This window comes from Streptomyces sp. NPDC001709 (assembly GCF_053596375.1).
The window spans coordinates 111,453-167,925 of sequence record NZ_JBSFGB010000019.1 but is presented as its reverse complement, the minus strand read 5'-3'; the positions used below and the strand labels follow the sequence as shown (position 1 = coordinate 167,925).

The window sequence follows — 56,473 nt, the reverse complement described above, 5'->3', positions numbered from 1 at the left end:
GCAGTGGGCCGCCTGGGGATTCCTCGCCCCGGTGACCGTCTACCTCGCCCTCTTCTACGCCTATCCGCTCTACCGCAACCTCGACCTCAGCCTGCGCCACTACACCGTCCGCTCCTTCGTACAGGGCAACGCACCCTTCACGGGCCTGAGGAACTACCAGACCGTCTTCGACGACCCGACCTTCGCCCCGGCCCTGCTCCACACGGCCGTCTTCACCGCCGTGTGCCTGGTCTTCCAGTACGCCATCGGCCTGGCCCTCGCGGTCTTCTTCAACCAGCACTTCCGGCTGTCGGCCACCCTGCGCGCCCTGTTCCTGGTGCCCTGGCGGCTGCCGCTCATCGTGTCGGCCTCCACCTGGTCGTGGATGCTCAACAGCGACTCCGGCGTCGTCAACGCCCTGGCGAGCGCCGTCGGCATCGCGCCGGTGAACTGGTTGACCTCACCGTCCTGGTCACTGATCTCGGTGATCATCGCGAACATCTGGATCGGCGTCCCGTTCAACCTGGTCGTGCTCTACAGCGGCCTGCAGTCCATCCCCGCGAGCCTGTACGAGGCCGCAGCCCTCGACGGGGCGAACGCCTGGCAGCGCTTCTGGCGCGTCACCTTCCCGCTGCTGCGCCCGGTGTCCGCGATCACCCTGCTGCTCGGGCTGGTCTACACGCTCAAGGTCTTCGACATCATCTGGATCATGACAAAGGGCGGCCCGGCGGACTCGTCCACCACCTTCGCCACCTGGTCCTACCAGCTCGGCTTCGGCAACCTCCTGCCCGCCTTCGGCCCGGGTGCGGCCGTCGGCAACCTGCTCGTGGTCGCCGCCCTGGTCTTCGGCCTGGTCTACGTCCGGGTCCAGCGGAAGCAGGCGCTGTCATGAGCCGGAGCACCAGCCGTACGTGGTGGAAGACGACCGCCGGTGTCCTGCTGACCGCGATGATGCTCTTCCCGGTGTACTGGATGCTGAACGTGTCCTTGACCCGCGACCAGGACATGCGCAAGAGCCCACCCGATCTGCTCCCTGTGCACGCCACCCTGGCCGGCTACCGCACCGTCCTCGACGAGCAGTTGCCCTACCTCGGCACCAGCCTCGTGATCGGCCTGGGCACCGTCGTCCTGACCGTCGCCCTGGCCGCCCCCGCCGGCTACGCCCTGGCCAAGCTGCGCCCGCGCGGCGGCGGCATCCTGAGCTTCGTGCTGCTGGCCGCACAGATGATCCCCGGCATCATCATGGCGATGGGCTTCTACGCCATCTACCTCCAACTGGGTCTGCTCCAGTCCGTCCCCGGGCTGATCGTCGCCGACTCCACCCTGGCCGTCCCCTTCGGCGTCTTGATCTTCACCGCGTTCATGTCCGGCATCCCCGGCGAACTGCTCCAGGCCGCGCAGATGGACGGGGCGAGGGCCCTGCGGACCTTCTGGTCCGTGGTGCTGCCGATGAGCCGCAACGCCGTCGTCACGGTCTCCCTGTTCGCCTTCCTGTGGTCCTGGTCCGACTTCGTCTTCGCCAGCACCCTCGTGGGCGGCGGCGCCCACGAGCCGATCACGCTCGGCATCTACCACTACATCGGCAACAACAACCAGCAGTGGAACGCCATCATGGCGACCGCTGTCGTGGCCTCGCTGCCGACCGCCGTGATCCTCGTCCTCGCCCAGCGCTACGTCGCCGCCGGCGTGACCGCCGGCGCCGTCAAGGACTGAGCCCCTCCCTCCCCTCACGACCGCTCCGGCTGCACGCCAGTCGGCCGGTTCCCCCTGCCCGAGAAACGAGTCCCACCACATGACCGCCGCCCCGACCGGCCCGGCCTTCTCCGTCCACGACATTCCGTTCAGCACGTACGGCTCCTGGTTCGACATCTCGCCCGTGGTGGCGGAGAAGACGTACGCCGAGGACCTGCACCTCGTCTCGCACCAGAACGGCATGCACGGCGTCCTGCGCCTGGTCCCGCTGGACCCGGTGACGGGCGAGCGGGCCGCGGCCCGCGTCGAGGCGACACCGGGCCTGCTCAGCTGGACCGGCGCGCAAGGACACGTCGACCTCGCCTACGAGTCGCCGGACACCGTGCGGCTGCGGGGGAGCGGCCTGGGCATCAGCGTCTTCGCCGCCGCGCACACCCTGACCCCGTTCAGCGGGACGTACTTCTTCCACGACCCGGCAGCGAACGGGCACGTGTTCACCTCGTACGAGACCGGACGCCGCTACCGCGTCACCGTGCTGTCCGGCACCTTCGCCGACCCGGCCGGAACCCAGGCCCTGGGCAGCGCCGACCGCGGTCTCGCCGTCACCGCCGCGGCGCACGGGTCCTGGGAGATGGCGATCGAGGAACTCGACACCTCTCGTCCGCCCTACGCGTCCTCGGCGCCCTTCGACGAGATCGTGGAGGCCGCGAAAAGAAGGTTCGGGGACTTCGTCGACGCCGTGGCGCCCTGGCGCTCGTCCGCCACCCCGGCCGCCGAGCTGGCCGCCTACGTCGTCTGGTCGGCGACCGTACGACCGACCGGCCTGGTCACCCGACCCGCCGTGCTGATGTCCAAGCACTGGATGGACAAGGTCTGGAGCTGGGACCACTGCTTCAACGCCCTTGCCCTGGCGCCCGGTTGTCCCGAACTGGCCCTGGACCAGTTCGCCCTGCCCTTCGACCACCAGGACGACAGCGGTGCCCTGCCCGACTCGGTCACCCACTCCGAGGTGCTCTACAACTTCGTCAAGCCGCCCATCCACGGCTGGGCCCTCGGCCACCTGCGCCGCCGCCTGCCGACACCTCTCGGCGAGGCCGAACTGGCAGAGATCTACGGCAGGTTGGAGCGCTGGACCGATTTCTGGCTCACCGCACGGAGAGCCCCCGGTGCCGAACTGGCCCACTACCAGCACGGCAACGACAGCGGCTGGGACAACGCCACCACCTTCGACCCCGAGCGCGTGGTCGTCACCGCCGACCTGGCCGCCTTCCTCGTCCTCCAACTGCGCGAACTCGCCGAGCTGGCGACCGAGTTGGGCAGGCGGGACGAGGCGCGCCGGTGGACCCGGGCGGCCGAGGATACCCGGACGGCACTGCTGGAGCAGCTCTGGAGCGGGGACAGATTCGTCGCCCGAGGCGTCGCCGGCGGGAGCACCTGGAGCAGCTCAAGCCTCCTCGACCTGATGCCCATCGTGCTGGGCGAGCACCTGCCCGGCGAGGTCGCCGGCGCGCTGGCCGACCACATCAAGGCCCACCTGACCCCGTACGGCCTCGCCACCGAACTGACCACCTCACCGCACTACCTCGCCGACGGCTACTGGCGCGGCCCGATCTGGGCCCCGGCCACCGTCCTCGTCGAGGACGGCCTGCGCCGCGCCGGCCACCACCGGCTGGCGGACGACATCAGCGCCCGCTTCCGCGGCCTGTGCGAGACCCACGGCTTCGCCGAGAACTTCGACGCCGTCACCGGCACGGGTCTGCGCGACCGCGCCTACACCTGGACCGCCAGCAGCTATCTCCTGCTGGCCGAAGCACACGCACACCGGGACGGCCGCTGACCGGCTGCCCCCCATAGCCCCCGGACCGTCCGGGCCCGCCACACTCACGCAGGAGCCGCACGATGAAATCGCCCCGGATACACCCCAGCCCCACCTCCCGCACCGGACGCCGAACGGGTCCGTCCGTCGCCGTCCTGCTGACCGCCCTGGCCGCGACCCTCGTGCCCGCAGCCCCGTCACAGGCCGCCGACACCGGCGTCACGGTGGACTTCGCGACAGCCGGCGGTGCGCCCACCTACCGCGCCTCCGGCATGATCTACGGGATGACGCCGAACGGGTCGCTGCCGCAGGACCACTTCTTCAAGGACATCAAGTGGCACTTCATGCGGGCCGGCGGCGCCCAGCTCAACAGCGGCGGCTACGGCACCAGCCTCGCCGACTACCAGACCCGCTGGAACGCCACGCTCGCCCAGTACAAGCGCACGGCGGCCCTCGGCGGCACCTTCGTGCTGCTCCCGCACGACCTGTGGGGCGCGGACAGCACCACCAGCCAGGGCTGGCCCGGCGACAACGGTGACTGGGCGAAGTTCGACAACTTCGTCACGCAGCTCATCAACGACGTCAAAGCCAACAACATGACCGTCGAGTGGGACCTGTGGAACGAGCCCGACGGCAGGGGCTTCTGGGCTCCCTCGCAGAGCCAGTACCTGCAGATGTGGTCGCGGTTCTACGCCCGGGTGCGGGCGGCCTTCCCGGGCCAGCTCATCGTGGGCCCCAGCATGGCGGGCCAGCCGACCTCCTCCAACACCTGGTGGACCACCTACCTCACCTACGTCAAGGCCCACAACGTCGCCCCCGACATCTACAGCTGGCACGACGAACCCGCCGATCCCGTCCCGGGCGTCGCCAGTGCCAACTCCACCCTCGCCGCGGCGGGCCTGACCAACACCCGCCCGTACCAGATCAACGAGTACGCGGCGCTCTCCCAGCAGAACCCCGGTGGCGGTGCCTGGTTCATCGGCCGGCTGGAGCGCGCCGGCGCCGACGGACTGCGCGGCAACTGGGCCTCCGGCACGAACCTGCACGACTACGAGGCCAACCTGCTCACCAAGAACAGCTCCGGCCAGTACCTGCCGCTGGGCGAGTGGTTCATGTACCGCTACTACGGTTCGCAGACCGGCAACATCGTCAACCTTACTCCGGGCGCCGGCACCGACGGCCTCGCCACCAAGGACAACACCGCCAGGAACGCCAAGATCCTGCTCGGCAGCAACGGCAACACCGGCAATGTCACCGTCAACCTCACCGGCCTGAACGCGACCTCGGTGGTGGAGAGCGGCAAGGTCCGCGCGGTCGTCCAGCGCGTCCCGTACAACGGCGGCGCCGCGGTGGCCGGGCCCGAGACGATCTCCGACACCACCCTGACCGTCGGCAACAACGCGGCTTCGGTGAGCATCCCCTGGAGCAACGCCAAGGACGGCTACACCGTCACCCTGCTCCCGCCGTCCAACACCACCGTCTCGACCGTCGCCGTCAGCGAGAACAGCGGCCAGTGCCTGGACGACACCAACCTGAGCACCGCCAACGGCACCCAGTACCAGCAGTACCACTGCGAGGGCGGCTACCAGCAGATGCTCGACCTCAAGCCGGTGGCGGGGAAGACCAACACCTACACCGTCGTCGACGAGCTGAGCGGCAAGTGCCTCGACGTCTCCGGGGCGTCCACCGCCGACGGCGCCGCCGTCATTCAGTACACCTGCAACGGCGCGGCCAACCAGCAGTTCACCCTCAACCCCGTCACGGCACTCGGCAACAGCAAGGACTACCAACTGGCCGCCGTCCACAGCGGCAAGTGCGTCGACGTCAGCAACATCTCCACCGCTCCGGGAGCCCTCGTCCACCAGTGGACCTGCGACCCGGCCGGCGCCCTCAGCACCAAGAAGAACCAGATCTGGCGACTCCCCGGCAAGTTCTGACGGCTGAAACGGGTCCGCACTGTAGTCGGTTCACGGCCGCGACGGGAACCGGGGGCTTCGGTCTGTGTGGCCGAAGGCCCCTGGTTCCACGTGTCCAGCGCCTACGATCCCAGCTCGGCGGAGAAGGGCCGGTCGTAGACCTCGAAGTTGCGTAGGGACGCCCATGCCCCGGAAGGCAACCCGGTGACCGTGACACGCACATACCGTGCCCGGGTCCGGAACATGGCGACCTGGACCTGACTGGTGCTGGTGGTGGCCGTGTTGTCGGCCAGCGTGCTCCACCTGCGGTCGTCGACGGAACCCTCGATCGTGTAACGGTAGTTGGTCCCGTCCAGTTCCCAGGCGATGCGGGTGCCGGTCAGCGACCGGGGCGAGCCGAGGTCGACCTTGAGCCAGTGGCCGGTGCCGCCGTCGTTCGCACACCACCGGGTCGCGGTGGAACCGTCCACCGCCCTCGCGGCGGTGTTGCCCTTCGAGGACTCCTCGCTGTCGGCCGTCGCCGTCCGGCCGACTGCGATGTCGGCCGGTTGGACGGACCGGTCCAGCGTGACGCCGACGACGCTGTCCTCGGGATGGGCGGTGCGGTCGATGCCGGTGATCGTCACCCGGCCGTCGCCTCCGGCCGAGTACGCCAGGCCGGCACCGGTGCGCACATCGAAGGCCCGCACGACCCTGGCGTCACCGAGCGACGGGACGGTGAACGAGGTGCCGCTGTAGCCGTGCAGCAGGTGCACGTAGAACGTGTCGTCCTTGTAAGTGAAGCCGTACTGGCCGTCGACCGGGTTCCACGGGCCGCCGCGGGTCCCGTAGACCGACCGGCCGCAGGACGCCATGAAGGTGCCGATCCGCCGCAGCAGCCCGGCCTGGGCGTCGGACACCGTGCCGTGCCGGTCCGGGCCGACATTGACCATCACGGTCATGTTCCGCACCCAGCAGTTGACGAGAATGTCCATGGCGGTGCCGTAACTCATCACGGTGCCATCGGAGTTGTAGCCCCAGGTGCTGCCGACGCTGAACACCTTCTCGACCAGGCCGGTGCGGATCGCTCCGCTCGGGACGGAAGGGCCCTCGTCGCTGGCGTAGTCGCCCGTCCAGCCCGAGCGTGAGGTGGCGATGATCCCGGGCTGGTGCTTGCGCACCATGCCCATCAGCCCGAGCGGCCTGCCGTCGTCGTCCGTCTCGCCGTAGACGGCGTCCACCGGCCACTCGTTGGCGGGGTCGCGGTACCGGCCGGGTTCCCAGAAGAACGCGCCGTCCGCGTCGCTGCCCTGCTCCGCCACCCAGCCGCCGTCCCACCACAGGTCGTCGATCGGGCCGTACCGGGTGACCAGCTCCTTGACCGACTGGTACACCTCAGTCTTCATGACCCGTGCGTTCTCCTTGTGCGCGGGATCGGTCGTGTAGTTCCAGGGGTTGGGCGCGCAGTGGGTGCCACGGACGTCGTAGTAGCCGGGATAGCGCCAGTCGATCGGCGAGTAGTACAGGCCCACCTTCAGACCCGCCGCCCGCACCGCCGCGACGTAGTCCTTGACGAAGTCGCGGCCCAGCGGCGCCTGCCCCGAGTTCCAGCTGTTGGGATGGTTCAGCGGCCACAGCGCGAAACCGTCGTGGTGGCGCGTGGTCAGCGTCACGTACCTCGCCCCGAAGTCCTTGGCCAGCCGCGCCCAGGCCTCCGGGTCGTAGGCGTCCGCGGTGAACTGCTCGTCGGTGGCGTCGGTGACGTACTTCCGGTAGTCCGCCGGCGTGACCGGGGCGCTGTGCATCCACCACTCGCCCTTGGCCGGGCCCGCGTACACGCCCCAGTGGATGAACATGCCCAGCTTGGCGTCCTGGAGCCACTGGATCGTGGCATCCGGCTGCTGCTCGACCCCCATGTCGGTCCTCGGGATCCGCAGGGCAGGCAGCGGCAGCGGCTGGGGTGCGGTGGGCGCGGCGTACGCGGGTGCCGCCACCGTGGCGGAACCGACCGCGGTGGCCACCGTCATGGCCGCCATGGCGGCGAGTACCGATCTGCGTGACGTGGATTCCGGCAACGTGGATCCTCCTGTTCGATCGTTCTCCGAGACATTGGCTGAATGGGGCGGAGAGCCGGTCGGTCAGGACGCCGTGCCGGTCACCGAGCCTCCGGACTTCGTCACGTGGTACGTGACGATGGCGCCGCTCCAGAAGTGGAACTTCAGCGTCACCGGCGCGTCGTTGTGCAGCGCCTTCAGGAAGTCGGACGTCAGGGTGATCCCGCCGCCCGCGTAGTCGGGTGAGAAGGACTGGTTGAACTGCTGGTACGGGGTCCAGTCGGCCGGGCCGGCGTTGCTGCCGTCGGCGTACGTGGCCTCCATGGTCGCCAGCACGTCACCGCGGTACTGCGTGGGAAGGGCGAACGAGCCGCTCGTGCCCGTGGCGTTCGACAGCACCGGGGTGTCGTAGGTGATGACGTCGATCTTCCAGGGCAGCCCGCGGGAGAACCGGGCCTGGAGCGTCGTGTTCACCCCGTACGCGCGGTTGCCGGTCAGCCGGGTCAGCGCGGTGGCCGTGAGGGTGAGCCGGTCGCCGGACACGGTGTAGTCCCGTCCCGCGACCAGCTTCTTGCTGCCCTGCCACAGGCCCCGGAAGGTGGTGCCGTTGGGGTTCAGGGTGAGTGTCTGTGCCGTGATCGGGGTCGACTTCGCCACGAAGACCTGGTCGGAGGAGGCGGTGCCCGAGCGGGTGGTCCAGCTCGACTTGATCCAGGCGAACAGGGCGGGGTCCCGCCACTTGAGGGTGGAGCGGTTCAGGTAGGAGAAGGGGTCCCACAGGGCGGTGGTGACCCCGGCGACCCGCGCCTGGTGGCCGAGCTGCTCCAGGTACTTCAGTCCCTCACCCCGCTCGATGGGGTCGGGATGGGTGTAGTCGGGCCAGCTGAGCGTGCCGTACTCGCCGAGGTAGACGGGGATGCCCTTGGCGACGAACGTGTCGTGCATCCGGGCGAAGGAGTCGGTCAGGTCCTTCTGGGCGGTGGCGTCGTACCGGGTGCCGCCCGCGATGTTCACGCTGAACGGGTACCAGCTGTAGTAGTGCACGGTGGCGACGAGGTTGCTGTCGTGCAGCGCCCCGATCGTGGTGGACAGGTCGTCCATGAGGTTCTGGGCGGGTGTGCAGCCCTGTGTGGGCAGGACGAGCAGGCGGTTGGTGTTCCCGCCGCCCGTGGCGCGGACGACCTTGTGGAAGGAGGTGTTCAGCTCGTTCAGGAACTGGGTCTTCTGCGCGGGCGTCGCGTTGTTGAACTGCGGCTCGTTGACGCTCTCGAAGAGCAGGGTGCGCGGCTCGTCCCGGAACGTGGTGGCGATCTGGGACCAGGAGGCGTCGAAGCGGGCGAGCACCTTGTCGTGGTTGGTCGTCATGTCAGCGATCCACTGCCACGAGTCGTGGTGGACGTTGATCACGACATAGAGGCCGTCCGCGAGCGCCCAGTCGACCACCTGCTTGACGCGGTTCATGTACGTGGCGTCGATGGTGTAGGGCGCGGTGGCGGACTGGTGGTCGGTCCAGGTCACCGGGATGCGGACGCTGCGGAAGCCCTGCGCGCGGATGGTGTCGAACAGGGCTTTGGTGGCTGGCGGGTTGCCCCAGGACGTCTCGTCCGGAATGGCGTCCAGGGTGTTGCCCAGGTTCCAGCTGGGCTGCATGGCCGCCACGGTGTCCATGGCGGAGGCCGGAACCCTGACCTGCGACCGCGCCGGGTGCGCCGTGCCGCCGGCCGCCGCCATCGTGGTGCCGCTGGACAGGCCCACGATGGCGAACAGCGTCAGGAGCAGGGTGGCCAGGCGTCCGGGGCCGCGGCTGCGGTGGTGTGCGGGGTGCCGTATGTCCTTCACCTGTCGTTCCTTTCGGCCGGTCCTGCGGATGGGGGTCGGATCGGTCGTCATGGCCTGAGGGGCTCGTAGTCGAACCAGTCGAAGCGGACGGTGCCGGACGCGGCGTACATGCCGATGACACGGCCCGTGAAGCCGCCGGCGACCTCGGTCGACAGATAACGGCCGTCGAGGGTCGCGAGCACGGTGAAGGTGCCGTCGGGCCGCTCGACGCCGAGGGAGACGACGTCGGGGCCGGTGCGGGCATCGTGTGGCGGCGGAGGGTCGGTGATCGTGAGGGCGAGGACCACCGGCCCGTCGGGTACGGGCTGTGCGGCCACGACCGTGCGCAGGGAGCCGACGCGCGCGATCACCCGCACTTCGCGGCCGGACACCTCGATCGCGTAGTGGTGCCGCTCGTCCAGCCGCACGGCCAGGCCGCCGGTCCCGTCCGAGGGGTCGACCAGGGTCCGCGCGCGGCACGACAGGTGCTGCTGGCGCCGGCCGGTGAAGACGACGTCGGGTGCGTCGAGGTCGGCGCCCCGCGCGCGGAGCGTCAGCCATCCGGGGCGCTCCTTGGTGGTGCAGAGTTCGGCCGGGCGGTCCCGCACGGAGATCCACGACGGGCGCAGTTCGCTCAGGTCGAAGTCGTCCCGCGGCTCCTCGACGGGTCCGGGGACCAGAGGCCACGGGAGTTCCGGCAGGTCCAGGGCGACCTCGCCGACCACCGGCCAGCCGTCCACCCAGGTCACGGGCGCCAGGAAGGTCTCCCGGCCGAGTACGTGCCAGCCAGGCGTGCCGCCGCCCGGCCGTACCCCGAGCAGCACCATCCACCACGAGCCGTCGGGCGCCTGGACCAGATCGGCGTGCCCGGTGTTCTGCACGGGGTGGTCGGTGCTGCGGTGGGTGAGGATCGGGTTGGCCGGGCACGGCTCGAACGGGCCGCTCGGCGTGAGACCGCGGGCGATCGCCACGCCGTGGCCGCGCTCGGTGCCGCCCACGGCGATGAGCAGGTACCAGTAGTCGCCTATCCGGTACAGGTGTGGCGCCTCCGGAGCTTTGTCGCCGGGCGCGCCGGACCACAACTTCCGCGGTGGCCCGTACGTCTCGCCGGTGTGCGGGTCGATGCGTACCTGCGCGACCCCGGCGACCGTGCACCAGCAGGTGCCGTCCTCGCCCCAGGCCAGGTCGGGATCGATGCCGGGCACATCGGGGAGGCGGACGGGATCCGACCATGGTCCGGCCGGGTCAGTGGCGGTGGCGACCAGGTTGCCGCCGCCCGCGCTCACGTTGGTGACGATCAGCCAGAAGCGTCCGTCGTGGTGGCGCAGGGTGGGGGCGTAGATCCCGGCGGAGGACGGCATGTCGGCCGGCAGCCGCAACTGGCTCGGCCGGTCCAGGGCGTTGCCGATCTGCGTCCAGTGCACCAGGTCGCGGCTGTGGAAGAGGGGTACGCCGGGGAAGTACTCGAAGCTGGAGCAGGCGAGGTAGTAGTCGTCGCCGACCCGGCAGATGCTGGGGTCGGGGTGGAAACCGGGGATCACGGGGTTGGCGGGGCCGGTGTCTGACAAGCCACCAGGTCCTTTCGGTATACGGGATGTACGTGGCTCAGCCGGATGTTCCGTCCGGAGAGGGCGCGTTGAGGCGGCTGAGCCGGAGCAGCACGGCGGAGGGCGCGGTGGGCAGGGTCACGGTGAGGTGACCGGCGTCCGGGCGCCAGCCGGTGGTGGCCTGACTGGTGGACGGGTAGAGCAGGCCCACGCGGACGTGCGCGCCGCGCAGGTGCGGAAGGCGGAGAGTCGCGGAGGCCTCGGTGCCGGGGCGGCGCCAGGCCGTGAGGTAGGTGGTGTCGCCGGTGCGCAGGGCCAGTGCGATCCAGGGGTCGTCCCAGGCGGGAAGGCCGAGGGGCCAACAAGGCACGGCCTGTGCCAGGTCGGCGCGGACGGCCTTGTACACCGTCACCGCCTCGTGGACGAGGGCGCGTGCCTCGGGCGGCAGTTCGGGCAGCCGGCCGGAGAGGTGGATACGGCCCAGGAGAGCGCTGGCCATCGTGAACGCGACCTCGTCGAGGGAGTCCTCCGGCTGCGGGTAGGCCCAGACGGCGCCTTGTTCGGGGGTGACGGCGGTGGGTGCCGAGGCCGCGATGGGCGCGTAGAGCCGGAGGTTCTGCTGGTCGCTGGTGGACTGCACTTGCATCCGGGACAGCAGGGCGTGGTCCCACCGCATGCCGCCGGAGGAGCAGTTCTCCAGCACCAAGTGGGGGTGCCGGTCGAGGACGCCGTCGAGCCAGTCGAGGTGCGCGCGGTTGTGGCCGAGCAGCCCGGCGCCCGGTGACTCGCCGGGACGGCTGCTGGTCCCGGAACCGGGGTCGATGTTGTGGTCGAGCTTGAGATATCCGACGCCCCACTCGCCGGCCAGGCGGTCCACCACCCGGTCCAGGTGGGCACGTGCGGCGGGGTGACGGAGGTCCAGGTGGTACCGGCCGCCCTCCACGACACGAACCCCGTCGCGGCGGAAGAACGCCTCGTCGGGCAGCATCCCGGCCACGGGGCTGTGCACACCGACCACTTCCGGCTCCAGCCACAGCCCCGGGACCATGCCGCGTGCGCGGATCCGGGCCAGCGCCTCGTGGATCCCGTTCTCGCCGGGGAAGCGCGAGGCGGCCGGTTCCCAGGCGCCGACGGTGGTCCACCAGCCGCCGTCGCCGTCGTCGTACCAGCCGGCGTCGATGACGAAGTACTCGGCGCCGGCCTCGGCCGCCGCGTCGATCAACGGCAGGAGTTTCTCGGTGGTGGGGTCTCCCATCAGGCAGTTCATGTAGTCGTTGAAGATGACGGGCAGCCGCCTGTGGTCGGGGTGCGGACGGCGCAGGGCGCGCCGGTAGCGGGTCAGCGCGGCGAACGCGGCGTCCGGTCCGCCGTCGGCGCTGAACGCCACAGCGGCGGGTACGGCGCTGAAGGCCGCCCCGGGTGCCAGGGCGTGCCGCCAGCCGTGGTGCGTGTCGGTCGGCCCGAACAGTGCCGTGTACGCCGCGCCGTGGCGTTCGCCGCACTCCCAGCGCCAGCCACCGTTGTGCTCGATCTGCCACACCCAGGTGCGGCCGGAGTGGCGGTCGGTCAGTCCTCCCATGGGCAGATGTCCGCAGCTGGACCAACTGCCCTGCCCGGTCAGGGCGAAGGCTCCCCTGCCGTTGCCGAAGTGCACGCGTCCGCTCAGGACGGGCGAGGTCAGGCGCATCGGACGGCACTGCCACCGGCATTCGGCGAGCCAGTCGTTGTCCGCCCACAGCAGGTCCGAGGCGTCGATGGCCGCCGGAACTTCCGCGGTCAGGCGGCTCACGACGAGAGAGCTGACCGACTCCAGGAACAGCGTCTCCCGGCCTTCGTTGCGCAGGGTCACCTCGCCGCGCACGACGGGCACACCGTCGAGCGAACGGTACGTCACCTCTGCGGCCAACCCGGTCTCTGGATCGTGGAGTTGGACGGTCAGTGTGTGCCAGTCGCCCTCGCGGGCCGTGTGGTGGGACCGGTGGCGCAGCCGCCCGCCGATCGTGGTGTCGACGAGGCGGTTGCCAGACCAGCCGCGGCCGTGCCCCGCGGCCGTCACCTCCACCAGGGGCAAGGAGGCACGGGGGTTCGCGTCACCGCCGGCGGGCGGCCCGAGGCACGTCAGGAGGGGGCTGCCGTTCTCATCGAGGGTGATCTGGAGCCGAAGGGCGTCGTGACCCCAGCGGATCGTGTGCTGTTCCTCGGTCATGGTGGCCTCTCGGAGTCAGGTCCTGCGCAGCACCGCGCAACCACCGGGGGTCAGCTCGTGGACCGTGGCGCCGGTGAGCAGGTCGTGAGCGGGATCCGGCAGCGGCACGGTCTCCGCGCGGTGGTTGAGCAGGAACTGCCAGCGACGGCCGTCGGACGCGTGCCGGGTGACGGCTTCGACACCGTCCGACAGACCCGGCAACTCCGGCTCGACACCCGCCTCCTGCAGCAGTCGGCCGACCAACGCGCCGTAGTCGGCGTCGTCGAGGCGAGTGGAGACGTACCAGCCCTGTCCGGCTCCGAAGCGGTGCCGGGTCAGCGCCGGGCCGCCGGTGAGCATGCCGTGGGTGTAGGCGGCGAGCGTCTCGGCGCCCTCGCTGCGCAGGGACTCGCTCCAGACCGAGCCGTACGAGCCGTCCGACAGAGCGATCCGCTCATCCGCCCGCAGCGGGCGGTGCTCCTCGACACGGATGCCCAGGGCCTCGCGCAGCGGCTCGGCGGGATAGCCGCCGAGACGGGCGTGCATGCGGTCGTCGACGCATCCGTTCGCGTGCTGGACGAGGAGGATCCCGCCGTCGGCGACGTAGCGGCGGAGGTTCTCGGCGCCCGCGTCGGACAGGAGGAACAGGGCAGGCGCGACGACGAGCGCGTAGCGGCTCAACTCGTGCTCGGGATGGGCGAAGTCGACCGTGACGCCGGCGTCCCACAACGCCCGGTGCGCCCGGCTCAGCTCCCCGTGGTAACCGAGTCCGGCGGAGGGCAGGCCGTCGACGCTCAGGGCCCACCAGGCGTCCGCGTCGTGCAGGACGGCCACGGACGCGTCGACCCTCGAACCCGCCAGCTCGCCGAGCCGGGAGACCGCCTGCCCGACCTGCGTGACCTCGCGGAAGATACGGCTGTCGGGGCCCGCGTGCGGGACCATCGCCGAGTGCCAGGTCTCGGCACCGGCCCGGGACTGCCGCCACTGGAAGAAGAGGGCGCCCTCCGAACCGCGCGCGATGTGACCGAGGGTGTGGCGCAGGATCTCCCCGGGCTCCTTGCCCAGCACCCGGTCGCTGTCGTAGACGGTGTTGGTGCCCTGCTCCATCAGCAGCCAGGGGCCACCGCCGCTCAGGGAGCGGACGCGGTCGGCGTGGAAGGCGGCGTCGGCGGCGGCGTCCAGACCAGGCGACCCCGGGTAGTGATCGGAGGTGACCACGTCGAGTTCGCGGGCCAGGGCCCACAGGTCCACGTTCTGGTAGGCGGGCAGCATCAGGTTGGTCGTCACCGGCCGGTCGCTGTGCGCGCGGATCGCGTCGCGCTGCTCGCGGTAGGCGGCGACGGTGTCGTCGGACCAGAAACGGCGGAAGTCCAGGCTCTGGCCCGGGTTCTTGTGCCACTGCGTCGCGCGTGGCGGCAGCACCTGTTCCCAAGACATGTAGCGCTGACTCCAGAAGGCCGTTCCCCAGGCCTCGTTGAGGGCGTCCAGCGAGCCGTGGCGGGCGCGCAGCCACACCCGGAAGGCCGCCGCCGCGTGCTCGCAGTGGCAGAGGGTGGCGTACTCGTTGTGCACGTGCCACAGCGCGAGGGCCGGGTGGTCGCCGTACCGTTCGGCGAGGGCCGAGGCGATCCTGCGGGCCGCGTTCCGGTAGGCGGGTGCGGCCAGGCAGTAGGTGTCGCGGCTGCCGTGGGTGAGACGGGTGCCGTCGGGTGTGACCGGCAGGGCGTCGGGGTGGGCGAGGGTGAACCAGGGCGGCGGGGAGGCCGTCGGTGTGGCGAGGTCGACGGCCACGCCGTTCGCGTGCAGGCGCTCCAGGTGGGCGTCGAGCCAGGCGAAGTCGTAGCGCCCCTCCTCCGGTTCGAGCAGGGCCCAGGAGAAGACGCCCACGGTGACCAGGTTGACCCCGGACCGGCGCATGAGCGCGTCGTCCTCCTTCCAGACGGGCTCGTCCCACTGCTCCGGGTTGTAGTCCCCACCGAAGGCGAGCCCGCCCAGGCGGCCAGTGATGCTGCGGGTGGTCACGGCTGTTCCTCCGGTACGGGAGTCGGGTGCAGCGTGTGGCATGGTGACGGCTCCTTCCCCTGTGTCGAAGCGCTTCACCTGCCTCGCGAAGTTAACGGACATGTTTCATGCGTAACAAGAGTGCGGACCTAAAGAGAGGTACTTCTTGCAGGTCCATTGACACTCCGTCATGACGATGAAAGCGTCGATGCGCTTCGACATTCTGTTTTCAGTCCGACATCCACTCCCGCTTGTTGAGGGTGACTCGTGGGTTCTCCCTCCCCTTCCGCTCGGTGCCCGGTGAACACCCCGCCCTTCCCGGTCCTGCCCGCCGGATTCCGCTTCGGCGCGGCCACGTCCGCCTACCAGATCGAGGGCGGCCACGACGAGGACGGCCGCGGCGCCTCCATCTGGGACACCTTCAGCCACACACCCGGTCGGACGCACGCGGGCGCCACCCTCTACCACTGGGACCTCCCGCAGGCCCTGGAAGACCGTGGGGGCTGGCCCGTACGGGAGATCGCCGAGGCGTTCGCGGCGTACGCGGCGCTTGCCGCCGACCGCTACGGCGACCGGGTGGAACGCTGGATCACCCTCAACGAGCCCTACTGTTCCGCCTTCGTCGGTCATGCCGAGGGCCGACACGCCCCCGGCACACAGGAGGGACGGGGCGCCCTGGCCGCCGCCCACCATCTGCTCATCGGCCACGGACTCGCCGTACAGGCCCTGCGCGCCGCGGGCGTCGTCGGGGAGATCGGCATCACCCTCAACCTGGACCGCATCCACGCCGCGTCCGACCGGCCCGAGGACATCGCCGCCCGCCGTCGCGCCGAGACCCTGTACAACGACATCTGGACGGAACCGCTCTTCGCCGGACGCTACCCCGCGCACGAGGCCGAGACCTGGGCCGGGCGCGCCGACGGCCCCTGGCGGTCGCCGGGGGACCGGGACCTGATCGGCACGCCGCTGGACTTCCTCGGCGTCAACTTCTACCGGCTCCTCACCGTGGCCGAACTGGACCCGTACGGCACCCGGCACACCACCATGGGCTGGCCGGTCGTCCCGTCCGCGCTCACCGAGCTGCTCTGTGAACTGCGTGTCCGCTACCCGCAGTCGACGCCGACCGCATCGGCTACCTCGCCGAGCACCTCGCCGCCGTGGCCGACGCCATGGCCGCCGGTGTGGACGTACGCGGTTACCACGCCTGGTCGCTGCTGGACAACTTCGAGTGGGCACGTGGCTACGACCAGCGCTTCGGACCGGTCCACGTCGACTACGACACCCTGACCCGCACCCCAAGGACAGCTACCACTGGTACCGGGGCCTGATCAGCGCGCACCGAGCGCGCACGGAGGAACCTGCCCGATGAAGTTCACGGACGGCTACTGGCTGATGCGCCCCGGCTGCACGGCCCGCTATGCCACCGAGGTCGCCGACGTCCGCGCCGACGACAACCGGCTGACCCTGTACGCGCCCGTGAAACACGTGAGCCGGCGCGGTGACACCCTGAACAGCCCGCTGCTGACCGTGGAGTGCTGGTCCCCGGCCGAGGGGGTCATCGGCGTGCGCACGACCCACCATGCCGGATCGGCGCGCCGGGGACCGGAGTTCGCGTTGCCCGGCGCCGGTGCGGACGCCGGCAAGGTGCGCCGGGACGGGGCGGTGCTGGAACTGGTCTCCGGCGAACTGACGCTACGCGTGGACACGGAACAGCCATGGCGGCTGGAGTTCATCGCCGACGGCCACGTGCTGACCTCCGCGGGCGAGCGCGGCAACGGGTTCGTCACCGATGCCGAAGGCCGCCATCACATGCTCGCCCAGCTGTCGTTGGGGGTCGGAGAGGCTTGTCTACGGCCTGGGGGAGCGATTCACGCCTCTGGTAAAGAACGGGCAGACGGTGGACATCTGGCAGGCCGACGGCGGCACCAGCAGCGAACAGGCCTACAAGAACATCCCGTTCCACCTGACCAACCGCGGATACGGCGTCTTCGTGAACCATCCCGGCAGGGTCGGCTACGAGGTCGGCTCGGAAGCCGTCGGCCAGGTCCAGTTCAGCGTCGAGGACCAGTCGCTGGAGTACTTCGTCGTCCACGGTCCGACCCCGAAGCAGGCCCTGGAGCGCTACACCGCGCTCACCGGCCGCCCGGCCCTGCCGCCGGCCTGGGCGCTGGGCCTGTGGCTGACCACGTCCTTCACCACCGAATACGACGAGGCCACGGTCTGCCGTTTGCGTCGGATGTACTCCGACAGCGGCATCCCCGCCAGTGACGAGAGCAGCCGCCGGAAGTGGTACTCCGACGGGACCGTGATCCGGGCCAGCGCGGATACCTCGATGTGCTGGTCGAGGCGACACCAAGCCTGCCGCACCCGACATCCTGTGCCCGCTGCGGTCGGGTACGGCGGCCTTACCGAGCCGGGCAAGAGGGCACAGCGGAACAGGCATCGAGCATGGTGCTCGATGCCGGTTCCGCGGGTGGGCGTTTCGCCAGGACGTGGTGAGGGCCGGGCTACGAAGCCCAGATGTCGTAGATCGGGATGGCGTTCTGGTCGTTCGAGGTCATATGCGTCAGACCGAGCGCATCCTCGACCGTCCGGGTCACGTCGTAGTGGTTGTAGTAGGTGTTCGACGTCGACCCGCCCGGCTTCATCAGGCCCGGGGATCCGACGATGATCGTGGGAATGGGGTTGGCGGACGTCCAGTACCTGTCCTCGTCCCAGGTGATGATCAGCAGCGACTTCTCTTTCGTGAACGCGTTGGAGTTGAGGAGCTTCGGCAGGTTGTTCTTCATCCAGTTGTCGCCCGCGGTCACGCACGTGGAGATGCTGGGGCTGCAGTTGTTGTGCATCGTGTTGTCGCTGTTGGGCACGAACCACACGTAGTTGGGCATGCTCGTCGTGGTGCTCGCGAGGTCCGTCCAGAACTGCGAGATCGACTTCAGATGGTTCTGGCAGTACGTGCTGTCGTCCCCCACTCCCTTGAAGTAGAGGAACGGCAGGTCATCGGGGTCGTACGGGGCCTTGGCCGTGAGGTCGCAGCTGCTGCTCGTGCCCTCGATGTAGCCCCTCCACGTCTTGCCCGCTGCCTCCGTGATCGAGCCCAGGTGCGGCGTGTTGATGCCGCCGACGCTGTTCAGGTAGGAGAAGTTGTTGCCCTGGATGCCCACCTGGGCGGCGGCCAGCGCGACGTAGTTGGGGTCGCTCGGGTGCATCAGGCCGTGCGAGTTCGTGAGTGTGATGTTGTCGCAGGCGAGCTTGGAGAGGTAGGGGGCGGGCGCCGTGCTGGGAGAGGCGCAGTTGGGCTTGTTGTCGCTCGTGCCGAAGATGTCGCTGGGCGCCTTGTTCTCCATCATGACCATGAAGACGTGGTCGAGGGCCGGAACCTTGCCCGCCGTCGAGGGGGGCGAACCGACATAGAAGTGCACCGGGACGCTGTACAGATCGCCGAGTTTGGGGTCGGTGGCCAGGTCGGTGCTGTATCCGTCCTTGTACAGGTAGTAGGCCACATAGCCGCCGGACGCCAGGCCGCTCGTCGAGAGGGTCGCCGTCCCTGAGGCGCCCGGCGCGTAGGCCCACTTGACGTAGTGCGAGCTGTCAACGGGGTCGGTGTCTCGGTAGATGCCGATCCAGTTGTTCGACAGACCCCACTGGTCCGGCACGCTGTACTTGGCTGTGATGGTTTCCCCGGCCGTGTAGCTGGACTTGTCGAGGCTCAGCGTGGGCCCAACCCAGAAGTGGCGGCTCGCCAGTTGTGCGTAGCCGTTGTTCTGCAGGAGGTAGGCCACATACTCCCCCGGGATCAGGGTGGTGCCTGCTGCCTGGTTGCTGTCCCCCTCGGTCTTGCCCGGGGCACCGCTGACGGCGAAGGTCAGCGACCCCGAGGAACTCTGGGCGTACGCCCACTTGATCGCGTTCACCGATCCGGGCGTGTCACCCGCCTTGTAGATGCCAACCCAGTTGTTGTTATTGGCTGTGGTGGTGTAGGCGACGTTGATCGTGTTCCCTTGCATGTACGTCGTCTTGTCAAGGGTGAGCGTGTCCGCAGTGGCCGAGGCGGGTACTGCGCTGAACGCCATGAGCAGCGCTATCGGCGTGAACAACCAGCACAGAAGCCTGAACCGTCTGTGTCTACGGGAGCCGGCCATGTCTCCACTCCTCACGTGGGGCGCATGCATGACAACAAGGTCGGTTGCGGCCCCAGCTTGGTTGGCTCACCAGGGGACCTTGGGGACGCGGCCGGCCCGCGATTCGGGGCGCGTCGCGCATCTGCACCAGCGCGAGACGGTAGCCAGGTCGGGGAGGGGTGCTGGGGACGTCGAGGTGGACCACGCTCATTCGGCGGTCCCACCGGAACGCCACTGCCGACCCGGCCACCGGTCGGCCGCACCTTACTCTGCGGCACCCGATTATTTCAATAGATGCACTCGAACTCGCATAGCGCAACGACAGGGCAGAAGTCATGCGCTCCACTGAGCGCGACGGCAGCCGCCCTGCCGAGAACGGGGCGAGTGCGCTGGGTGGCGACCACAAGTCAGGTCGGACAGCGCCCGGTCGTCGGACGGATCGGGGCCCAGGACCGGGGCGTGCCTCAGGATCCGCCGGCTCGCTCCACGCGTCGGAACCTGCCGGTCTTCTGATTCCAGGGGGTCGACACAGCGGTTCCCTCACGTCACCCTGATTGCCCCACGGACGGCTCACGCCAGGAGGTGAAGCCGTTGTACCTCGCCGACAGTCGGAGCACTCCTCCCTCGCCCACCCCCGCCGGCCATGGCCGGCGGTCTGCCGTGCCCGGCACCGTGCTGGCGCTCGGCACCGTCAGCCTGGTCACCGACGTGTCGTCGGAGATGGTCACCGCCGTCATGCCGCTGTACCTGGTAGCCGGGCTCGGCCTGTCCCCGCTCGGCTTCGGCTTCCTGGACGGCATCTACAACGGCGTCGGCGCGCTGGTACGGCTGCTCGGCGGATACCTCGGTGACCAGGGCGGAAACCGCCACAAGGCCGTGGCCGCCGCGGGATACGGGCTGTCCGCCCTGTGCAAGCCGCTGCTCCTGCTCGTCCATACCGCGCCGCTCATCGGTGCCGTGCTGGCGGTGGACCGCACCGGCAAGGGGCTGCGCACCGCTCCCCGGGACGCCATGATCTCACTGGCCACCGAGCCGGCCCAGCGAGGCCGGGCCTTCGGTGTGCACAGGACCATGGACACCACCGGGGCACTGCTGGGACCCTTGGCCGCCTTCGCCGTGCTGCGCCTGGCAGTTGACGGCTACGACGCCGTGTTCGCGGTGAGCGGGTGCATTGCCGCGCTCGGTGTACTGATCCTGCTGCTCTTCGTACCCGGGCACCGGCGGACGACACCCGCTGCTGCCCGACCGTCCGGGCCCCAGCGCGGATGGCGGGCCGCCTTGGGGCTGTTGAGGTTGCCTGGGCTGAGGCGCCTCACCGCCTGCGCGGTACTGCTGGGGCTGACCACGATCAGCGACTCCTTCCTGTACTTGCTAATCCAGCGTCGACTCGCTCTGCCCGGGCAGCTGCTCCCCCTGCTCCCGCTGGGCACTGCCGCGGTATTCCTGGTGCTCGCCATGCCGCTGGGCGTGGCCGCCGACCGGATCGGCGGACGCCGGCTCTTCGCCATGGGGCATCTGCTGCTGCTCGTCGGGTACGGATTGCTGCTGGCGCCGCTCTCCGACGGCTGGGCGGGGGTCCTGCCGGTGCTCGTGTTGCACGGGGCGTTCTATGCCGCCACCGACGGGGTGCTGGCCGCGGCCGCGGCCGACACCCTCCTCCCGGCCCAGCGCGGAGCGGGACTCGCCCTGGTCGGCACGGGCCAGGCGCTGGCCCGCTTCACTGGCTCACTCGCCTTCGGTGCCCTCTGGTCCGCCTGGGGCACCGGCATCGCACTGGCCGCGGCCACGGGCGGGCTCGCTCTGTGCACAGCGGCCGCGATGGTCGTACTGCGCCTCACCGACAGCCAAGTGACAGCAGAGAGCGTGTCGTGATGCCGTTGCCCAACCGCCCTGGCTCCAGCCGCACCGCCTACCGCTGGCTGAGCCGACCCTGCGCACGCCCGACGCGACCTCACCGGAAAGGCAGTGCCTGATGACCCGCAAGGGCCGCCTTCTCACCTTGTTCACGGCCGTTCTCGTACTGGGTCTGGTCGCCGCCTTCGCCGTGCACCATGCCGCCGAACGCGCCGGCGGCCGCGGTCGTGCGCAGCCGGGCACACCGGCAGTCGCCGACGGCCGGGTATGGCTGGCCGCGCCCCCGGGCGCGGGGCGGCGCATGATCTTCCGCAATACGGCCTACGGCCCACACCACGACGAGCTCGTCTCGGTGCCCGCCGAACGGCCGGGCGCACAGCGCACTGCGTCGGGGATGAAATGCGTGCGCTTCTCGGCCGCGGGCGGCACCGGGATCTGCCTGCAGAGCGCACAAGGGACGCTGCGGAACGGCTACCGAGCGGTGGTCCTCGACGAACGGCTGACCGAGCGGCGCAGCTACCCACTGGCCGGGATCCCCAGCCGGGCCCGGGTCTCGCCGTCGGGGCACCTGGTCGCCTGGACGGTCTTCGTCACCGGGGACTCCTACGGCGCCACAGCCTTCTCCACGCGTACATCCATCCTGGACACCCGCACCTGGAAGCTGCAGGACAACCTGGAGGAGTACGACCTGAAGGTGGACGGCAGTTGGTACCGCTCCCTCGATGTGAACGTCTGGGGCGTGACCTTCGCCGACGACGGCCACTTCTACGCCACGGTGTACACCCGCGGGCAGACCTACCTGGCGGCAGGCGACATCGCGGCGCACACGCTGACCACTGTGCACAGCAATGTGGAATGCCCCTCGCTCTCCCCGGACGGCACCCGGATCGCCTACAAGAAGCGGGTGCCCGGCCTGCCGGCCGACTCGCCCTGGCGGCTGTATGTGCTGGACCTGCGGACCAAGACGGAGACTGCAACGGCCGAACACAGCAGCATTGACGATCAGGCGGTGTGGGCGACGGACACCACCCTCGTCTATGCCAGGCCCGGGAAATTCGGGACGGACCTGTGGGCCGTGCCGGCCGATGGCAGCGGGAGACCACAGCGGCTGGCGAGCGCGGCGTCGACGCCGGCTTTCATCGGTTGAGCAGGGGCAACGCTCGGCGGTCCATCAACGACCCGGACACAGCGCGGGACGGGCGTGCGCCCGTCCCGCGTGGTGTAGCTGTACGTCAGCGGATGTCCTCCGGCTTGACGACGAGCCAGTTCTTGTCGGCTGTCACCGGCTGGCCGAGCTCCTGCTGCCGGGCCGCGTTGGTCTTCTGCATGTCCTGGATCTGCGCGAAGTACTTGTCCTTGCGGTTGACCCAGATCCGGGTACCGTCGTGTTCCACATCAGTGGAGTGGAAGAGCATCGGGCCGTCGCTCACCGGGGTGTCGCCCGCGACCAGGATCGGCTTGCGCCACTGGTCGATATACGTGTTGATGGCGGCGGGCTTGCCCTCGTACCAGGTCAGCGGGGCCCACAGGGCCGGCGTCAGCTTGTCGTTCCTCAGCTTGCGCGGGTCGTAGCGGCCCTCGGCGATCTCCTTGCGGGCTGTGGTCAGGTTCCCGGTGGCGGGGTCCTTGAGCAGCATGGAGACACCGATGACGTTCTGCGGCTTGACGTTGTAGCCGTACCGGGGGTCGGAGAGCACGTCCCGGACCAGTTCCTCGCCGGCGGCGCTGACGACGTAGACCTCGATGCCGTTCTTCCGCAGGGCGCGGTACAGCTCCTGCATGCCGCGGTAGAACTGCGGCGGCTGGACCTGAGTCTTCGTCAGCTGGTCACCGTCGTAGTACTCGGCCGGGATGGGCTTGCCGTACGCGAGCAGGTCGTCGACGTAACCCTTGAGCTGCTTCAGCGTGAAGCCGGAGAAGATCTGCGCGGCCCAGGGGTAGCACACCTGGTCGTCGATCTCGCAGAGCCGGTTGTAGTAGCTGTAGAGGCTCTCCTTGTGGACCGCTGTGTCCTTGAAGGGGATGAGCTTCAGGGACGGATCCATCGTCGAGCGCTTGAGCTTCCCCTTCATCTCCAAGTAGGGAAGCAGGGACTCCTCGAGGTCGTACCGGTAGGTGGTGTTGTCGGCGTCGAAGACCGCGTACGCGCCCTGGTGGGCATGCTCTTCGATGACCTTGCCGAGCCTCTCGGCGACGGGAGCCGGCCAGTGGCGCAGCTCGGCCGCCACGGCCCGCCCGTCCGCGCCCGCGGCCGTCGCGTCCTGGCGGGGCCACAGCCCGACGGCGCCCGCGATCAGCAGCGCCGTCAGCACGCTGAGCACTGCCAGCAGGGTCAGCGGTCTTCCCCCACGGTGTGTCATATCGCCTCCATTTTCAAGACAGTGGAACATCGGGCAATTGCTCCGCCCTTCGGAGTAAGGCGGAGCGGTAACGAGGCTGGGTTACCACAGCAAGTGCGGGAAATTACGGCTCACGCTTCTTGCATGCAGGTGAAAACAGACACCGCACTGGGAATTCGAGCCATCCAGCACGGCAGCGCCAGACTTACCGGAAACGAGATGAAACCGCACCACCCGCAGAGATCGGCCGGACAGGTCCTGGCTGGAACCGGTTGAGCCGAGCAGACCGGTCATGGGTACGACGGCCCCGCCGCCACCACGAGGAGGTGGGCCAGTCGGCATGTTCGCTCCCTTGACGAGGGTGCCGAGATATGGTCTGGCCGAGGGAGAGGGTGCCGGCGCCAGCCGATGCTGATGCGGCCGGGATCAGCATGAGCAGCGTCAGCAGGGCGACCTGCCATGCCCGAGGTCTCAGTCGTCGGTGTCTGCGTGAAGCGGCCATGTTCCGACTCCTCGTAGTGGCCGTCCGTCGAATTGCAGGAACGTTGCGGGCGCAAGGGATTTCGCAGGGGGCCGCCTGGGGCGCGACAGCTGCCAGTGCGGACTCGCCGTGCGCCGAGGGATGTCGGCAAGGCATGGCCGCTGACCTTGAATCACCTGACGGAGACCTTACGATCCGATGACTGCAGTTTCAATACACGCACCCTGATTTGTATGACGCAACACTCGGACCGTGGCGGCATCAGGAGGAGTACGGGGCCCCTTCTGTCAGGCTTCGGTGATCTCCGCTGAGGGAAGGCAGACGTGCCCATCACCCTCCGGCGAGTCCCGGCGCCATGGTGTGTCCCAGCATAATGATCAGTGCGGATGCTGTCGCAAACGGCAGTGTAATAACGGGGAGTTGGCATGCAGAACACGAACGGCGGGGGTCTCGTCATAGCCCTGGTGGTCGTCGGCCTGGTGGTGCGACAGCAGCTGCGCACGCGTCCGGTGCGACGCAACGGCTCGCTCATCGCCCCGGTGATCCTCGGCGTCCTGGGTACCGCCCTGATCGCCTTGGGTATCGCCTCGGTCGTCAAGGACCACTCGCTGACCACGCTGCCCGTCGTCCTCCTGGTGGCCAGCCTGGCCGTCGCGGCGGTGTTCGGCGCGGTGAGGGCCCGGACCGTACGGGTCTGGCGTGAGCCCCAGGGCGAGGTGCTGCGCAAGGGGACCGTGGCGACGACCGGACTGTGGCTCGCCTCGGTCGCCGTGCACACCGGGCTTGCGGTGTGGATCGACCAAGCGGCCGGGACCGGATTCCTGGGGACCGCGTCGCTGTACGCGTACCTGGCGATGGGCCTGGGGACCCAAAACCTCCTGGTGCGTAGGCGCGCCACCGCGCTGTGACCCCGCAGTCGGCGCTCACTTCCGCGGACTTGGACCTTGATCCCATCGCCGCAGCAGTTGACGTTCGTGCACGTCGCGGAAGCGGTGCGGCTGCGGCGCGCCTCACAGCTCGCGGCAGCCGCTCCATCACGACCTTGATCAGTTCGGCATCGCCCACACCTGGTTGGCCTGCAGGTGGCCGCAGGTCCAGGTGTCGAGCCTCGTCAGGTCGGCGGTGCCACCGCCTTCGACGTCGAGGCAGAGCGACGCGGCCGCGTTGACGAGGGTACCGTCCGGCCTTGCCGTCCAGACCTGGGTGGGGGCGCCGGAGCAAGTGGAAAGGACGACGGGGCTGCCGGCGGAGGTACCGGCGGCGGTCATGCACTTGCCGAGCGAACGCAACGTACGGTCGCCACCGGCTGTCCAGCGCTGATTGGGGTTGCCGGTGCAGGTGTAGAGGATCACCGGGGTGCCGTCGGCGGTTCCGCTGCCGGTCACGTCCGCGCACTTGGCGCCGTTGCCGGTGAGTTGCCCGGTGGGCACCGCAGCGCCGCAGTCGCGGCCCGGGGTCAGCCGCCAGATCGCGGTGCCGTGCGCGGGGACGGTCGCGGTCAGGGCGCTGCCGACGGTCGAACTCGTCCCGGTCCACAGATCCTTGGCGGTCACGGAACATCCCGGCAGTCCGATCTCGGCGAGCGGGGTAGTGATCGTGCGGGCGGAGGAGCCACGGTTGAGGACGGCCACGGCCCGGTCGCCGCCCGCCAGCGGTCGGGCCAGCACGTCGGTGCTGCCGTCGGTGGAGACCACGCCCGCCTGCCGCCCGAACGGGTCCTGGTCCAGCGTGATCAGGTCGGTGTTGCCGAGTGCCGACCGCGCGGCAGGAGTGAGGCGGTTGACGTCCGAGGAGAGGATCAGCGGGGCGGCCATCATCGACCACAGGGCGACCTGGCTGCGCGACTCGTCGTCGGTGAGCCCGCCGGCGCCCGCGATCAGGAAGTCAGGGTCGTTCCAGTTCCCCGGTGAGGCGTAGCGGCCGATCCACCGGTTGTAGCCGTAGTTCCCGAGCACGCTGGACCACCGGCTGGTGTTCGGCCGCGCGGGGTCGTACGTGGCGATGTCCGTGCCTTCCCGCCACAACTGGCCGTCGGAACCGACCCACGACAGCACGTCGAACCAGGTGGGGTTGCCCCACTCGCCGCTTTGGAAGTATGCGGGCGCCGACTCGGAGAACACGATGTCCCGGCCGGAGGCCCGCAGCGCCGCCGCCTGGTCGTCGTAGGCCTGCTTGTACGCCTGCTCCTGCGTCTGGCCCGGCGCCACGTACACGTTGCAGCCGTCCAGCTTGAGGTAGTCCACACCCCAGGCGGCGAACGCGGCTGCGTCCTTGGCGAAGTGGTCGGGGCCGCCGCCCTGGGACCGACCGCTGCCGGGGTAGCCGCCGCAGGTCGACGATCCGGCGTCCTCGTAGATACCGAACTTGAGTCCGCGCGCGTGCAGATACGAGCCGAGCCAGGCCATGCCGTGCGGGAACTTCACCGGATCGGCCACCAAGTCACCATTCGCATCCCGGGACCTGGCCATCCAGCAGTCGTCCACGGTCACCGTGTCGTAGCCCTTGGCGGCGAGGCCTGTGGCCACCAGGGCGTCGGCGTTGGCGGTGACGATCTGCTCGGTGACACCGCACTGATAGTGGGCCCAGTCGTTCCACCCCATGGGTGGGGTGAGCGCCAGCGGTCTGCCGTCGCCGGACGTGGCGGTGGGAGAGGCATGCGCGGCCGTGACGGTGGTCAGCGGCAGACATATCAGCGCCGCCGCCAGGGCGGTCAGCATGGTGTGGGGACGGGCGAACCGGCGCCGTGCGAGGCGGGGGACGTCGCGGTGACGGCGCGGTTGTCGGACGCGTGGTGGCTGGAGCACGGGAACTCCTCCGCATCGAGAATGAGACGTGCTGGGATGTGTGCAGCATGTGCGTCTGAGCGGGTGTTGCTCCTGTGCCTTGGCCGCGTGGCGCTGATCAGGCGCGGCCTGCCGGCACGGGGATTGTGTCCGTCGAGCCGAGGGCTCCGATGAACCTGGCGACCGCCGCCGCCATGGCCTCGCGGCCGTCGGCGAGCCAGTCACGTGGACCGGCGCCCGCGTCGGAGAGGAGACGGTTTCGTACCGCCTCCGTCATCGCGCGGTCGAGTGCGGCGCCGGCTGCGATCTTGACGATGCCGCAGTGCGCTGCGTTCCTCAACTCCTCGTCGGACAGCCCAGCCGAGTCGCGCAACACGAGCGGTATACCGAGGACGGCCCGCAGCTCGTCGAGCAGTTCATGGTCGAGGCGTCCGGCCGCGGCTGATCGGCCGTGGGTGCCCACCTGATGGGAACTTCTCGCATGCGGCGCGGGCAAGACCACTGCCAGCGCGTCCACTCCGGTGGCCGCTGTGAAAACCTGGGCCGCCTCCGGTGCAGTGGCGCGGCCACGGCCCAATTCCGCCTCCACGTGCAGTCCTTGCTCGTGCGCCCAGGTCACGACATCGCGGGTGACGGCGACCTGCTCGGGATATGGCAGCCGGGCCGCGTCATACGTGATCGAGCCGAAACCGCAGTGCGCTGCCTGGGCGAGCAGCGTGGTTCGCCGTACCTGGTCCAGGTGGAGCGCCACCGGCACCGCAGCGCTGCGCGCCGCATCCGCGGCGGCCCGCGCCAGCGGCGGCAGCTGGCCCCCGTGGTGTTCCACGACGGCCTCACTGATCTGCACGATCACCGGGGACCCCATCGCCTCGGCGCCCGCGACGACAGCCTGGACGTGTTCGAGGGTGACGACATCGAACGCCGCGACGGCGCTCCGCTCCGCGGCCGCCGCGGTGAGAAGGGGGCCGATGGCTGCGAGAGGCATGGATCCTCCGAGGTCAGGGTGCCAAGGGGCCGGCATGGGCGGGGTACTGAACGCAGCGCAGTAAGGTGAAGTCGATGATTGTTTGTGCATCATATCCGCGGCTTTGAAGCAACTTCAAGCAAAGAGGCCGGACGCGCTGGCCCCTACCACCGCGTCCGGGACGGTCGAGGTGAAGGCACCGGCGGTGAACGACAAGCGCTTGACGAGGCCACGGGGCGAGCGCAAGCGGTTCTCCTCGGCGAGCCTGCCGCCGCGGTGCAGCGAGGAGGCCAAGACCTGCGTCCTGGCGCTCATCGGGGTCCGTGCCGAGGGCTTCAAGGAACTTGGTCCCGGCCAAAGACGCCTCCCGCGAATCGGGCGAGTCGTGGGCCTACCGCCGGCGTTCTACGACGTCTCGGCCGGGCACTGGATCCACCTGCGGACCCGAACCCCATCGAGTCGACCTTCTCCACCGTCCGGCTGCGCACCAAGGTCACCAGTGCCGCCGGCTCCCCCACCGCAGCCCTGGCGATGATCTCCAAGCTCGTCGAGTCCGCCCAGCAGCGGTCGCGGGCCGTGAACGCATCCCACCTCGTCGCCCTCGTCCGCGCCGGGGCGCGCTCCGAAGGCGGCCTGCTGATCGAACGGCCCACGGAGCGAGCGGCATGACGGCCATCGGCCTGCGGCCGGCCACCTCCGCGGACAGCGAGTACTGCTTCCAGTTACACAAAGCCGCCATGGGCACCTACGTCACGGCCGTCTGGGGCTGGGACGAACAGATTCAACGCGACTTCCACGCCCGCGCGTTCATCCCCGGCCGATGGCAGATCATCACCGCCGACGGCGCCGATGCAGGCATGCTCCACGTCGAGCACCGGCCCACCGAGATCTACCTGGCACGGATCGAGCTCCACCCCGACCACCAGGGACGAGGCATGGGCAGCCAGCTCATCCGCAGCCTCCTGTACCAGGCCCGCCAGCAGGGCCAGGACCTGGCCTTGGACGTCCTCGTCGTCAACCAAGCCGCCTCAGCCCGGCCCGATCCACAGATCTTGACAATGACTCATAAACCCTCCGTCCGCTGTGCGGCAACCGTGCAGGTCGCAGCCATCAACGAGCGGCTGTAACCGGCAGGTGACCACCTCTCAAGCCCATACCGCCTTGACCACGGCGTGGCCTGCTGCAGCCGCCCGCCCGTAGAACCCTTGGAGGTCTCTGTGGTGGTCGAGGAACTCCTGCCTGGCCTGCGGCTCGTCGCTGCCGCAGCCGACGAGCTTGATGCTGGCGACGTTCCACAACTCGTCGAAAGAGACACGCGCGAGGAAGTCTGCGGCCCGTGACACCCCAGGCGGCTCCAGAATCATCAGAGGCGGGTTGGAGGGGTCGGCGTCGGCGCTGTGTGCCACCGGTCGGCCGCCGTAAATCGGCAGCGTCCAGGGCTTCTCGGCGTCTGCTTCGAGGACATCGGCTGCGGCGTAGAGGTCATTGACGGAGTTCCAGACCTTGTCGATCGAGTCGGCGATACCCACTGCGTACTCGTCGGGGTGGTTGTCCCAAGCCTTGGACATGAACGCCGCAAGCCACGTGTGATCGTCCCGGATCTCGGACTCCGCGACGGCGCGAAGGTGTAGGTGGATGCTCACGGCGACGAGTCCTCCAGTTCGGCGGCCCACCCCTCGGGCCGAACGACAGAACCTATTCGACGGCACTGACAGCGAGACGCCCCGTCTCTTGGAGGTCGTTTCATCCCGGTGTTTTATCCCGGAATCCGGTGTTTGGTCTGTGGTGTCGGGTCGCGCAAGGAGATGGTGTTCTCGCTGGTCAGGCGGCGGGCCATGAGGTCGGTCATGGCAAGGTGAATCATGGCTTCGGAGCGGGCGGACAGAGGCTCGTAGTCGCGGGCGAGACGCCGGTGCAGCATCAGCCAGCCGTAGGTCCGCTCGACCGCCCACCGCTTCGGGATCGGGGGGGCTCCACGCGACGACCACACAGCTTGGCCCTGCCCTGACTACCTGTCAGTAAAGTCAGCATTGGGTCAGCATTCGTCCGGCCAAAGCGGCCTTCAGGTGCCCACACGTTGGCGTGAGATGCCCTCGGAGGTGTCCGTGCGGCAGCATCCGATGGCCTAGCCGCCACAGATACTCTTTGCGAGGCGGGCGGCGAGATCGTCTCCGACCTACCTGACCGGAAGACCGGATACGCCCAGGTCAGCGCGCCCTTCCGCGTGGTTTCAACGGCACCGGCGGCAGCTCCGGCGCAGGCAGCCGAGCCCCGTCGTACCCCTTCACCTCCCCAAATCTCGACCCGCTCATCCAGTCCTCCCGGGCCTGTTGGATATCGTCGTGGGTGCGTCCGACGAAGTTCCACCACATGATCAGCTCCTCCGCGAACGGCTCGCCGCCCATCAGCATGATCCCGGCGTCCGACTCGGCGCGCAGCGGCAGTTCGGAGCGGCCGCAGCCGAGGTAGAGCAGGGAGCCGGGCAGCACCGGCACGCCGTCCACGTGTACCTCGCCGGACATGGCCAGTACGCCGTACTCGAAGTCGGGCTCCAGCGGCAGGCGTACGTCGGTGCCCCGGGTGAGGGCGAGGTCGGCGCCGACGATCGGGGTGTACGTCGTACCGGGTGAGGCCGAGCCGTCGAGGTGGCCGAGGATCACCGTGGCGGTCAGGCCGGGCGCGGTGACCGTGGGCAGGTCCGGGTGGTACTCGAACTTCGGCTCGGTGTGCCGGTGTTCGTCGGGCAGCGCGACCCACAGCTGGGCGCCGTGCAGGAACCGGGCGTGCGGACGCGGGCTCTCCTCGGAGTGGCTGATCGCGCGGCCCGACGTCATCAGACCCAGCTCTCTGGGCCGGATCGTCTGCAGGCCGCCCGTCGAGTCGCGGTGCAGCACCTCGCCCTCGTGCAGCCAGCTGACCGTCTGCAGCCCGATGTGCGGATGCGGCGGGACCTGCATACCGGGCTCGTCGGCGATGTCGTCCGGGCCGTAGTGGTCGACGAAGGCCCACGCGCCGATCATGCGACGGCCGAGGTTCGGCAGCAGCCGGCGCACCTCGGTCGACTCGCCCAGCTTCATATGACGGGGGCTCAGCAGTTCGCGGACGGGCTCGGCGACGACGAATCCACGGCCACCGCAGACACTGGGCACGGGCGCGCGGTCTAGGTTGCTCATGCCGCCCAACTTAGCGGTGTGCAAGGCGGACCGGTGAGCACGGAAACCCGCATTTTTCCTTTGTTAAGTCAAGCATCTGACTTACATTCGGGGGTCCTCGTCGCCTCCGTCGCGGAGCGCGTGGCGCGAGTAAGCCGGACGCGCAGTCGGCCCATGCGACTGCCTCGGTTGAGTGACAAGGAGTACGGCTCCACGAGGATGTTCTCGATGTGGCGAGTTGATTTCTCTTAACTTCATTTGAGATGCGGATATGTCGAGCAGCAGGCGGTCGCCTGCGTCCGCCGCCCGTGGAGGTCATCGAATGAGTCTTCGTCCCTGGGTTGCAGCGCCGCTGGCGGGTGCGGCTATCGCCCTCGTGTCCCCGACGGCCGGTGTCGCCGCGCAGGCGTCCGCACTGCACGCCCCCGGCTCCCTGCGGCTCCATGAAGGGGACGGTGACCGCGATGACCACGGTCACCACGATCCCTGGCGTGACTGCTACAGCCGACGCCGTGTCGTGCTCATCGAGAAGGGCCTGAGGGCGATTCTGACCAATGGCCGGCGTGGGCCCGAGGCTCTCGTCCTCCAAGGGCCCTCGGAACCCTCGTCCTCGTCGCCGACAGCACCGTGGGACAGCTTTACTATCTCGACGTATTTGAACGTCACTTATCCCACGCAGACCTCCGGCCAGTACGAGTTTGCGATCCGTGACTTCTTCAGGGTGCACCCGCGCTTCGAGGTGAAGGCCTTCGACAACCACAAGCGACACTTTCCTTTCCCGGCCACCCACTGCGACAACGACGACGGTGACCGCGGGGACCGTGCTCGTGGACATGGTGGTGCAGGCGCCGATGGGAGTGACTCGTCCAGCTCCCCGTTGCCCCAGAAGGGGGGCCAGCATCAAAACGGCCAGGGTGGGCAGGAGAGTCTCGCCCCGGGGCACGCCATTCCCTCTGTTCCGAGTGATACCGCGGATGCCGGCTGGAGCGCCGGCCTTCTGAGCGCGAAGCACATCGTGATCGCGGCCGGCGGTTTGCTGATGATTCTGGGAATGCTGGCCATGGCCTGGCTTCGCCGGCGTCGTTCTGCCGAGTGATCAGTACCGGCGCAGCAGCGGCCAGAGCACGGGCCATGGCCGGTCCGGCCCTGCGCAGAGCACCACGGCCGCGTGCTGCTCCTGGTTCGCGGTGCCGTGCCCGTTGTCGACGCGCGCCACCGTGTGACAGGCGGTGAAGTGCTGCTCCAACTCGGGATGGTCCGCCGGGTGGACGAGCAGCACCGGCCCGGTGGCGATGGCCGGCGGCGGGCCCCAGGCGTGCAGGCCCATGTGGCCGGAGTACGGTGCGGGCAGGCCGAGGGCGGGCCCGTACTGTGCGATGGCCCCGGCCTCGCCGTAGTTCGCGGTCAGCAACACGACCGTGGCCCGCTGGTCGGCGGGGATCGCCTCCCAGCCGGTGGCGGTGGCGCGTGCGAGCTGTGGCCAGCCGACCTCCTCGCCGAGGTCGGGGTCAACGGCCATCGGCACGGTCAGCGCCGACGCGGGCAGCACCGGCAGGGCGGCCAGGGCGCTGGTGAGCAGGGCCGCGAGCAGTCCGCCCGCCAGCTTGACGCGGTGCTCGCGCACCCAGTGGGCGTAGGGCTCGCAGCCGGCGGCGCTGATCGCGTACAGCAGCGGAATCGCGTAGTACCCCTTGCCGCCGCCGGCCAGCACCAGCAGGCACAGCACCACCCAGGCCACCGCGACCGGCCGGGCCCAGCGCAGCTCCGGTCGGCGCAACAGCCGGCTCAGCCCGGTCAGCCACAGCGGTGCCAGCACCGGGGAGAACTGGAGCAGTTGCATCGGCAGGGCGAGCAGGCGCCCAACGATTCCGACATCGGCGCTGATCCCGTGAGCTACCGTCAGCTCGGGCCAACCGCGCACGGCCTGCCACCACAGGGTCGGGATCGCGAAGGGCAGCGCGGCGAGGAGGGCGGTCAGCGGGCCCAGCAGCGCGCGCGGACGCGGTACGAACAAGCCGCGCGGTCCGGCCGTCAGCGCGCCCAGCGCCAGGGCCGGCAACAGCCCCAGCACCAGCAGCTTGTTCAGCAGCCCGATCCCGACCAACGCTCCCAGCGAAGGCCACCAGCGGAATTCGCCCGTGCGCAGCAGTCGGAGCGTCAGCAGAATGATCGCCACCCAGACCGTCAGGTCGAAGGTCGCGGTGGACAGCAGGTGGCCGATGCCGAGCGTATAGCCCGAGCAGGCCGCGGCTGCTGCCGCGAGTACCTGTCCGCCGCGTCCGGCGCCCAGCTCTCGGGCGATCAGCGCGGTGAGCGTGATCGTGACCGCGGTGAGCAGTGCGGGCAGGATCCGCACGCCGGTCGGAGTGGAGCCGCAGAGCTCCGCGCCGAGCCTGGCGAGCAGCGGGGTGAGCGGCGGCTGGTCCGGGTAGCCCCAGGCCGGGTGCCGGCCGGCGAGCAGGAAGTACAGCTCGTCGCGGTGGAAGCCGTAGCGGCCCGACAGCGCGATCAGCAGCGTCGCCGCCGCAGCCGCGATCCCCCCGACCGGCCCGGCTGCGAACAGCGGCAGGCACGGCTGCGCATCCCCCCGAGTGTGCATGGCGGCATTCTGACAGCCCGGATGAGGCCGGAGAAGGTCCCGGAAGACGATGGGTCACTGTCTGCCTGCGTGCCCGCCGGTCAGGACCCGCTCGCCGTGGACGGCAAGTCAGCGCGCGGGCTCGCGGCACGGCCACAGTCCAGCCGCGCACGTGATGGAGGAGATGCGTTCCCCCGCAGCCGGATTCACGGCTTGGAGAAGACTCGCTGTGTAGTCTGCCCGGCTGTCAGGGTCCGGTACCGGCCGGCCGTCCGCGGTGTGGAGACCGGGGCGAGAGCCGAGCAGGGCTTCTTCCGTCGGCAGCGCCTGCGGTTCGACCGCCGCCGGTGGGCGCGCACCGCCGCTGTCACTGGTCGCCGGAGGGCTCTCGGCGGGACTGGTCGGGAGGGACTGCTGCTTCCGGTGGTGGCCGACGTGCCCGAGGGGGCTGGAAGTGGCCGTGGGCTTGGGCTTGGCGGAGCGGTGGGGCCTGGCCAAGCGGTGGGGCCTCGCTAAGCGGCTGAGTCTGGCCGAGGAACCGCCGATTTGGCCGGAGGACGCCGTTGCCGAGGGACTGGGTGAGGCCGAGGGGCTCGGGCGGGGGTCGTGGCGGCAGATCAAATTGGGGTCTTTGATGCCGTAGCTCAGGCCCCACTCCTTGTCGCAGCCGCCCCAGTATGTCGCCACCCAGCCGCAGTAGGGGCCGCCGTAGCTGTAGCAGGGGGGTACCGATGCCTGCGGGCCTGGATTCGCGAAGGGTGGCTGGGGCGACTCGGATGTGCTCCGCGAGATGCCGTGGGCGCTGACCATGCGGACCTGCGTGGCATCGGAACTCTGGGGCATCCAGTCCGTGAAGAAGAGGGGCAGGCCGATGGCTGAGGCGGAAGCCGCCACCGTTGCGGAAGCCAGAGCGCAACGAATCAGGCGCATGACTGTTCCTCTCGGCTTTGTGGTCTGTGGCAGATGTGGACGAACTCAGTGCACGGGTGCCGCCGCTGTGAGCACTGAAGCCGAACATATGCTTTGGATATCCCCCGACAATCGGCGAACCGCCAGTCGGCTGGCCTTGCTCCGGTTTTTTCACTCGAAGAGTCTCGCCTCGGCCCCGCCGGAGTCACGAGTGCGGCGAGCTCGGGGACGGCTCCGCCGTGGACGAGGCGACCGGGCTCGGAACCGGGGTCGGCGTGTCGGTCGTCGGGTGCGGGGGACGGGCCGGCTCGGTCGGCCGGGACGGGCCACCGCGCACCATGAAGAACACCAGCGCGGCCACGGCGGCCAGCGCCAGCGCGCCCACGACGGCCCGGCGCAGCAGCACCCGGCGGGGCCGTACCACGCCGGTCGGCGGGCGCAGCGGCCGCAGGTCGGCGGGGCCGACGGAGTGTGCCCGCGCGGCCAGTGCGGCCCGCAGCCGTTCCTCGACCGGGGTCTGTGCGGTGCCGGTAGCGGAGTCGTTCATCGCAGGCCCTCCAGACGTCGGCCGAGGGCGTCCAGGGCCCGGCTGGCCGTGGACTTGACGGCGCCCCGCGACAGACCGAGCGTCGCCGCGATCTGCGCCTCGCTCAGATGCGACCAGTAGCGCAGCACCAGCACCTCCCGCTGCCGCCGGGTCAGCGTGCGCAGCGCCGCCAGCACCTCCTGGTGGTCCTCGTGGAGCAGCACGTCCTCCTCCGGGGCCGGCGCGTGCTGCTCGGGTTCCGGGGTGTGAGCCCGTACGGTCCTGCGCCGGCGCAGCACCGAGCGGGCCGCGTTGACGACGCTGGTCCTCAGGTACGCCTCCGGGTCGTCGAGCGAGGCGAGCCGGTGACCGTGCCGGCGGAACAGCGCGGTGAAGGCGTCCTGGACGACGTCCTCGGCCGTGGGCAGGTCGTCCACCAGCAGCACGGCCAGCCGGACCAGGGAGAGCCGGCGGTGGTGGTACAACTCCTCGATGCCGGGCGGCTGTTCGGGCCGGAGGAGGGGGACCGCGGCGCAGCCGGTGCCCGTTCCGTGGCGTGTCGGATCGGCGGGAGTGTCCGTACGGGCGCGCGCGAGGAGGCGGGTGCGCAGCGCCCGCGTGAACCGCCGCCAGGGTGCGGGGTGGTACGCGATCCCGGGTGCCTGATCCCAGGGCAGGGCCGTCGGTGGTGTGGCTGTCGTCATGGGTCTCCCGGAGCCGGAAGCGGGGCGCCGCCGACGCGACGGCCCGCTTCCGGCCCCTGCTCAGAGGTGCTGCTCAGTGGTGCTGCGGAACCGGCGCCGGAGTGGCGATACCGCGGTGCGGACCGTGGCCGGGCCGCGCCGGAGCCGGCGCGGGGCTCGGGGTGGCGCGCGGGGGAGATGACGGTACGGGGCTGGGCGTGGCCTGCGGGGGAGTCGACGGTACGGGGCTCGGGGTTGCGTGCGGGGGAGTCGACGGTACGGGGCTGGGGGTGGCGTTCGTCGGTGCCGGCACCGGGGTCGGAGTGGCCGGCACGGGGCGCGAAGTGGTGGGTACGGGCCTCGGGGTCGCCGGGACGGGCCGAGGAGCGGCGGTGTGGAGCGGCGGCGAGGGCACCGGTGACGGGGTCGCCGTGTGCGCCGGCGACGGCACGGGGGACGGGGTCGCGTGGCTGCCGCCCTGGGCCGCCTGGGCGGTCACGGTGCCGACGACGGCCAGGGCCGCGCCTACGGCGGAGACCCCCAGGACGGCACGCAGCCTGCGGGGACGGCTGGGGCGGGATGCACGGTGTGCGGACATGGGTTCCTTCGGTCGTTCGGTCGGACATCTGGTCGAAGTGGAGGCCTCCACTCGGACAGACGTCCGACCCCGGCCGAGGTTGCAGGCGATGACCGGCGAATTTTCCGGGCCCGTCCTGCCCGGTCCCCGGTTCCGCTCCTTCAGCCCAGCTTTCTTCAGCCCAGCTTCTTCAGCCCAGCTTCTTCAGCAGTTCCTCCGCGACCGGACCCGCGGAGCCCGGGTTCTGCCCGGTGATCAGATTGCGGTCGGTCACCACGTGCGGCGCCCAAGGCTGGTCCGTCCGGATGTCCATGCCCGCCTCGGCCAGCCGGTCCTGGAGCAGCCACTTGGCCCGCCCGGCGAATCCGGCCTGCGTCTCCTCCTCGTTGGTGAAGGCCGTCGCCCGGTAGCCGGCGAAGGCGTTGGCGCCGTCGGCCCGGACCGCGGCGAGCAGCGCGGCCGGTCCATGGCAGACGACGGCCAGCGGCTTGCCCGAGTCGAGGGCCGCCACGAGCAGCCGGCCCGAGTCGGCGTCGACGGCCAGGTCCTCCATCGGACCGTGCCCGCCCGGGTAGAAGACCGCGGCGAAGTCGTCGAGGTCCACCTCCGCGAGCTTGACCGGCGCGCGCAGCTCGGTCATCTCCTCCAGAGCGCGCTTGACGCTCTCGGCGTTCTCCTGACCGCCGTTGACCTCGGGGGCGAGGCTCGCCCGGTCGACCTGGGGCACCACACCGCCCGGCGTGGCGACCACGATCTCGTGACCGGCGGCCTTGAGCGCGCGGTAGGGGACCACGGCCTCGTCGGCCCAGAAGCCGGTCGGGTGCAGGGTGCCGTCGGCGAGCGTCCAGTGGTCGGCGCCGGTCAGCACGAACAGGATCTTCGACATGGGTTTCCTCTCCCGGAGCTTGGGTTTCCGACAGAGAACGTAGGCGAGGCAACCGATAGGCAACCAATGGAACACCGAATGCCTGGTATCGGATCTCCTATGGGTGCCGGGGAATACCGGCCGGTGAATACTCGGACCGTGGAGACCGCTTCCCTTGATCTGAACCTGCTGCGCACCTTCCTCGCGGTGTACCGCTCCGGCTCCTTCACCGGCGCCTCCCGGCTGCTGGGGCTGTCCCAGCCGACGGTGACGACGCAGATGCGCGCGCTGGAACGGCAGACCGGCCGGGAACTGTTCGAGCGGCTGCCGCGCGGGGTCGCGCCGACCCCGGTCGCCGACGAACTCGCGGTCCGGATCGCCGCGCCCCTGGACGAGCTGGCCGCCGTCGCGGGACCTACGCCGCCGGCCGGTGCGCGCCGCGAGCCGGTTCATCTGGCCGGTCCGGCCGAACTGCTGTGCACCACCGCCCTGCCGGCCCTCGCCCCCCTGGTCGCCGAGGGCGTACGGCTGCGTGTGTCGACCGGGCTGACCGATCCGCTGCTGGAGGAACTGCGCGCGGGCCGCCACGACCTGGTGATCGCCACCACCCGCCCCCGGGGCCGCACCCTGCACGCGGTCCCGCTCAGCGACGAGGAGTTCGTGCTCGTCGCCGCGCCGGTGTGGGCCGAGCGACTGGTGGACCGGCTGACCGTCGACGGGCCCGCCGCGCTGCACGACGTCCCGCTCGTCACCTACGCCGAGGATCTGCCGATCGCCCGCCGTTACTGGCGGCACGTCTTCGGCCGGCGCCTGTCCCGCACCGCCGCCGTGACCGTACCCGACCTGCGCGGAGTGCTCGCGGTGGTGGCCGCCGGGGCGGGCTTCAGCGTGGTGCCCCGCTATCTGTGCCGGGACCTGCTGGAGTCCGGCACGCTCGTGGCCCTGCTGGAGCCGGAGGACCCGCCGATCAACACCGGCTTCCTGGTCCAGCGCCCCGGCGCGTCCGACAACCCGGACGTGACGCGCGTGCGCACGCTCCTGCTCCGCGAGGCGCGCACCTGGTAGCCGTACCGGACCGCGCTCGCCGTCACCGCCGCGTGGGCGCCTGCGCCGGGTCGCACGACCAGCCGTACCGGGCCCGCGCCGGCACCGTCATGTGGGAGCTCGCGCGGCGCGCAGCTCGTCGACCGTCACGCGCCGGTGATCCCCGGACCACCCGTCCACTCCGGCGCCAGCACCGACCAGATCTCCTCGTCGTGCCGCTCGCCCCGGTACAGGTAACTCTCCCGCAGGACCGCCTCCTTGCGCATACCGAGCCGCCGGGCGACCGCGATGCTGGGCGCGTTGCCCGCCGACACCCACCACTCCACCCGGTGGATGCCGCGCTCGCGGATCGCCCAGTCGATCAGCAGGCGCGCGGCCCGGGTCACCAGACCCCGCCCCACCGCGGCCGGCTCCAGCCAGCAGCCCGCCTCCGCGGTGCCCTGTGCGACGTCGAACCGGCGCAGGATCACCGCCCCGACCAGCGTGCCGTCGAGCCGGATCCCCCGGATGAGCCCCGCGTCGTCCGCCTCCCTGTGGGCGTACGCCATCAGGAACGCCCGGGCGGCCGCCGGATCCGTGACCACGTCCGGCAGCCCGTTGAACCGGCCGATGAACTCCCGGCCACGGTCCACATGGGCGAGGAACTCCTCGGCCTGCCAGGGCTGCAGGGGGCACAACTCGGCGCCGTCGGCACCGAGCGAGGTCGTGTACATGGTCACCTTCGGGTGATCGGGTGGGACATCCGGTACGCCAGCCTACGGTCGGCACCTTCGCCGAGGGCCGTGAGGGCCTCGTCCAGTTCCATGAACCACTCCCAGGCCGCCCGCCCGTCGGCGCCGGCCGGGCGCAGGCGCGGGTCCGCGGTGTCGTCTGTCGCGATCACGCCTGTGTCGGTGGCTGTCACCGTGCCAGAGTAGTCACCGGCGCGCGCTGGACGGCCGGTTGACGTTGACGGGGGTAACCATGCACACGGCGTTCCTGCTCGGCACGGGAGCGTTCTGGACGGCGGCCTATGTGCTGTTGGTGCGCACAGGCCTGCGGGAGCGCACCTTCGGGATGCCCGTCGTCGCCTTCGCCACCAACATCAGCTGGGAGTTCACGTTCGCGTTCGTACGGCCCCCGTCCGGGGTCGCGCACATCGTCAACATCGTCTGGTTCTGCTTCGACCTCGCCGTCGGCTACACCCTCGTACGCTTCGGACGGTCCGAATTCCCGTACCTGCCCGACCGGTTGTTCCTGCCCGCCCTCGCCGCGCTGCTCGCCTTGGCCTACCCAGGCATGAACTACGCCTCGGAGCAGTTCGAGGCGGGCGGCGGTGCCATCACCGCGTTCGGCAGCAACCTCGCGATGTCCGGCATGTTCCTCGCGATGCTCGCCGCCCGTCGGGGCACGCGCGGTCAGTCCCCGGGCATCGCGCTGACCAAGCTCCTCGGCACGGCCTGCGCCTCCTTGTCGATGCTCACCGACCCCGACCGGGTGCCCCGGCACGACACGGCCCTCATGTACTACCTGTACGTCGGCTGCTTCCTGCTCGACCTCGGCTACGCCGCGGCGGTGTTCACCGTACGCCGTGCGGAGCGAACGGCCCCCGTCACCGCCCGGGCCTAGGGGCGGACGCGGGAAGCGGCCCGTTCGTCAGGGGGAGCGGCGGTCCGACATCGTTGTCCGCACCCGAATGGCGGTGCCGGGACGCGAGGCCGACCATGGAGCCATGGGGTACGGTCGCCGCCGCAGCGCCGGTGCCGCCCGAGGCCGCCGGGGGACGGTGGCCGGCCCCGGTCGCGGTCAGCGGCCGGAAGGGAGGACACCGTCATGCTGGAAGTGAAGACGGTCGAGAAGCCGGACGAACGGCGCGACTTCCCCCGCGGCCACCTCGAAGCCCTCCACCTGACCGGGCTGGACTTCGCCGTGGCCACCTTCGAACCCGGTTGGCGCTGGTCGGAGTCCGTGGGGCCGATCGTGGGCACCGAGAGCTGCATGATCCACCACAACGGCTATGTGGTGCAGGGGCGGATGCACCTCCGCATGGACGACGGTGGTGAGGGCGAGGTCGGCCCCGGCGACGTGTTCGTGTGCCCGCCCGGCCACGACGCCTGGGTGGTGGGCGACGAGCAGGTCGTGGTCTACGACTTCGCCGGAAGCATGGCCAAGGAGTACGCGAAGGGCTGAGAGACGGGCTGAGAGACGGGCTGACCACCGGCGTACCGGGTCGCACCGCGTGCGGCCCGGTCGCATGTGCAGCCGTCACTCGTCGAACGCCGCCGCCCCCTCCTCCGCGAAAGCGACCGCGTCCGGGTGCCCGAACAGGCCGGGCAGGCCGCCGGTGTGTACGAACACCGTCTTCTCGCCCGGCCGGACGTCACCGTCCCGGACGGCCGCGCCGAGCCCGGCCAGGGCCCGGCCCGTGTAGATCGGGTCGAGGACGAGGCCCTCGGTGCGGGCCGCGAGCCGGAGTGCCTGTGTCACCGGGCCGGTGAGGGTCGCGTACCCGGCGCCCACCTGGTCCCGGCGCACCCGCAGGCCCTGCGCCGTGACCTTCTGCGTCGCCAGCGGTGCCGCGAACTCCACGACCGCGGCCGCAGGATCGGCCAGCGCGCCCACGTCGACACCGAGTACCGATCCCGCTCCCAGGGCGGCGACCAGGCCGGCCATGGTGCCGCCCGAGCCGAGCGCGACCACCACCGTCCGCAGCTGGGGCACCTGCTCGTCCAGCTCCTCGCCGCAGCGCACATAGCCCCGGGCACCCAGCACACCCGATCCGCCGAACGGGATCAGCGCGGGCCGCGCACCGCCCGCCCGCAGCCGCGCGCACACCTCGGCCGCCGCCGCGTCCAGCCCGGCCTGGTCCACCTCGCCCGCCCAGGCGATCCGCGCCCCGAACAGCCCGTCCAGCGCGAGGTTCCCGGAGCGTGCGGCGCCCGGTGCGCCGCGCAGCACGAGGACGACCTCCAGGCCCAGCCGGGCGGCCGCCGCGGCGGTCAGCCGGGCGTGGTTGCTCTGCGGGGCGCCCGTGGTCACCAGCGTGTCCGCGCCCTCGGCCAGGGCCGCGCCCACCGTCCACTCCAGCTTGCGGATCTTGTTGCCGCCACCGCCCAGACCGGTCAGGTCGTCCCGCTTGATCCACAGGTCCTCGGGTCCGAGCCCGAGCGCGGCAGCCAGCCGGGGCGCCGGTTCGACGGGGGTCGGGAAGGTGCCGAGCGGTACGGGGGAGTGGCTCACGGCGTACGTCCTTCGGTGTGGAGCAGGCGGGTCGCGGTCGTCGCGGACCAGTCGATCACACCGGCAGCAACCGGGCGATCAGCGCGCCGAGCTGACGGGCCGTGCGGCACTCGTGCATCTCGACCAGCTCGGCGTAGGCGGGCGCCGCCGAGTCGCCGGTGCCCCACTGGCCGCGCGGCTCGGGATTCAGCCAGTACACGCGGCGGGCCCGCCCGGCGACCTCCCGTACGGCCGCCAGGTTCGGGTCGCTCATGTTCGTCCGGGCGTCCCCGAGCACGAACACGGTCGTACGCGGGCCCACCGCGTCGCCGTACCGCTCGGCGAACTCGCCCAGCGCCACGCCGTAGTCGCTGCTGCCGTGCCAGCCGGTGAGCGTGGCCTCGGCGCGGATGCGGGCGCTCAGCCCGTCGGGGTCGGCGCGGCCGTGGCCGAGCAGGCCGGTCACCTCGTCCAGCCGGTTGACGAAGGCGAACACCCGGACCTTGCTGAACTGGTCGTGCAGCGCCTGCACCAGCAGCATCGTGAAGTCCGAGAAGCCGGACACCGAGCCGGACACATCGCACAGCAGCACCAGTTCGGGGCGGACCGGGCGGCGCCGGCGCAGCACCGGCCGCATCGGCACCCCGCCCGTGGACAGCGAGGAGCGCAGGGTGCGCCGCAGGTCGACCGTGCCGCGCGCGGCCCGGCGGCGGCGCGCGGCCAGCCGGGTGGCCAGCTTGCGTGCGAGCGGCCGGACCGTCCTGCGCAGCTCGGCCAGTTGGTCCCGGTTCGCGTACAGGAAGTCCACCCGGTCCGAGGTCGGTACGACACCGCGGCGGGCGATCTCCGCGCGCCCGCGCCGCTCGGCGACCCGCCGCCGCGCCTCCGCCCCGACCATCCGGCGGAACTCCTCTATACGGCGCCGGATCTCGTCGTCCAGCAGCCGGTCGGCGAAGCCGGCGCCGCTCCCGTCCCGGCCCCGGACATCGGCTCGCACCCGGGCCAACAGGGTCTGCGGACGCAGCCGTTCGAGCGTCTGGTACGCCGAGAAACCGTCGGAGCCCGGTGAGCTGCCGTACCCGCCCAGACCGTCGACCGCCTCGGCCGCCAGCTGGGCCATCATGGCCTGGTCGTTGGCCGCCAGGGCCTCGGCCAGCCGGTCGCGCAGCTCGTTCCGGTCCGCGCCGGGGCCTTGAAGCCCCCCGACCGCGCGCGGGAAGTACAGGTCGAAGACCGGGTCGAACACCGCCCGCTGGGCCGGACCGTGCAGCAGGGTCGCGGCCAGCCCCTCCCGCAGCAACTCCCGGTCCGTGAGCCCGAGCGCCTCCACCGCGCGGGCCGCGTCCACCGTCTCACCGGTGCCGATCCGCACGCCGTGCGCGCGCAGCGCCCCGACGAGCCCGGTGATCCGCTCGGCGACCGCGGTCACAGCGCGTCCAGGTCGAGCTTCGCCGCCGCCTTCTGGATGTCGTCCTGATGCTTGAGGATCACCCCGAGACTGTCCCGTACGACCGTCTCGTCCAGCGTGTCGGCGCCCAGGGCCAGCAGGGTGCGCGCCCAGTCGATGGTCTCGGCGACCGACGGCACCTTGCGCAGGTCCATCGCGCGCAGCGCCCCGACCACCCGGACCACGGACTCGGTCAGCGCCGCGGTGAGGCCCGGCACCTTCAGCCGTACGATCCGCCGCTCCAGCTCCTCTTCGGGGAAGCCGATGTGCAGGAACAGGCAGCGGCGGCGCAGCGCCTCCGACAGCTCGCGGCCCGCGTTGGAGGTGAGGACGACGAACGGGCGGCGGGTCGCGGTGACCGTGCCCAGCTCCGGCACCGTGATCTGGAAGTCGCTGAGCACCTCCAGCAGCAGTCCCTCCATCTCGACGTCGGCCTTGTCGGTCTCGTCGATCAGCAGCACCGTCGGCTCGTCGCCGCGGATGGCGGTGAGCAGCGGGCGGGGGAGCAGGAACTCCTCGCTGAAGATGTCGGTGCGGGTCTCGTCCCAGTTCTCGTCGCGGCCCGCGCTGATCCGCAGCAGTTGCTTGGCGTGGTTCCACTCGTACAGCGCCCGGGACTCGTCCACGCCCTCGTAGCACTGCAGCCGGACCAGCCGGGCCCCGGCCACCTGGGCGACGGCCTTGGCCAGCTCGGTCTTGCCGACCCCGGCCGGGCCCTCCACCAGCAGCGGCTTGCCCAGCCGGTCGGCCAGGAACACGGTCGTGGCGACGGCGGGCGAGGCGAGGTAGCCGGTCTCGGCGAGGCGGGCGGAGACGTCGTCGACAGACGTGAACAACGGGGCCTCCGGCGGGTCGGCAGCGATGTAGGGATACCTATCTAAGCGCTTGTTCAGCGCCTCTGTCGATATACACCGATCGGTTTCCTTTCCTCTCGGATCCGGTTAACCTCCCTGCATGGCCTCCACAGACAAGGTGTCCCCGCGCGACCGGTTGCTCGACGCGGCGGCCCGGCTCTCCTACCGCGACGGCGTCTCCGTCGGCATCGAGGCGCTGTGCCGGGAGGCGGGCGTTTCCAAGCGGTCGATGTACCAGCTCTTCGACAGCAAGGACGCGATGCTGGCCGCGAGCCTGGAGCGGCGCATCCCCGGGTACGGCGCCCAGCTCACACACCCCGACCCAGAAACGGCGACCCCGCGCGAGCGCATCCTGTACGTCTTCGAACGCCTGGAGCGGGCGTCCCTGGACGCCGACTACCACGGCTGCCCCTACCTGGCGGTCCTGGTGGAGCTGAAGAACCCCGAGCACCCGGCGACCGTGGTCGCCCGCACGGTCAAGGAACGGCTGGCCGAGACCTTCCGCGCCGAGGCGGAGCGCGGCGGCGCCCGCGACCCCGAGCTGCTCGCCCGTCAGCTCGTGCTGGTCTTCGACGGAGCCAGCGCCCGGGCGGGCGCGAAGGTGGAACGCCTGGACGACGGACTCGCCACGGCGACGGCGACGGCGCTGCTGGACGCGGCGGGGATGGACTAGCGCCCCGAAGGTGCCGCGACGGACCCGCCGACGACCGACGGCACATCGCGGCACCCCCAGCGGAGCGCCCCGTACGGGCCAGCCCAACGCGCCGCCCCCTCGCCCACCCGGTCCAATGAAACCGTGACCGCGCCCCCGGACGACTGCCTCGCGCGCAACGAGTGGATCTGCGGCGCCTATCTGAGCACCCGCCGCCAGATCGTCCTCGACGCGGTCGTCCAGCACCTCCAGCTGACCTCCCTGTCGGTCCTCATCGGCCTGGTCATCGCGCTGCCGCTCGCGGTGCTGGCCCGCCGCTGGGGCTGGGCGGCCGGCCCGGTGCTCGCCGTGACGACGATCCTCTACACGATCCCGTCCCTGGCCATGTTCTCCCTGCTCCTGCCCCTGTACGGCCTCTCGCCCACGCTCGTCGTCGCCGGTCTGGTGCTGTACTCGCTGACCCTGCTCGTCCGGAACATCCTGGCGGGCCTGCGCGCGGTCCCGGAGGAGACCCGGCAGGCCGCGCGCGGCCTCGGCTACGGCCCGATCCGCCTCCTGCTCACCGTGGAACTGCCCCTCGCCCTGCCCGCCGCGATGGCCGGCCTGCGCATCGCCACCGTCTCGGCGGTCTCCCTGGTGACGGTCGGCGCGATCGTCGGGTTCGGCGGCCTGGGCAACCTCATCTACGCAGGTATGAACACCTACTTCAAGGCCCAGGTGCTCACCGCGTCCGTGCTGTGCGTCCTGATCGCCGTCGTCGCCGACCTGCTCCTGCTGGGGGTGCAGCGGCTGATCACGCCGTGGACGAGGGCGGGGCGCACGCGCGTGCCTGCCCGGCGACGTATGAGGGCCGTAGGGACGAAGGCGGGCCGCGCATGAGCACGCTCACCGCGACCTGGCACTGGCTCACCGACCCCGCGCACTGGTCGGGCGACGACGGCGTCTGGCACCGGCTGCTCCAGCACCTGGTGCTCACCGTCGTCTGCCTGTTCCTCAGCTGCCTGATCGCGCTGCCCGTCGCGCTGGTCCTCGGCCACCTCGGCAAGGGCGGGGCGCTCGCCGTCAACCTCTCCAACGTCGGCCGGGCCGTGCCCACGTTCGCCGTCCTGGTCCTGCTGCTCCTGACCCCGGTCGGCAGATGGGGCGAGGGGCCCACTGTGGTGGCCCTGGTGCTGTTCGCCGTGCCACCGCTGCTCACCAACGCCTACGTCGGCATGTGCGAGGTCGACCGCGGGGTGGTCCAGGCGGCCCGGGGCATGGGCATGACGGGACGGCAGATGCTGCTGCGCGTGGAGCTGCCCCTCGCGCTGCCGCTGGTCATGAACGGGGTGCGGATCGCCGCGGTGCAGCTCGTGGCCACCGCCACCATCGCCGCGCTCGCGGGCGGCGGCGGCCTCGGCCGGATCATCACCGCCGGCTTCAACCTGGCCAGCACACCCCAGGTGGTCGCGGGCGCCCTGCTCGTCGCCGTGTTCGCGCTCGTCGTGGAGGGCGTCTTCGAGATCGCCGAGCGAATGGCACCGGCGTGGGCGCGGGGCGGCCGATGACCGGCGCGGCGGCGGGGCCGGGGCGGCCGATGAGAAGAGTCCTCCCGGCCCTCGTACTGTTCGCGCTCACGGCCTGCTCCACCGGCCCCTCGCTGGAGACCCGCAGCCGGGTCACCGCACCGCCCGGCGACAGCCACCACCTGACCATCGGCTCGGCAGGCTTCACCGAGAGCGATCTGCTCGCCCAGATGTACGCCCAGCTGCTGAACCAGGCCGGCTACAAGACCTCGATCCTCACGGTCGCCAACCGGGAGCTGTACGAACCGGCGCTGGAGTCCGGCCAGATCGACGTCGTGCCCGAGTACGCGGCCACGTTCGCCGACTGGCTGAACGCCAAGACCCACGGCGCCGACGCGAAGCCCGTGGGCTCGCCCGACCTCGCCACCACGATGAAGGCCCTGCGCACGCTGGCCACGCCCCGCGGACTCACCGTCCTGCCGCCCGGCCGGGCCGTGGACCAGAACGCCTTCGCGGTGAGCGCCGCCTACGCCCGCCAGCACGGCCTGAAGACGCTCAGCGACCTCGGCGCCGCGAAGCTGAAGGTGCGGATCGCGGCGGGTGACGAGTGCGTGCAACGGCCCTACTGCGAGCCGGGGCTGAGGAAGGTGTACGGCATCGACATCACCGGCGTCGATCCCAAGGGCGTCGGCACCACCCAGGCCAAGCGGGCCGTGCAGGAGGGCCGGGACCAGATGGTGCTGACCACCACCACGGACGCCACCCTCGACTCCTTCGGCCTGGTCCTGCTCGCCGACGACAAGCACCTGCAGAACGCCGACTACGTGGTCCCGGTCGTCAACCGCTCCCGCGCGGGCAGCGGGCGCGTCGCCAAGGCGCTGGGCAAGCTCAACGACGTCCTCACCACCCAGGACCTGGCCCGGCTGAACCAGCGGGTGGACAGCTGGCGCCGGCTGACGGCCGATGTCGCCCGGAGCTATCTGAAGGAGAAGGGCCTGCTGACCTAGGCCGCGTCAGGCATCCGCCACCGAGTCGAACGGCACCTGCCCCCGCGCCACGCCCCGTGCGTCCGCGTCCACCGAACGGCGCAGCGCCTCGTGCAGCTTCGCCGGGGTGAGCACGCCGAGGAAGCGCGCGCCGTCCAGCACGGCGACCCACCCGGCGTCGTACTGGAGCATCACCCCGAACGCCTGCTTCAGCGGCGCGCCCACGGGTACCCAGGCGGTCATCCGGTGGGTGCGGTCCCCGACCGTGCCGCCCCGCGCCAGCTCGTCGATGCCGACCCAGCCGTGCAGATCGCCGTGCGCGTCGAGGACGACGGCCCACCGCGCCTCCTCGGCCCGCAGCCGACCGACGGCGCGCTCGGCGGGTTCGTCCAGCCGGGCCACGGGCGGCTGTTCCAGGTCGTCCGGCTCGATCGTGGTGACCGACAGCCGCTTCAGCCCCCGGTCGGCGCCCACGAAGGAGGCGACGTACGGGGTCGCCGGGGCCCCGAGCACCGCGCCCGGCGTGTCGAACTGCTCGATCCGGCCCTGCCCGTAGACCGCGATGCGGTCGCCGAGCCGTACGGCCTCCTCGATGTCGTGGGTGACCAGCAGCACGGTCTTGCGCACGGCGGCCTGCATCCGCAGGAACTCGTCCTGCAGCTGCTCGCGCACCACCGGGTCGACCGCGCCGAACGGCTCGTCCATCAGCAGCACCGGCGGATCCGCCGCGAGCGCACGCGCCACCCCGACCCGCTGCCGCTGCCCGCCGGACAGCTGCTCCGGATAGCGCGGCCCGTACGTCTTCGGGTCCAGGCCCACCAGATCCAGCAGCTCCGCGGCCCGCGCCCGGGCCCTCGCCCGCTTCCAGCCGAGCAGCGCCGGCACGGTCGCGGTGTTGTCCAGGACGGTACGGTGCGGAAAGAGGCCCACCTGCTGGATGACGTACCCGATGCGGCGGCGCAGCCGCACCGGGTCGACGGAGGCGATGTCCGCGCCGTCGACGAGGATCCGGCCGGAGGTCGGCTCGATCAGCCGGTTGACCATCATCATGGTCGTCGTCTTGCCGCAGCCCGACGGGCCGACGAGCGTGACCAGCTCACCCTCGGCCACCTCGAAGGACAGGTCGTCCACGGCCGTCGTACCGTCCGGATACCGCTTGGTGACCTGCTCGAACCGGATCATTCCCTCACGCTAACGGCGCCGTGCGCGGCATGCTCGCCGGTGCGGTGAAACGGGTCACCGGGGGACGGTCACCACGATCTTCCCGAACTGTTCGTTCGACTCCAGGTGCCGATGGGCGGCCACGATCTCCTCCAGCGGGAAGAGGCGGTCGACCACCGGCCGCAGCGAACCGGTGCGCAGACCGGAGGTGATGAACGCCCGGGCGCGCCGCATCCGTTCGGGATCGCGGGTGATCTCCAGCATGGTGAACGTCCGCATGTTCAGGGCCGGCATGTTCAGTTCGAACCCGGGATACGGCGTGGGCTGCCCGCTCTGCGCTCCCCACAGGAACAGCGTCCCGTCGGCCGCCACCGCCCGGGCCAGCTCCCGTACGCCCGGCCCGGCCACGGCGTCGAGGACGAACTCGGCGCCGCGCCCACCGGTCAGCTCCCGTACCCGGTCGGCCACGTCCTCCTCATCGGAGACGATCACCTCCGCCGCGCCCGCGGCCAGCAGCCGCTCCCGCTTGGCCCGGGTCCGGGTGACGGCGAGGGGCGTGGCGCCCACCCGTTCGGCGGTCTGGAGGGCGGCGAGACCGACACTGCTGGACGCCGCGTTGACGACCGCGACGTCTGCGGCCCGCATGGCGCCGATCTCCACCATCGCCCCGTACGCGGTGAGATACGGCATCCAGACCGCTGCACCCGTCACCGCGTCCACCCCGTCCGGCCTGGGCACGAGCGCGGCCGCCGGGACGAGTGCCCGCTCGGCGTACACGCCGTAGTCGTTGTGGGAGAAGTCCGGTACGACGCTCACCGCCTGCCCCGCCGCGAACCCGCTCACCCCCGGCCCGACGGCCTCCACCACGGCGGAGGCCTCGTTGCCCAGCCGGGCCGGCAGGTGCTTGACCGGCTCGATGTAGCTGTCCCGGCGGAACAGGGCCTCCGCCCGGTTGATCCCGATCGCCTCGATCCGCAAGAGCACCTCCCCGGGACCCGGCTCGCCCGGATCCAGGTCCTCCAGCCGCAGCACCTCGGGCCCACCGGTCTCGTGGAACCGCACCGTCCTCGCCATCTCAACTCCCCTGCTCGTCGGCTGATCGCGGACCACTGTGCGGGAAAGTTCGATGGCTGTCAAACTTTGATGGTGGTCGTACTATGAGGGCATGGAACGCATCCCGCCCCACCCGGACCCCGCCACATTCGACCTCCAGCAGGTACTGGAGGCCCTCGTCGACCCCGTGCGCCGGAGCATCGTCGGCCAACTGGACGCCACTGGCGAGGACATCGCCTGCGGAGGATTCGACATGGCGGTCAGCAAGTCGACGGCCACGCACCATTTCAAGGTGCTGCGCGAAGCCGGGCTGATCCGGCAGTACTACGTGGGCACCTCGCGGATGAACGCGCTGCGCCGCGCCGAGATGGACCAGGCCTTCCCCGGCCTGCTCGACGCGGTGACACAGCGGCGAACGGAACGGCCCGTCAGCTGAGCAGGATCACTTCCAGCTTCCGCGGCCCGTGCACGCCCTCCACCCGGTCCAGCTCGATGTCGCTGGTGGCCGACGGGCCGGAGATCCAGGTCAACGGGCGGTCAGGGGCGAGCCGTTCGAGGGCCTGCGGGACCGAGGAGACGACCTGGTCCGGGACGCGCACGACACAGATGTGGTGGTCCGGGATGAGCGAGATGCGGCGCCGGCCCTGGTCGGGGGAGCCGTCCAGCACGATCGTGCCGGTCTCGGCGATCGCCACGGCACAGCCCGTCACCACGCTGTCCACCTGGTCCAGCCGCTGCGGTGTGCTCACCGCCCGGTCATGGATCCGCACCGGATCCGCGGCGGACATCCACTCCGGCGGCAGCCCGGGCGGCACCAGCACCTCCTGCGACCCGTGCTCGGCCAGCAGCCGCATGACGAGATACGGCATCTCCTCGGCGTCGCTGCGGTGCACGACCGCCCGGTAGTCCGCCAGGTTCCCGGCCAGCAGCTCCACCGTCTGCCCGGTCGTGCGCGCCCCGTGCTCGCGCAGATAGTCCCGGCCCACGGCCTCCTCGTACGGCCGCTCGTCCGGTGTCACATCGGCGAGCGCCCGCCGCACCCGGCCCAGGACCCTTTCCCTGCTGCTCACTTGACGCCGTCCTTTCCGTCGCGGGTGCGCTGCCACCAGTCCCGGAAGGGTTCCGCCGGTACGGGCGGCAGATCCCGGGTGCCGCTCCACGCCTTGCCCGGGCCGGGCAGGGTACGGGGGTGGAACCGGCGGGTGCGGGAGGCGAGCCGCTGGCCGCCGCGCAGGGCCGCGGGGTGGGTGAAGGCCCAGCGGGCCGCGCGCATGGCCGCCCGTTCGGCGGCATGGCCCTTGGCCGGTTTCAGCACCACCTTGTTGCCCTGCCGTACCGCCGGACCGCCTTCCACGACCCGCTCCCGCAGGTGCACCAGCACCTCGGGGATGTCGATGGCGACCGGGCACACCTCGTAGCAGGCCCCGCACAGGCTCGACGCGTACGGCAGGGAGGCGTCGATCTCGCTTGCCGTTCCCCGGAGTTGGGGGCTGAGGATGGCGCCGATCGGGCCGGGGTAGACCGAGCCGTAGGCGTGCCCGCCGGCCCGCTCGTAGACGGGGCAGACGTTGAGGCAGGCCGAGCAGCGGATGCAGCGCAGGGCCTGGCGGCCGACCTGGTCGGCGAGGGTGTCGGTGCGGCCGTTGTCGAGCAGGACGAGGTGGAAGGCGCGGGGTCCGTCGTCGTCCGTGGTGCCGGTCCACATGCTCGTGTACGGGTTCATGCGCTCGGCGGTGGAGGAGCGGGGGAGCGTCTGCAGGAAGACCTCCAGGTCCCGCCAGGTCGGCACCACCTTCTCGATGCCCACGACCGAGATCAGTGTCTCCGGCAGGGTCAGACACATCCGGCCGTTGCCCTCGGACTCCACGACCACCAGGGTGCCGGTGTCGGCGACCATGAAGTTGGCTCCGGAGATGCCGACCTTGGCCCGCAGGAACTTCTCCCGCAGGTGCAGCCGCGCCGCCTCGGCGAGTTCGGCGGGCGTGTCGGTCAGGCCCTCGGGAGCCGGACGGCCCCACTCGCCCATCTCCGAGCGGAAGATGTCCCGGATCTCACCCCGGTTGCGGTGGATGGCCGGCACCAGGATGTGGGAGGGCCGGTCCTTGCCCAACTGCACGATCAGCTCGGCGAGATCGGTCTCGTAGGCGCGGATGCCTTCTTCCTCAAGGGCTTCGTTGAGGCCGATCTCCTGTGTGGCCATCGACTTGACCTTGACGACCTCCGACTCGCCGGTCTCCTTGACGAGCCGGGCGACGATCCGGTTGGCCTCGTCCGCGTCGGTGGCCCAGTGGACCGAGCCGCCCGCCGCCGTGACCGACTCCTCCAGCTGCACGAGATAGCGGTCCAGATGGCGCAGCGTGTGGTCCTTGATCCGGCGGCCCGCCTCGCGCAGCGCCGCCCAGTCGTCCAACTCGGCGACCGCACGGGCCCGTTTGGCGCGGATGGTGTGGGTGGCGTGCCGCAGATTGCCGCGCAGGGTGGGGTTGCCCAGCGCATCGTGCGCGGCCTTCGGAAAGGCCGGCATGCCGACGAACGTTCCGCTCATGCCGCCGGTTCCTCCTCCGTGCTCGCCAGGATCTCGGCGATGTGCACCGGCCGCATGCTCGTCCCCAGCCGGCTCATCGTGCCGCCGATGTGCATCAGACACGAGTTGTCGGCCGCGCACAGCACGTCCGCGCCGGTCGACTCGGCGCTGCGCACCTTGTCCGCGCCCATGGCCGCCGACACCCCGGCGTTCTTCAGCGCGAACGTGCCGCCGAACCCACAGCACTCCTCGGCGCCCGGCAGCTCCACCAGCTCCAGGCCCTTGACCGCCTGGAGAAGGCGGCGCGGCCGGTCACCCAGACCGAGGGAGCGCAGACCGTGACAGGTCGGATGGTAGGTGACCTTGTGCGGGTAGTAGGCGCCGACGTCCGTCACCCCGAGCACGTCCACCAGGAACTCCGTCAGCTCGTACGTCTTCGGCACCACCGGCGCCAGCGTCCGCGCCAGCGAGTCCCCGCGCCCCTCGGCGCGCGCCCGCTCGCCCATCCGCGGATACAGCTCCCGCACCATCGCCCCGCAGGACCCGGACGGTGTCACGATCGCCTCGTATGCACGGAAGACATCGGAGAAGTGCCGGGCGAGCGGCTCGGCTTCGTGCCGGTAACCGGTGTTGTAGTGCGCCTGTCCGCAGCAGCTCTGGCCCATCGGGAAGTCGACCTCGACACCCAGTCTGGTCAGCAGTTTCACCACGGCACGGCCGGTGTCCGGATAGAGCGTGTCGTTGACACAGGTCAGGAACAGAGCGACACGCATCGCGGCTCCTCGGGGTCGGTCGTCGGACGAGTGAAGGGTAGTAGGCGGACACCGCCCAGGGGAGGGGCCCGCTCACCGCGTGGCGAGCCGCGCCGCGGCCTCCCGCCAGCGGGACCCGTCGCCACGGGGCGTGTACCGGGTCAGCGGCTGGGTGCGGGTGAGCAGCCGGCGCATGGCGGCGAGGTCGCCGGCCAGCCCATGGGCGCGGGCCTGGACCAGGACGTTGCCGAGGGCCGCCGCCTCCGTCGCACCGGCCACCACGGGCAGCCCGCAGGCATCGGCGGTCAGCTGGCACAGCAGCGCGTTGCGGGTGCCGCCGCCGACGACGTACACCACGTCCACCGGATGGTCGGCCAGTCGCTGCGCCTCCTCGACGGCCCGCCGGTGGGCGAGGGCCAGCGAGTCCAGGATGCACCGGGTGACCTCCGCCCGCCTCGCCGGCACCGGCTGCCCGGAGCCCCGGCACGCCGCGGCGATGCGCTCCGGCATCCGCCCCGGCGCCAGGAACGCCTCGTCCCCGGCGTCCACCACCGAGCGCAGCGCCGGCGCGGTGCCGGCCTCGCGCAACAGCAGCCCCAAGTCGGGCTCGCCCCAGGCCCGTTGGCATTCCTGGAGCAGTCACAGCCCCATGATGTTGCGCAGATACCGGACCGTGCCGTCGAGCCCCAGCTCGTTGGTGAAGTTCGCGGCCCGGCTCTCCCCGGTGAGCACCGGAGCCGTCAGCTCCAGCCCCGCCAGGGACCAGGTGCCGGTGCAGATGTAGGCGAAGCGCTCATCGGCCGCCGGAACGGCGGCCACGGCCGAGGCGGTGTCGTGCGAGCCGACGGCCGTCACCGGTACCGGACCGGTCAGCCCGGTCTCCTCCAGCACCTCCGGCCCGAGCACCCCCGCAGGCTCACCGGGCTGCCGCAGCGGCGCGAACAGCCCGAGGTCGATGCCGAGCCGCTCGGCGATGCCGTACGACCACGTCCGCGTCCGCGGGTCGATCAGCTGGGTGGTGGAGGCGTTGGTCAGCTCGGTGCCCTGCTCACCGGTCAGCCAGTACGACACCAGGTCCGGAACGAGCAACAGCCGCTCGGCCTGCGCCAGTTGAACGGTGGAGCGGGCGGCCGCCAGCTGGTACAGCGTGTTGAACGGGGCGTACTGGATGCCGGTCGCCGCGTACAGCTCCGCGGCCGGCACCCTCGCCCACACCTGCTCCGCGACGCCCTCCGTGCGGGTGTCACGATAGTGCACCGGTCCACCTCGCCTGACATCCCCGACCTGGTGTTCCTGGAGCCGCTCATGAAAAGACGCACCGTGCTCGCGTCGGCCGTAGGGGCCGCCGTGGCAACGCCGGGCATCGCACGGGCCGCCGACCCCGGCCCCGCCGTCACCGAGAAGAGCACGACCACACTCGACCCCCAGGCGATCTACTTCGTCTCCTACGACGGCCTGGTCAACAACAACTCGTTCCAGAAGAACGGCCTGCTGACGTACCAGGGCCACCAGTACGCCGCCTGGTACACCTCCACCGGCAACGCGGTCGTCGCCCGCCGCGTGGCCGCAGGCGGCACCTGGTCGACGGTCACCCTCTCGCACGTCCTGAAGACCAGCGACTCCCACAACGTCATCTCCATGGGTGTCTCGAAGGTGGACGGCCGCCTGCACCTCACCATGGACTCCCACAGCGACGGCTTCTTCTACGTGAAGTCCATCGCCGGTCTCCTCGACAACCCGGCGTCCACGCCCTGGAGTCCGTCCGTCCTCGGCCCCGTCCAGACCTCCCTCGACGGCCTCGCGCTCACCTCGCAGTTCACCTACCCGCAGTTCATCTCCACCCCGGAGGGCAGGCTCCAGCTCAGCTACCGGGCCGGCATCTCCGGCAACGGCCGCAACGCCCTCGCGGAGTACGACGGTTCGTCCTGGACCGCGCTCGGCGAGTGGTCCGGCTCCACCGGCACGTACACCAGCTCGCACGGCTCCAGCACGGCCCGCAACATGTACCTGCACGGCATCGACTACGACGTGAACGGCCGGCTGCACTCCTTCTTCACCTGGCGCGAGCAGAACGCCGCCGTGATGTGCAGCGGCGGCGGCATCACCAACCACGACACCGGCTACGTCCACTCCACCGACCGGGGCCGCACCTGGCGCAACGACGCGGGCACCCTCGTGGCCACGACGGGCACCTCGGACACCGTCTCCGTCACCGACCCGGGACTGGTCGTCGACTCCCTCGACCCCGACCACTCCCTGATGAACCAGGAGAGCCAGTGGACCGACTCCACCGGCCTCCCGCACGCGATCATCAGCTATGTCCCCGGCCGCTTCGGCCAGTGCGCCACCGACTACGTGGCCGACCGCACCGCGGGCGGCCGCGCGTTCCACCTCCGCAAGAACTCCTCCGGCGGCTGGACCAAGACCGAGATCCCGGTCCCCCTCGACTCCAGCCAGCGCACCAAGCTGATCCTCGACAAGTACGACAACGCGTACGCGGTCTTCCCCTACGGCCGTATCGCCGGCGCCTCCAAGTCCTCCGGCCACACCGACTGGACCCTGCTCTTCGACGGCGGCGGCCTCCATGCCTTCGGCGAGGTGGTGATCGACGAGATGCGGGCGAGGTCCGACAACGTGCTGTCGTTCATGTACCAGGAGAAGTCCAGCGGTACGACGCCCTCGGCGCTGCACGTCGTGGAGTTCTCGCTGCCTGCCTGAGCGGGCCGTCACAGGGGGCGGTGACGGTAATGTGAGGATCCGCCCGCCGCCCCTCGTCATCCCTGGAGGTCTGAAAGCCGATGGCCCAGTTGGTGGGTATCAAGGACGTCGCCCGTGCCGCCGGGGTCTCCGTGGGCACCGTGTCGAACGTGATCAACCGTCCGGACACGGTCGCCTCCGAGACCCGCGCCCGGGTGCAGTCCGCCATCGAGCGGCTCGGCTATGTCCGCAGCGAGTCCGCCCGTCAGCTGCGTGCGGGCCGCAGCCGGATCATGGGCCTGCTCGTGCTCGACATGGGCAACCCGTTCTTCGTGGACGTGGCGCGCGGCGCCGAGCGGGCGGCCCGCGAGGCGGGGCTCGGCGTGATGGTGTGCAACAGCGCGCAGGACGCCGCCGAGGAGGCCGAGTACCTGTCCCTGTTCGCCGAGCAGCGGGTGCGGGCGTGCTGCTGACCCCGGCCGACGCCACCGGCCGCAACATCGCGGCCTTCCGCCGGCACAGCATCCCGTTCGTGCTGGTCGACCGGGTCGCCGAGGGCACCACCGAGTGCTCGGTCTCCGTGGACGACGTGGCCGGTGGCGCGCTCGCGGTCCGCCATCTGGTGGACGCCGGACACCGCTCCATCGCCTACGTCAGCGGACCGCCCGGGCTCAACCAGGTCCGCGACCGCCGCACCGGCGCGCTGAACGCCCTGGCCGAGGCCGGACTCGGCCCCGAAGCGCTGCGCGAGCTGCCCACCGAACGCCTCGACGTGGCCGCCGGCCGCGACGCCGGTGCCCGTCTGCTCGGCCTCGCCGACCGTCCCACCGCCGTGTTCTGCGCCAACGACCTGCTCGCCCTCGGTGTCCTGCAGGCCATGTACGCGGCCGGTGTCACCGTTCCGGACGACCTGGCGATCGTCGGTTACGACGACATCGAGTTCGCGGCGGCGGCCGCCGTACCGCTGACCTCCGTACGGCAGCCCGCCGTCACCATGGGCGCCCTCGCGGCCGAGCTGCTGCTGGAGGAGACCGAGCAGGGCGAGGGCAGACCGACGCACGAGCACCGCCGGGTGGTGCTCCAGCCGGAGCTGGTGGTGCGCCGCTCCAGCCTCGTCGCCCGCTGAGCCGGGTGCTGACCGGAAGTTCAGTAAGAATCCATGATCCCTGGGGTCGGCACGCGCTTTCTCATGTGCTGAACTGGGACCCGTCCCTACCGTCCGTCCCGGGAGACCCGTTGAGCCTCAGCTACCGCCAGCCCGGCGTCATCCTCACCGACCGCCGCTTCACCGTGCCCCTCGACCACGCCGCCCCGGACGGCGAGACGATCGAGCTGTACGCCCGCGAAGCGGTTGCGAGCGACAAGGCCGGGCAGGAGCTGCCGTGGCTGCTGTATCTCCAGGGCGGCCCAGGCTTCGGGGCGAATCGTTTCGTCGGACGTCAGACCTGGCTCGACCGGGCCCTGAAGGACTACCGCGTCCTGCTGCTCGACCAGCGCGGCACCGGCAGCTCCACCCCCGCCACCCGGCAGACGCTCCCGCTGCGCGGCGGCCCCGCCGAGCAGGCCGAGTACCTCACCCGGTTCCGCGCCGACGCCATCGTCCGGGACTGCGAGGCCATCCGTCCGCAGGTCACCGGCGGCGCCCCGTGGACCGTGCTCGGCCAGAGCTTCGGCGGCTTCTGCACGGTGTCGTACCTCTCCCTCGCCCCCGAGGGCCTGGACACCGCCGTCATCACCGGAGGCCTGCCCTCCCTGCACGCCCACGCCGACGACGTCTACCG

Annotated in this window: 45 protein-coding genes and 7 pseudogenes (2 of these 52 only partly in view); 23 read left to right on the top strand and 29 right to left on the bottom strand. The window is 70.7% G+C overall.

Going from position 1 to position 56,473, the window contains the following annotated elements:
* The 4 genes from ACWC0C_RS26895 to ACWC0C_RS26880 all read left to right on the top strand — a co-directional run.
* A protein-coding gene (locus tag ACWC0C_RS26895; RefSeq protein WP_450866369.1) for a carbohydrate ABC transporter permease crosses the window boundary here: on the top strand, positions 1 to 871 show its 3' portion. Its footprint begins 113 nt before the window's first position; only the last 871 of its 984 coding nucleotides appear in the window; the start codon falls outside the window, past its left edge; its stop codon occupies positions 869 to 871.
* The gene (locus tag ACWC0C_RS26890; protein WP_450866368.1) at positions 868 to 1,692 is read left to right on the top strand and encodes a carbohydrate ABC transporter permease; all 825 of its coding nucleotides are present in this window, start codon (positions 868 to 870) and stop codon (positions 1,690 to 1,692) included. The genes ACWC0C_RS26895 and ACWC0C_RS26890 overlap by 4 nt, the downstream gene beginning before the upstream one ends.
* Positions 1,693 to 1,771: 79 nt before the next feature.
* Entirely contained in the window at positions 1,772 to 3,508 is a 1,737-nt protein-coding gene (locus ACWC0C_RS26885; RefSeq protein ID WP_450866366.1) for an amylo-alpha-1,6-glucosidase, read from the top strand.
* A gap of 62 nt (positions 3,509 to 3,570) precedes the next feature.
* Positions 3,571 to 5,424 (top strand): RICIN domain-containing protein, encoded by a 1,854-nt coding sequence (locus ACWC0C_RS26880; RefSeq protein WP_450866365.1) that lies wholly within the window; start codon positions 3,571 to 3,573, stop codon positions 5,422 to 5,424.
* A gap of 101 nt (positions 5,425 to 5,525) precedes the next feature.
* Here the strand turns inward: ACWC0C_RS26880 and ACWC0C_RS26875 are convergent, their stop codons facing one another.
* From ACWC0C_RS26875 to ACWC0C_RS26855, 5 genes are all read right to left on the bottom strand, one after another.
* The gene (locus ACWC0C_RS26875; RefSeq protein ID WP_450866363.1) at positions 5,526 to 7,409 is read right to left on the bottom strand and encodes an alpha-L-fucosidase; all 1,884 of its coding nucleotides are present in this window, start codon (positions 7,407 to 7,409) and stop codon (positions 5,526 to 5,528) included.
* Positions 7,410 to 7,520: 111 nt separating this feature from the next.
* Positions 7,521 to 9,275, bottom strand: a complete 1,755-nt coding sequence (locus ACWC0C_RS26870) for a cellulase family glycosylhydrolase (protein ID WP_450866361.1) — start codon at positions 9,273 to 9,275, stop codon at positions 7,521 to 7,523.
* Between the two features lie 47 nt (positions 9,276 to 9,322).
* The gene (locus ACWC0C_RS26865; protein WP_450866360.1) at positions 9,323 to 10,822 is read right to left on the bottom strand and encodes a glycoside hydrolase family 43 protein; all 1,500 of its coding nucleotides are present in this window, start codon (positions 10,820 to 10,822) and stop codon (positions 9,323 to 9,325) included.
* Between the two features lie 37 nt (positions 10,823 to 10,859).
* Positions 10,860 to 13,007: an alpha-galactosidase gene (locus tag ACWC0C_RS26860; protein ID WP_450866359.1), complete on the bottom strand. Its 2,148-nt coding sequence runs from the start codon at positions 13,005 to 13,007 to the stop codon at positions 10,860 to 10,862.
* A gap of 15 nt (positions 13,008 to 13,022) precedes the next feature.
* Positions 13,023 to 15,008 (bottom strand): beta-galactosidase, encoded by a 1,986-nt coding sequence (locus ACWC0C_RS26855; protein WP_450866358.1) that lies wholly within the window; start codon positions 15,006 to 15,008, stop codon positions 13,023 to 13,025.
* A gap of 279 nt (positions 15,009 to 15,287) precedes the next feature.
* Here ACWC0C_RS26855 and ACWC0C_RS26850 point away from each other — a divergent pair.
* Positions 15,288 to 16,356, top strand: a pseudogene (locus tag ACWC0C_RS26850) (family 1 glycosylhydrolase).
* Positions 16,353 to 17,253: pseudogene (locus ACWC0C_RS26845) on the top strand (alpha-xylosidase); the annotation flags it as partial. The pseudogenes ACWC0C_RS26850 and ACWC0C_RS26845, both read left to right, overlap by 4 nt.
* Here the strand turns inward: ACWC0C_RS26845 and ACWC0C_RS26840 are convergent.
* Both ACWC0C_RS26840 and ACWC0C_RS26835 read right to left on the bottom strand, forming a co-directional pair.
* A pseudogene (locus tag ACWC0C_RS26840) lies at positions 17,193 to 17,354 on the bottom strand (AraC family transcriptional regulator); the annotation flags it as partial. The pseudogenes ACWC0C_RS26845 and ACWC0C_RS26840 overlap by 61 nt on opposite strands.
* Before the next feature lie 140 nt (positions 17,355 to 17,494).
* Entirely contained in the window at positions 17,495 to 19,060 is a 1,566-nt protein-coding gene (locus ACWC0C_RS26835) for an alkaline phosphatase family protein (RefSeq protein ID WP_450866356.1), read from the bottom strand.
* Positions 19,061 to 19,699: 639 nt separating this feature from the next.
* Here ACWC0C_RS26835 and ACWC0C_RS26830 point away from each other — a divergent pair.
* Positions 19,700 to 20,980, top strand: a complete 1,281-nt coding sequence (locus ACWC0C_RS26830; protein WP_450866354.1) for an MFS transporter — start codon at positions 19,700 to 19,702, stop codon at positions 20,978 to 20,980.
* 100 nt (positions 20,981 to 21,080) lie between these two features.
* Positions 21,081 to 22,109 (top strand): TolB family protein, encoded by a 1,029-nt coding sequence (locus tag ACWC0C_RS26825; protein ID WP_450866353.1) that lies wholly within the window; start codon positions 21,081 to 21,083, stop codon positions 22,107 to 22,109.
* 85 nt (positions 22,110 to 22,194) lie between these two features.
* Here ACWC0C_RS26825 and ACWC0C_RS26820 read toward each other — a convergent pair whose 3' ends face one another.
* Positions 22,195 to 23,322, bottom strand: a complete 1,128-nt coding sequence (locus tag ACWC0C_RS26820; protein WP_450866352.1) for a haloacid dehalogenase-like hydrolase — start codon at positions 23,320 to 23,322, stop codon at positions 22,195 to 22,197.
* 885 nt (positions 23,323 to 24,207) lie between these two features.
* Here ACWC0C_RS26820 and ACWC0C_RS26815 point away from each other — a divergent pair.
* The gene (locus tag ACWC0C_RS26815; protein WP_450866350.1) at positions 24,208 to 24,690 is read left to right on the top strand and encodes a hypothetical protein; all 483 of its coding nucleotides are present in this window, start codon (positions 24,208 to 24,210) and stop codon (positions 24,688 to 24,690) included.
* A gap of 138 nt (positions 24,691 to 24,828) precedes the next feature.
* Here the strand turns inward: ACWC0C_RS26815 and ACWC0C_RS26810 are convergent, their stop codons facing one another.
* From ACWC0C_RS26810 to ACWC0C_RS26800, 3 genes are all read right to left on the bottom strand, one after another.
* A complete protein-coding gene (locus ACWC0C_RS26810) occupies positions 24,829 to 26,586 on the bottom strand; it encodes a ricin-type beta-trefoil lectin domain protein (RefSeq protein WP_450866349.1) in 1,758 nt (585 codons plus the stop codon).
* Between the two features lie 97 nt (positions 26,587 to 26,683).
* The gene (locus tag ACWC0C_RS26805) at positions 26,684 to 27,550 is read right to left on the bottom strand and encodes a class II fructose-bisphosphate aldolase (RefSeq protein ID WP_450866348.1); all 867 of its coding nucleotides are present in this window, start codon (positions 27,548 to 27,550) and stop codon (positions 26,684 to 26,686) included.
* Positions 27,551 to 27,664: 114 nt separating this feature from the next.
* On the bottom strand, positions 27,665 to 27,844 hold the full coding sequence (locus tag ACWC0C_RS26800; RefSeq protein ID WP_449196969.1) for a hypothetical protein: 180 nt from the start codon (positions 27,842 to 27,844) through the stop codon (positions 27,665 to 27,667).
* An 88-nt stretch (positions 27,845 to 27,932) separates the two neighbouring features.
* On the opposite strand from ACWC0C_RS26800, the pseudogene ACWC0C_RS26795 reads away from it, so the two are divergent.
* A pseudogene (locus ACWC0C_RS26795) lies at positions 27,933 to 28,198 on the top strand (IS256 family transposase); the annotation flags it as partial.
* Entirely contained in the window at positions 28,195 to 28,656 is a 462-nt protein-coding gene (locus ACWC0C_RS26790) for a GNAT family N-acetyltransferase (protein WP_450866346.1), read from the top strand. The pseudogene ACWC0C_RS26795 and the gene ACWC0C_RS26790, both read left to right, overlap by 4 nt.
* A gap of 18 nt (positions 28,657 to 28,674) precedes the next feature.
* Here ACWC0C_RS26790 and ACWC0C_RS26785 read toward each other — a convergent pair whose 3' ends face one another.
* The 3 genes and pseudogenes from ACWC0C_RS26785 to ACWC0C_RS26775 form a co-directional block, all read right to left on the bottom strand.
* Positions 28,675 to 29,172 carry a DUF1877 family protein gene (locus ACWC0C_RS26785; RefSeq protein WP_450866344.1) on the bottom strand — a complete coding sequence of 166 codons (498 nt, stop codon included), beginning with the start codon at positions 29,170 to 29,172 and terminating at the stop codon, positions 28,675 to 28,677.
* A gap of 113 nt (positions 29,173 to 29,285) precedes the next feature.
* Positions 29,286 to 29,510: pseudogene (locus ACWC0C_RS26780) on the bottom strand (transposase); the annotation flags it as partial.
* 226 nt (positions 29,511 to 29,736) lie between these two features.
* The gene (locus ACWC0C_RS26775) at positions 29,737 to 30,702 is read right to left on the bottom strand and encodes a pirin family protein (RefSeq protein WP_450866342.1); all 966 of its coding nucleotides are present in this window, start codon (positions 30,700 to 30,702) and stop codon (positions 29,737 to 29,739) included.
* Between the two features lie 301 nt (positions 30,703 to 31,003).
* On the opposite strand from ACWC0C_RS26775, the gene ACWC0C_RS26770 reads away from it, so the two are divergent.
* Positions 31,004 to 31,777, top strand: coding sequence for a hypothetical protein (locus ACWC0C_RS26770; protein ID WP_450866340.1), 774 nt, complete (start codon positions 31,004 to 31,006; stop codon positions 31,775 to 31,777).
* On the opposite strand, the gene ACWC0C_RS26765 is transcribed toward ACWC0C_RS26770, so the two are convergent.
* From ACWC0C_RS26765 to ACWC0C_RS26750, 4 genes are all read right to left on the bottom strand, one after another.
* Positions 31,778 to 33,280, bottom strand: a complete 1,503-nt coding sequence (locus ACWC0C_RS26765; protein WP_450866339.1) for an ArnT family glycosyltransferase — start codon at positions 33,278 to 33,280, stop codon at positions 31,778 to 31,780.
* Between the two features lie 1,093 nt (positions 33,281 to 34,373).
* The gene (locus ACWC0C_RS26760) at positions 34,374 to 34,715 is read right to left on the bottom strand and encodes a hypothetical protein (RefSeq protein ID WP_449196974.1); all 342 of its coding nucleotides are present in this window, start codon (positions 34,713 to 34,715) and stop codon (positions 34,374 to 34,376) included.
* Positions 34,712 to 35,398 carry a SigE family RNA polymerase sigma factor gene (locus ACWC0C_RS26755; RefSeq protein WP_450866337.1) on the bottom strand — a complete coding sequence of 229 codons (687 nt, stop codon included), beginning with the start codon at positions 35,396 to 35,398 and terminating at the stop codon, positions 34,712 to 34,714. The genes ACWC0C_RS26760 and ACWC0C_RS26755 overlap by 4 nt, the downstream gene beginning before the upstream one ends.
* A gap of 746 nt (positions 35,399 to 36,144) precedes the next feature.
* A complete protein-coding gene (locus ACWC0C_RS26750; protein WP_450866336.1) occupies positions 36,145 to 36,840 on the bottom strand; it encodes a type 1 glutamine amidotransferase domain-containing protein in 696 nt (231 codons plus the stop codon).
* A 99-nt stretch (positions 36,841 to 36,939) separates the two neighbouring features.
* Between ACWC0C_RS26750 and ACWC0C_RS26745 the strand changes: the two genes are divergently transcribed.
* Entirely contained in the window at positions 36,940 to 37,884 is a 945-nt protein-coding gene (locus ACWC0C_RS26745) for a LysR family transcriptional regulator (RefSeq protein WP_450866335.1), read from the top strand.
* A 125-nt stretch (positions 37,885 to 38,009) separates the two neighbouring features.
* Here the strand turns inward: ACWC0C_RS26745 and ACWC0C_RS26740 are convergent, their stop codons facing one another.
* Together ACWC0C_RS26740 and ACWC0C_RS26735 are read right to left on the bottom strand one after the other, a co-directional pair.
* Positions 38,010 to 38,576, bottom strand: coding sequence for a GNAT family N-acetyltransferase (locus ACWC0C_RS26740; protein WP_449196979.1), 567 nt, complete (start codon positions 38,574 to 38,576; stop codon positions 38,010 to 38,012).
* 2 nt (positions 38,577 to 38,578) lie between these two features.
* The gene (locus ACWC0C_RS26735; RefSeq protein ID WP_449196980.1) at positions 38,579 to 38,767 is read right to left on the bottom strand and encodes a hypothetical protein; all 189 of its coding nucleotides are present in this window, start codon (positions 38,765 to 38,767) and stop codon (positions 38,579 to 38,581) included.
* A 59-nt stretch (positions 38,768 to 38,826) separates the two neighbouring features.
* Between ACWC0C_RS26735 and ACWC0C_RS26730 the strand changes: the two genes are divergently transcribed.
* Complete coding sequence (locus tag ACWC0C_RS26730; RefSeq protein ID WP_450866333.1) at positions 38,827 to 39,471, top strand: transmembrane-type terpene cyclase; 645 nt, start codon at positions 38,827 to 38,829, stop codon at positions 39,469 to 39,471.
* A gap of 204 nt (positions 39,472 to 39,675) precedes the next feature.
* Complete coding sequence (locus ACWC0C_RS26725) at positions 39,676 to 40,032, top strand: cupin domain-containing protein (RefSeq protein WP_449196982.1); 357 nt, start codon at positions 39,676 to 39,678, stop codon at positions 40,030 to 40,032.
* Between the two features lie 75 nt (positions 40,033 to 40,107).
* On the opposite strand, the gene ACWC0C_RS26720 is transcribed toward ACWC0C_RS26725, so the two are convergent.
* The 3 genes from ACWC0C_RS26720 to ACWC0C_RS26710 are packed head-to-tail and all read right to left on the bottom strand — an operon-like array spanning position 40,108 to position 43,344.
* On the bottom strand, positions 40,108 to 41,082 hold the full coding sequence (locus tag ACWC0C_RS26720; protein ID WP_450866331.1) for a pyridoxal-phosphate dependent enzyme: 975 nt from the start codon (positions 41,080 to 41,082) through the stop codon (positions 40,108 to 40,110).
* A gap of 55 nt (positions 41,083 to 41,137) precedes the next feature.
* Positions 41,138 to 42,490, bottom strand: coding sequence for a vWA domain-containing protein (locus ACWC0C_RS26715; protein ID WP_449196984.1), 1,353 nt, complete (start codon positions 42,488 to 42,490; stop codon positions 41,138 to 41,140).
* On the bottom strand, positions 42,487 to 43,344 hold the full coding sequence (locus ACWC0C_RS26710) for an AAA family ATPase (RefSeq protein WP_449196985.1): 858 nt from the start codon (positions 43,342 to 43,344) through the stop codon (positions 42,487 to 42,489). Before ACWC0C_RS26710 ends, ACWC0C_RS26715 begins: the two co-directional genes overlap by 4 nt.
* A 118-nt stretch (positions 43,345 to 43,462) precedes the next feature.
* Between ACWC0C_RS26710 and ACWC0C_RS26705 the strand changes: the two genes are divergently transcribed.
* From ACWC0C_RS26705 to ACWC0C_RS26690, 4 genes are all read left to right on the top strand, one after another.
* Complete coding sequence (locus ACWC0C_RS26705) at positions 43,463 to 44,035, top strand: TetR/AcrR family transcriptional regulator (RefSeq protein WP_450866329.1); 573 nt, start codon at positions 43,463 to 43,465, stop codon at positions 44,033 to 44,035.
* Between the two features lie 123 nt (positions 44,036 to 44,158).
* The gene (locus ACWC0C_RS26700) at positions 44,159 to 44,893 is read left to right on the top strand and encodes an ABC transporter permease (RefSeq protein ID WP_449196987.1); all 735 of its coding nucleotides are present in this window, start codon (positions 44,159 to 44,161) and stop codon (positions 44,891 to 44,893) included.
* Complete coding sequence (locus ACWC0C_RS26695) at positions 44,890 to 45,561, top strand: ABC transporter permease (RefSeq protein ID WP_450866327.1); 672 nt, start codon at positions 44,890 to 44,892, stop codon at positions 45,559 to 45,561. Before ACWC0C_RS26700 ends, ACWC0C_RS26695 begins: the two co-directional genes overlap by 4 nt.
* A 29-nt stretch (positions 45,562 to 45,590) precedes the next feature.
* A complete protein-coding gene (locus ACWC0C_RS26690) occupies positions 45,591 to 46,526 on the top strand; it encodes an ABC transporter substrate-binding protein (protein ID WP_450866325.1) in 936 nt (311 codons plus the stop codon).
* A 6-nt stretch (positions 46,527 to 46,532) separates the two neighbouring features.
* On the opposite strand, the gene ACWC0C_RS26685 is transcribed toward ACWC0C_RS26690, so the two are convergent.
* Both ACWC0C_RS26685 and ACWC0C_RS26680 read right to left on the bottom strand, forming a co-directional pair.
* Positions 46,533 to 47,687, bottom strand: a complete 1,155-nt coding sequence (locus ACWC0C_RS26685) for an ABC transporter ATP-binding protein (RefSeq protein WP_449193883.1) — start codon at positions 47,685 to 47,687, stop codon at positions 46,533 to 46,535.
* 54 nt (positions 47,688 to 47,741) lie between these two features.
* Entirely contained in the window at positions 47,742 to 48,740 is a 999-nt protein-coding gene (locus ACWC0C_RS26680; RefSeq protein WP_450866323.1) for a zinc-dependent alcohol dehydrogenase family protein, read from the bottom strand.
* Positions 48,741 to 48,831: 91 nt separating this feature from the next.
* Between ACWC0C_RS26680 and ACWC0C_RS26675 the strand changes: the two genes are divergently transcribed.
* The gene (locus ACWC0C_RS26675; RefSeq protein WP_450866321.1) at positions 48,832 to 49,155 is read left to right on the top strand and encodes an ArsR/SmtB family transcription factor; all 324 of its coding nucleotides are present in this window, start codon (positions 48,832 to 48,834) and stop codon (positions 49,153 to 49,155) included.
* Here the strand turns inward: ACWC0C_RS26675 and ACWC0C_RS26670 are convergent.
* The 4 genes and pseudogenes from ACWC0C_RS26670 to ACWC0C_RS26655 all read right to left on the bottom strand — a co-directional run bounded on the left by ACWC0C_RS26670 (position 49,148) and on the right by ACWC0C_RS26655 (position 53,423).
* Complete coding sequence (locus tag ACWC0C_RS26670) at positions 49,148 to 49,789, bottom strand: LutC/YkgG family protein (RefSeq protein WP_450866319.1); 642 nt, start codon at positions 49,787 to 49,789, stop codon at positions 49,148 to 49,150. The two genes, ACWC0C_RS26675 and ACWC0C_RS26670, sit on opposite strands and share 8 nt — an antisense overlap.
* Positions 49,786 to 51,264, bottom strand: a complete 1,479-nt coding sequence (locus ACWC0C_RS26665; protein WP_450866318.1) for a LutB/LldF family L-lactate oxidation iron-sulfur protein — start codon at positions 51,262 to 51,264, stop codon at positions 49,786 to 49,788. Before ACWC0C_RS26665 ends, ACWC0C_RS26670 begins: the two co-directional genes overlap by 4 nt.
* Positions 51,261 to 52,016, bottom strand: coding sequence for a (Fe-S)-binding protein (locus tag ACWC0C_RS26660; protein WP_450866316.1), 756 nt, complete (start codon positions 52,014 to 52,016; stop codon positions 51,261 to 51,263). Before ACWC0C_RS26660 ends, ACWC0C_RS26665 begins: the two co-directional genes overlap by 4 nt.
* 72 nt (positions 52,017 to 52,088) lie before the next feature.
* Positions 52,089 to 53,423: pseudogene (locus ACWC0C_RS26655) on the bottom strand (rhamnulokinase).
* On the opposite strand from ACWC0C_RS26655, the gene ACWC0C_RS26650 reads away from it, so the two are divergent.
* From ACWC0C_RS26650 to ACWC0C_RS26640, 3 genes and pseudogenes are all read left to right on the top strand, one after another.
* Complete coding sequence (locus ACWC0C_RS26650) at positions 53,316 to 54,713, top strand: BNR repeat-containing protein (RefSeq protein ID WP_450866417.1); 1,398 nt, start codon at positions 53,316 to 53,318, stop codon at positions 54,711 to 54,713. The pseudogene ACWC0C_RS26655 and the gene ACWC0C_RS26650 sit on opposite strands and share 108 nt — an antisense overlap.
* A gap of 80 nt (positions 54,714 to 54,793) precedes the next feature.
* Positions 54,794 to 55,818 (top strand): annotated as a pseudogene (locus tag ACWC0C_RS26645) (LacI family DNA-binding transcriptional regulator).
* 110 nt (positions 55,819 to 55,928) lie between these two features.
* Positions 55,929 to 56,473 carry the start of an alpha/beta fold hydrolase gene (locus ACWC0C_RS26640; RefSeq protein ID WP_449193890.1) on the top strand. The gene runs 757 nt beyond the window's last position, so the window shows 545 of its 1,302 coding nt (coding positions 1-545); it begins with the start codon at positions 55,929 to 55,931; the stop codon falls past the right edge of the window.

What these genes read in the sequence shown, in the direction of transcription:
- ACWC0C_RS26860 (WP_450866359.1), bottom strand. Translation starts at nt 13,007, where the DNA reads ATGACCGAGGAACAGCACACGATCCGCTGGGGTCACGACGCCCTTCGG.
- ACWC0C_RS26705 (WP_450866329.1), top strand. Translation starts at nt 43,463, where the DNA reads ATGGCCTCCACAGACAAGGTGTCCCCGCGCGACCGGTTGCTCGACGCG.
- ACWC0C_RS26790 (WP_450866346.1), top strand. Translation starts at nt 28,195, where the DNA reads ATGACGGCCATCGGCCTGCGGCCGGCCACCTCCGCGGACAGCGAGTAC.
- ACWC0C_RS26815 (WP_450866350.1), top strand. Translation starts at nt 24,208, where the DNA reads ATGCAGAACACGAACGGCGGGGGTCTCGTCATAGCCCTGGTGGTCGTC.
- ACWC0C_RS26725 (WP_449196982.1), top strand. Translation starts at nt 39,676, where the DNA reads ATGCTGGAAGTGAAGACGGTCGAGAAGCCGGACGAACGGCGCGACTTC.
- ACWC0C_RS26770 (WP_450866340.1), top strand. Translation starts at nt 31,004, where the DNA reads ATGAGTCTTCGTCCCTGGGTTGCAGCGCCGCTGGCGGGTGCGGCTATC.
- ACWC0C_RS26775 (WP_450866342.1), bottom strand. Translation starts at nt 30,702, where the DNA reads ATGAGCAACCTAGACCGCGCGCCCGTGCCCAGTGTCTGCGGTGGCCGT.
- ACWC0C_RS26875 (WP_450866363.1), bottom strand. Translation starts at nt 7,409, where the DNA reads ATGACGGTGGCCACCGCGGTCGGTTCCGCCACGGTGGCGGCACCCGCG.
- ACWC0C_RS26765 (WP_450866339.1), bottom strand. Translation starts at nt 33,280, where the DNA reads ATGCACACTCGGGGGGATGCGCAGCCGTGCCTGCCGCTGTTCGCAGCC.
- ACWC0C_RS26695 (WP_450866327.1), top strand. Translation starts at nt 44,890, where the DNA reads ATGAGCACGCTCACCGCGACCTGGCACTGGCTCACCGACCCCGCGCAC.
- ACWC0C_RS26685 (WP_449193883.1), bottom strand. Translation starts at nt 47,687, where the DNA reads ATGATCCGGTTCGAGCAGGTCACCAAGCGGTATCCGGACGGTACGACG.
- ACWC0C_RS26760 (WP_449196974.1), bottom strand. Translation starts at nt 34,715, where the DNA reads ATGAACGACTCCGCTACCGGCACCGCACAGACCCCGGTCGAGGAACGG.
- ACWC0C_RS26665 (WP_450866318.1), bottom strand. Translation starts at nt 51,264, where the DNA reads ATGAGCGGAACGTTCGTCGGCATGCCGGCCTTTCCGAAGGCCGCGCAC.
- ACWC0C_RS26745 (WP_450866335.1), top strand. Translation starts at nt 36,940, where the DNA reads ATGGGTGCCGGGGAATACCGGCCGGTGAATACTCGGACCGTGGAGACC.
- ACWC0C_RS26805 (WP_450866348.1), bottom strand. Translation starts at nt 27,550, where the DNA reads ATGCCTCTCGCAGCCATCGGCCCCCTTCTCACCGCGGCGGCCGCGGAG.
- ACWC0C_RS26680 (WP_450866323.1), bottom strand. Translation starts at nt 48,740, where the DNA reads ATGGCGAGGACGGTGCGGTTCCACGAGACCGGTGGGCCCGAGGTGCTG.
- ACWC0C_RS26660 (WP_450866316.1), bottom strand. Translation starts at nt 52,016, where the DNA reads ATGCGTGTCGCTCTGTTCCTGACCTGTGTCAACGACACGCTCTATCCG.
- ACWC0C_RS26890 (WP_450866368.1), top strand. Translation starts at nt 868, where the DNA reads ATGAGCCGGAGCACCAGCCGTACGTGGTGGAAGACGACCGCCGGTGTC.
- ACWC0C_RS26835 (WP_450866356.1), bottom strand. Translation starts at nt 19,060, where the DNA reads ATGGCGTTCAGCGCAGTACCCGCCTCGGCCACTGCGGACACGCTCACC.
- ACWC0C_RS26730 (WP_450866333.1), top strand. Translation starts at nt 38,827, where the DNA reads ATGCACACGGCGTTCCTGCTCGGCACGGGAGCGTTCTGGACGGCGGCC.
- ACWC0C_RS26825 (WP_450866353.1), top strand. Translation starts at nt 21,081, where the DNA reads ATGACCCGCAAGGGCCGCCTTCTCACCTTGTTCACGGCCGTTCTCGTA.
- ACWC0C_RS26885 (WP_450866366.1), top strand. Translation starts at nt 1,772, where the DNA reads ATGACCGCCGCCCCGACCGGCCCGGCCTTCTCCGTCCACGACATTCCG.
- ACWC0C_RS26755 (WP_450866337.1), bottom strand. Translation starts at nt 35,398, where the DNA reads ATGACGACAGCCACACCACCGACGGCCCTGCCCTGGGATCAGGCACCC.
- ACWC0C_RS26750 (WP_450866336.1), bottom strand. Translation starts at nt 36,840, where the DNA reads ATGTCGAAGATCCTGTTCGTGCTGACCGGCGCCGACCACTGGACGCTC.
- ACWC0C_RS26800 (WP_449196969.1), bottom strand. Translation starts at nt 27,844, where the DNA reads ATGAGCGCCAGGACGCAGGTCTTGGCCTCCTCGCTGCACCGCGGCGGC.
- ACWC0C_RS26740 (WP_449196979.1), bottom strand. Translation starts at nt 38,576, where the DNA reads ATGTACACGACCTCGCTCGGTGCCGACGGCGCCGAGTTGTGCCCCCTG.
- ACWC0C_RS26690 (WP_450866325.1), top strand. Translation starts at nt 45,591, where the DNA reads ATGAGAAGAGTCCTCCCGGCCCTCGTACTGTTCGCGCTCACGGCCTGC.
- ACWC0C_RS26675 (WP_450866321.1), top strand. Translation starts at nt 48,832, where the DNA reads ATGGAACGCATCCCGCCCCACCCGGACCCCGCCACATTCGACCTCCAG.
- ACWC0C_RS26880 (WP_450866365.1), top strand. Translation starts at nt 3,571, where the DNA reads ATGAAATCGCCCCGGATACACCCCAGCCCCACCTCCCGCACCGGACGC.
- ACWC0C_RS26820 (WP_450866352.1), bottom strand. Translation starts at nt 23,322, where the DNA reads ATGACACACCGTGGGGGAAGACCGCTGACCCTGCTGGCAGTGCTCAGC.